Raw genomic sequence first — 55,328 nt, 5'->3', positions numbered from 1 at the left:
TCGTCCGCGCGCGCCTGGCCCGCTCCGATTCCCGCGGACACTGCTCCAGCCGCCATCGCGGCCGCCAACATGCTGATGCGCATGGTCTTTGTTTCCCCTTGAAGATCGTCGGATTCTAGCGACTGGCCGGGTCCTGCCAGCTGCGGATGCGGCCGCGCCGTATAATCCGCCCCCGTTCCGAGCACTCGCAGAGGGCGCATGTCCGCTCAGATGATGAAGGCGCTGGTCAAGCGCGAAGCGGCCAAGGGCATCTGGCTGGAGCAGGTGCCGGTCCCGTCGCCGGGACCCAATGAAGTGCTCATCAAGCTCGAGAAAACCGCGATCTGCGGCACCGACCTGCACATCTATCTGTGGGACGAGTGGAGCCAGCGCACGATCAAGCCCGGCCTGGTGATCGGACACGAGTTCGTCGGCCGGATCGTGGAGATCGGCCCGGGCGTGGGCGGTTATGTACTGGGGCAACGCGTCTCGGCCGAGGGGCATATCGTCTGCGGCCACTGCCGCAATTGTCGCGCGGGCAAGCAGCATCTGTGTCCGAACACCGTGGGCATCGGCGTGAACCGCAACGGCGCGTTCGCCGAATACATCGTGATGCCGGCCAGCAATCTGTGGCCGATCCCCGATCAGATTCCGAGCGAGCTGGCCGCGTTCTTCGACCCCTATGGCAACGCCGCGCACTGCGCGCTGGAATTCGACGTGGTCGGCGAAGACGTGCTGATCACCGGCGCCGGCCCGATTGGGGTCATGGCCGCCGGCATCTGCAAGTACATCGGTGCGCGCAACGTGGTGGTCACCGACGTCAACGACTACCGGCTCAAGCTGGCCGCTGACATGGGCGCGACGCGCGTGGTCAATGTGTCGAACACATCGCTCAAGGACGTGATGAGCGACCTGCACATGGAAGGCTTCGACGTGGGCCTGGAAATGAGCGGCAACCCGCACGCGTTCAACGACATGCTCGATTGCATGTACCACGGCGGCAAGATCGCCCTGCTCGGCCTGCTGCCCAAGGGGGCCGGCGTGGACTGGGACCGGATCATCTTCAAGGGCCTGACCATCCATGGCATCTACGGCCGGCGCATGTACGAGACCTGGTACAAGATGACCCAGCTGGTGCTCTCCGGGTTCCCGCTGGGCAAGGTGCTCAGCCACCAGCTGCCGATCGACGATTTCCAGAAGGGATTCGACCTGATGGAATCGGGCAAGTCGGGCAAGGTCGTGCTCAGCTGGAATTGAAGGTGGTGAGAGCGGCCATGGCGGTTGCCTATTCGATTCGCCATCGCAACTGTTCCTTCCACCAGCTCCAGGCAAGCACGGCGAAGATGGCCGTGAGCCAGAGCGCGACATGCCATTCCAGCAGGTTCTCCAGGCGATCGCGCAACGCATCGGCGGACACGACGTAGCGCACCACCACGCTGGCAAGCCCGAACACCAGGCAGCCCCAGGCCACCACCAGCAGCGGCACGTAGGCATGCGCCGGACGCCGCGATGCCATCCCGCGCAGCACCGTGAGCAGCGCCAGGTACGTCCCTCCGAACCACAGGTAGACGCCATAGCGCCGCAGCAGCTCGTAAGTGCGGCCTTCACTGCCAAGGAAGGTCGCGTACAGCACCAGTGCGAGCGCGGCCACGCCCCCCAGCCATGCCGGCGCCAACCCGTTCGCGCCGAGGCGCCGCATCCAGAGGGCGGCGGTAAGCCAGCACAGCGCCTGCAGCGTCGCCGCCGGCAGCATCAGCATGCGGAACAACAAATTGCCCAGACCATGGCGCGAGGCGCGGCTGATCGAAACGCAGCCATCCAGGTAAGGATTGCAGGCCGGAACCAGCCCCTGCGCGCTCGAGATCCACCAACCCAGGTGCGCCGCGACGAAAGGCAGCAGCGCGCACAGCAGCGCCAGCGGCCACAGCGGAAAGCCGGTGCGGGGCGAGCTCTCGGGACCCATGGGGGCGATGTTAGGGCAAGTGCCAACCACGCGTAGGAGCGACGTGAGTCGCGAGCTTTTTCGCCTGCCCGAGGTTGGAGCCGCTCCTACAGGCTTGCGCAACGGTCCGATGCGGCCGCAGCTACACTCGCAGCGTCATACCACCACCTGCCGACCGCCATGCCGACCGCTTCCCTAACCCAACGCTACGCCGACACCCTCGACCAGATCCGCAGCGCAGGGCTGTTCAAGGCCGAGCGCATCATCACCAGCCCGCAGTCGGCCGAGATCACGCTGGCCGATGGACGCACGGTGCTGAACTTCTGCGCCAACAACTATCTGGGGCTGGCCGACCACCCCGACATCATCGCGGCGGCGAAGGACGCGCTGGACACGCACGGCTTCGGCATGGCCTCGGTGCGCTTCATCTGCGGCACCCAGGATCTGCACAAGCAACTGGAAAGCACGATCGCCGGATTCTTCGGCAAGCAGGACACCATTCTTTACGCGGCGTGCTTCGACGCCAACGGCGGCCTGTTCGAACCCCTGCTCGACGAGAACGACGCCGTCATCAGCGATGCGCTGAACCACGCTTCGATCATCGACGGCGTGCGCCTGTGCAAGGCCAAGCGTTTCCGTTACGCCAACTGCGACATGGCCGACCTGGAGCGTCAGCTCCAGGCCGCCGACGACGCCGGCGCCCGCACCAAGCTGATCTCCACCGATGGCGTGTTTTCGATGGACGGCTTCATCGCCCCGCTGGATGAAATCACCGCCCTGGCCCGCAGGTACAACGCGCTGGTCCATATCGACGAATGCCACGCCACTGGCTTCCTTGGCCCGACCGGGCGCGGCTCGGCCGAAGTGAAGGGCGTGCTCGACCGGATCGACATCATTACCGGCACTCTTGGCAAGGCCATGGGTGGCGCGCTGGGCGGCTTCACCACGGCATCGAGTGAGGTGATCGAACTGCTGCGCCAGCGCTCGCGGCCTTACCTGTTCTCCAACTCGCTGCCACCGCACGTCGTGGCCGCGGGCATCAAGGCCTTCGAGATGCTCGACTCCGCCGGCGACCTGCGCGACCAGTTGGCGCAAAACACGGCCTACTTCCGGGAGCGGATGGGATCGGCGGGCTTCGACATCAAGCCCGGCACGCACCCGATCAGTCCGGTGATGCTCTACGACGCGCCGCTGGCGCAGAAGTTCGCTTCCCGGCTGCTGGAAGAAGGCATTTACGCGATCGGCTTCTTCTTCCCGGTGGTGCCGCAGGGCCAGGCGCGGATTCGCACCCAGATCAGCGCCGCGCATACCCGTGAGCACCTGGATCGTGCGGTCGCCGCGTTTACCAGGATCGGCCGCGAACTCAGCGTGATCTGAACGTCGGCGCGCTCCGCGCCTAGCGGCGGAACGTCTCGACTTCGTCCGCCGTCAGCACGCGCCATTGCCCCTTGGGCAAGGTACCCAACGACAACGCGCCGATGGCGACCCGCACCAGCCGCAGTACGCCGATATCGAATTCGGCGAGCAACCTGCGGATCTGGCGGTTGCGGCCTTCGTGCAGCACCAGTTCCAGCCACGAGTTCTTCCCGCCGGTGCGCAGCAGGGTCGCCGACGTGGCACGCAGCCACTCGCCTTCCACTTCGATGCCATTGACCAGCCGCGCCAGCAGGGACGCGTCCGGAATTGTGTCGACCTGCACGTGGTAGGTCTTGCCCGGCCCGTATTGCGGATCGGTGATACCCGCCGCCCATTGCGGATCGTTGCTCAGCAGCAGCAGACCCTCGCTGGCCTTGTCCAGGCGACCGACCGGAGCGACCCAGGGCAGACCTGCACCGTCGAGGCATCGGTAAATCGTGTCGCGGCCGCGTTCGTCGCTCACCGTCGCCACCAGCCCCCTGGGCTTGTTGAGCATCACGTAGCAGCGCTCGACCGCGACGAGCGGCCGGCCGTCGACTGCAATGTGCTGTTGCGACAAGGCGACCGGCGTATCCGGATCGCGCACGATACGGCCCTCCACCGACACGCGTCCCTGCTCGATCCAGCGCGCGGCCTCGGTACGCGAACACAGACCCCGCTTGGACAACACCCGCGCGAGCCCATGCCGTGGGACCGAAGGCGCGCCCATCAGCTAGAGGACGAACGATGAACAGGCGCAGAAGCGCCACGGCCCGGTTTCCCGGGCCGCTGGCTATCCAAGAGCGACCATCGCCGAATCAGGGCGTGGTCGGAGGCGTGGTCGGCGCAGGCGTCGCGGGCGGCGGCGCCGGCAAGGTGCCGGGCGGGCTGTTGGCAGGCACTGCATTCGCATCCGGCACCGGTGCCGGCGGCTGAGTCGCTCCCGGCGCGGTGCCTGGAGGGAGAGCTGCGGGCGCCGCGGCCGCACCGCCGCCGCGCGCCACACGCACGCCACGCGACTTCATCCATGCACTGAATTCGTCGGCGGTCATGCTCTTGCCGTTCTGGGTCATGTTGAACCGCCACGGCGTATTGTCGAACTCGGTCTTGGGCTTGTACGCCGCCGGGTCGAGCGGATCCACCACGCTCGGGGCAGGCATTACCGCCGCCACGTTCTTGCAGCTTTCGATCCGCATCCGCAGCAACACCTGGTCGACCGACTGCGATTCGTCGTAGGCGCGCGCCAGGACCCCACCTGCGATCCCGAGCTGCTCGGAGGGCGATACCAGTTCCGACGCAACCGGCGCCAGTACCGACGCCCGTAGCGGCATGGTCTTGGGCACCGTCGCGCAATTCATCGATTGCGCCTGGACCCCGCCGGCCGCGGCGAGCAACAACAAGGCGAGGGTCGAACGGTTCATGCGCAGATCCTGTCGTGGTTGCGGCGAGTGTAGGCATCGCGAAAGGGCTCGACAAGTTGCGGCGCCCTCGCGCTTCAGCTTCATAGAGACGATGCATGGCGGAAAAACGAAGCCCGGCGCTAGGCCGGGCTTCGTGTCTTGCTTGAACCTCGCGTCCGTTAGTTCTGGACGTTCAGCTCGGTGCGGCGGTTGGTCTCGCTCTTGCAGCCCGGGAACTCGTCACCCAGGGCTTCCAGCGGACGGCTCTCGCCGTAGCCGTTCGGACCGGTCAGACGGCCAGCATCGACGCCGTTGCTGGTCAGGTAGTCGTACACGGCGCGTGCGCGACGCTCCGACAGACCCTGGTTGTACTCGTCCGTACCGCACTCGTCGGTGTGGCCAGCCACTTCGACGCGCAGATCCGGGTAGCGCTTCAGGATCTCGATCGCCTCGTTGAGGATCGCGATCGCATCCGGACGCAGGGTCGACTTGTCGAAGTCGAAGTTCACGCCCTTCAGGTCGATCGAGACCGGAACCGGGCAGCCGTCCGGACCGATGGTCTGGCCAGCCTGCGAACCGGGGCACTTGTCGTCGCAGTCGTTCACGCCGTCGCCGTCGCTGTCGCTGTCGGCGCAGTTCGGAGCGACCGGGGCCGGGGCGACCGGAGCTTCCGGTTCCGGACCCAGCGGGATGATGATGCCGACCGAGGCCAGCACGTCGCCGTACCAGTCTTCGCCATCGTTCATCTCCGGCGGCGGATCGTCGAGCTCGAGCTGGACGCGGGTGTCATTCAGGCCGACTGCACGATAGGCCAGTTCGGTACGGATACCGACGCGACCCACGTCGCCCTGCACGCCGACACCGAGCTTCAGCGCGGGGGCGCCTTCCTTCTCTTCCCACGGAGAATCCGGATTCGGGAAGTTGTCGCCCTCCATCTCTTCACGCTGGTAGCCGAGGCCGGCCAGCAGGTACGGATTCCAGCTGCGGCCTTCGGTGACGAAGTGGTAACGGGTGTCGAACGAGATGCCGTACTGGCTCCAGTTCAGGTCTTCGTTCGATTCGCGCTTGGCGTTCTGGTAGTTGAGTTCAACATCGAACGACCAGTTCGGATTGAAGAACTTGCCGAAGCCGATGGCGCCGAAGGGCGGATTCTTGGTGTCGCGTTCGCTGTCCTGGATGTTGATACCGGCCGAACCGGTGATGTACCAGCGATCGTCGAACTCCTGCGCCGACGCAACCTGTGCGACGCCCAGCCCGCCGAGCAGCGCAGCACAGAGGAGTTTCTTGTTCATTTTCAGCTCCTTAGATCAGGGTAATTAAAACGGTAAAGCGTGGTTAAACTTGGACGGCCCCACCCACACGCCATCCGGCGCAGGTTAGGTTGAGGGATGTGAAGCCCGTGTTAACACTAGCATAACAGTTCCCCCTGAACCAGCAGCATGACAGATCAGCCCTCGCACAGGGATAGCAGATCGTCTATCCCCATGGCATCGAAGGCCTGAGGATCCTGAACCAAGCCGATCAGCGTGTCTACCGGGGATCCCCCGAGGTGGCCGCGCAGGGCCGCCTCGAACTTGGCCATCAGCACCGGGATACCCTCGGCGCGGCGCTTGCGGTGGCCTATCGGGAAGTCGATCGAGACCTTGCCGGTCGAGGTTCCGTCCTTGAAATGGACCTCCACGGCGTTGCCGATGTAGCGCTTGTCCGGATCGAAATAGTCCTGGGTGAAGCGCGGGTTCTCGACCACCTCCATCCGTGCGCGCAGCGCGTCGATGCGGGGGTCGGCTGCGACGGCGTCGGTGTAGTCGTCGGCGGTCAGACGTCCGAAGATCAGCGGCACCGCCACCATGTACTGGATGCAGTGGTCGCGGTCGGCGTAGTTCGCGAGCGGGCCGGTCTTGTCGATGATGCGGACGCCCGCTTCCTGGGTTTCGATCACGATCTTCTCGATCTCGCCAATCCGGTCCCTGACCTGCGGGTGCAGCTGCATGGCGCATTCGACCGCGGTCTGGGCATGGAACTCGGCCGGGAAGCTGATCTTGAACAGCACGTTCTCCATCACATAGCTGCCGAAAGGCCGTTCGAAAGCGAATTCCCTGCCCTTGAAGGCCACGTCGTAGAACCCCCAGGTCCTGGCGCTGAGTGCGCTGGGATACCCGACCACCTTCTTCTCCACTGCATTGAGGGCGTGGATTACGGCCCGGCGGCAGGCATCCCCGGCCGCCCAGCTCTTGCGTGGCCCGGTGTTGGGGGCATGGCGGTAGGTGCGCAGTACGCCGTTGTCGATCCAGCTGTGCGAGACCGCGGTGATCACCTCGTCCTTGCCGCCGCCGAGCATCGCCGTTGCGACCGCCGTGGACGCCAGGCGCACCAGGATCACGTGGTCCAGGCCGACCCGGTTGAACGAGTTCTGCAGCGCGTAGACGCCCTGGATCTCGTGCGCCTTGATTGCCCAGCCCAGCACGTCGCGCACGCTGACCGGCTTGCCCTGCTTGCGCGCCTGCCAGTCGGCGACGGCCAGGATCGTGCCCAGGTTGTCGGAAGGGTGCCCCCATTCCGCCGCCAGCCAGGTGTCGTTGAAATCGAGCCAGCGCACCAGCGTGCCGATATTGAACGCAGCCTGCGCCGGGTCGAGTTCGAACGAGGTACCGGGCACGCGTGCGCCGCCGGCGATCTCACCCCCCGGCACCAGCGGCCCGAGGTGTTTGACGCAATCCGGAAACTTCATCGCCAGCATCGCGCAGGCCAGCGAGTCCAGCAGCATGTAGCGGGCGGTGTCGAAAGCCTCTTCGGACTCGATCCGGGTGTCGATGACGTAATTGGCGATGTCGACCATGGGTTGGTCGGGGTCGGGACGGGTGGCGCTGCGGATGTCGTGGTGGCCCATGGCTGGCTCGATCGGTCGAAGCCGGCAATTTTGACAGATCGCCAATCCGCACCCCTGCGAACGCATCCACGGAACTTGAGCGAACCGGGCTTTCCCGGCATGGTGCGCGCTCCGTACTGGTCCGTATGCCTACCTGGATGTTGCGCGTGATGCCCGAGCCCTCGCCCTATCCGCACCTGTTCGCGCCACTGGACCTAGGCTTCACCACCCTGCGCAACCGTGTGCTGATGGGCTCGATGCATACGGGGCTGGAAGACCACAAGCGCGACTTCCCCAGGCTCGCGGCCTACTTCGCCGAGCGTGCGGCGGGCGGGGTCGGACTGATCGTGACCGGCGGCTTCGCCCCGAACGTCGAGGGCTGGCTCAAGCCGTTCGCCGGCAAGCTGTCCTGGACGTGGGAGACCCGCAAGCATCGCCAGGTCACCGAGTCGGTGCACGCGAACGGCGCGAAGATCTGCCTGCAACTGCTGCATGCGGGGCGCTATGCCTACCACCCGCTCTCGGTGGCGCCATCCAGGCTCAAGGCCCCGATCAATCCGTTCACGCCGCGCGCCCTAGGCACAAGCGGCGTCGAACGCCAGATCGGCGCGTTCGCCCATGCCGCGCGCCTGGCGCGCGAGGCCGGCTACGACGGCGTCGAGATCATGGGTTCGGAAGGCTACCTGCTGAACCAGTTCACCGTGGCCCGCACCAACCGGCGCAGCGACCGGTGGGGCGGCGATGCGGCCGGCCGCATGCGCTTCGCCGTGGAGATCGTGCGCCGTACGCGCGAAGCCTGCGGGCCGGACTTCATCCTCATCTACCGCCTGTCGATGCTCGACCTGGTGGAAGGCGGAAATGATCACGACGAGATCGTGGCCCAGGCGCAGGCAGTTGAGTCCGCGGGCGCCAGCATCATCAACACCGGCATCGGCTGGCACGAGGCTCGCGTACCTACCATCGCCACATCGGTCCCGCGCGCCGTCTTCGCCGGCGTCACCGCCAGCCTACGCCCGCACGTGGCATTGCCGCTGGTGGCGACCAACCGGATCAACATGCCCGACGTCGCCGAGGCGATCCTGGCCGGCGGCGGGGCTGACCTGGTCTCGATGGCGCGTCCGCTGCTGGCCGATGCCCAGTGGGTCGAGAAGGCGCGCAGTGGACGGGCCGACCGCATCAATACCTGCATCGCGTGCAACCAGGCGTGCCTGGATCGGGTGTTCGAGAACAAGAAGGCGAGCTGCCTGGTGAACCCGCGTGCCTGCGCCGAGACCGAGTTGCGTTACCTGCCGGTGGATACGCGCAAGCGCATCGCCGTGGTGGGCGCGGGGCCGGCAGGCCTGGCCTGCGCGACCGTCGCCGCCGAGCGCGGTCACCGCGTCACCCTGTTCGATGCGGCCGGCGAGATCGGCGGCCAGTTCAATCTCGCCAAGCGCATCCCCGGCAAGGAGGAATTCCACGAGACCCTGCGCTATTTCCACCATCGGATCGCGGACACGGGAGTGGAGCTGCGCCTCGGGGCGCATGTTGGCGTCGACGCGCTCGATGGCTTCGACGAGGTCGTCGTCGCCACCGGCGTGCGCCCGCGCACGGTCGATTTCGCCGGGCACGACCATCCCAGCGTGGTCGGCTATCTCGACGTTCTCGAAGGCCGCGTGGTCCCCGGCGCGCGCGTGGCCATCGTCGGCTCCGGTGGCATCGGCTTCGACGTGGCCGAATTCCTCGCCGTTCCCGCCGGCGAGTCGCCGACCCTGGACCCTGCGCGCTGGATGGCCGAATGGGGCATCGATCCGGAGTTCGCCAGCCGCGGCGGGCTGGCGCCCCCGCGGCCGGAACCCGCCGCCCGCCAGCTCTGGCTGATGCAGCGCAGCGCAGGCCGACCGGGCGCGCGCCTGGGCAAGACGACTGGGTGGATCCACCGCGCCACGCTCAAGGCCAAGGGCGTGCGCATGCTCGGCGGCGTGGAATACGTAGCCGTGGACGACGATGGCTTCCACGTCCGGGTGGATGGCGTCGCGCAGGTGCTGGCAGTCGAACACGTCGTCGTCTGCGCAGGTCAGGAATCGCGCCGGGAACTGTTCGACACGCTGCGCGCGGGCGGACGCCAGGCACATGTCATCGGCGGTGCGGATATCGCGGTGGAGCTGGACGCCCGACGTGCGATCGATCAGGGCAGTCGGCTCGCGGCGCAGCTTTGACTGCACGTACAGCACAGCGAGAACCGAACAAAAACTCCAATCGAATCAAATGTTTTTGATTTGACGTTCAGCCTCGATTGGGTTTCGCCACGCTACCGTGCGCGCACTTTCCGGCCCGCCACCCTGCGGGCCACCGACGCCGGTCCGCACTCCATCGGATGCCCGGCGCCCGGGCAAAGGCGCCATAGAGCCGCCGCCCTCCCCAACACGCCATGACGCAGGACGCCCCGGATCACCGCGGGCGCCCGTGCGCCGCAACGGAGCAAGGAGCAAGACGTGAAACTCGCCTGGATCCTGTGGCTGGCCTCGGTCCTGCCGCCGCAAACCGCAGACTCGCTCTGCCTCAGCGCCACCCTGTACCTGGAGGCCCGGGATCAGTCCGTCCGCGGCCAGAAGGCCGTAGCAGAAGTGGCATTGCGCCGGGAGGAAAGCGGCCTGTGGGGCGATTCGATGTGCGACGTGGTCACCGCGCGCAAGCAGTTCGCGCCGACCCTGGTCCCGCCCGGCACCCGCCTGAGCAACACAGAGGCATGGGCGCAGGCCGTCACCGTCGCGCTCGAGGCCGAGCAGAACTGGGCGCTGCCGCCGGGCGAACGCAAGGAGATCGTGCCCGGTGCGAGCCACTTCCTGGCCCATTCCATTGCCAGCCCGAGCTGGCGCAACGCCTACCAGGTGGCGACCATCGGCGATCACACCTTCCTGCGGGTGCAAAAGCTCAGGCCACGGCAAAGCTAGACCGAGCCTGGCGCGTCGGCTGCGATGTCGCGTTGATCGCGCTTATCGCGGCGACAGAGCGCGTCGTCTAGGCGCTGTCCCGTTCGTTCCACAGGCGCGCCATCTCCAGGTATGTAAACGATGCCGACCAGGTGATCAGCAGCAGCCCGGTCAGCGCCTCGCACCCGCTCAGCACGCGGACCGCGCCCATCGGAGTCAGATCGCCGAAACCCAGAGTGGTGAACGTCGTCGCGGAAAGATAGAACGCGTCGAACAGGGTCTCCACACCTCCCACCCCGACCACCGAGCCGGCGCCGGGTACATGCAGCAAGCCCCACAGCGCCAGGCCGAAGCACCAGATCTCGACGACGTGCAGGGCCAGCAGCGCAAAGATGATTTTCAGCATCGTGCCGCGATCGCCGGTGATGTCGATCTTCCTGCGCGAGTAGCGCCGCGCCAACCAATGCACGCCTTCGTAATGCACGACCACCGCCGCGGCGCTGGCCACACCGGCCGTCAGCGCAGCCAGCAGGTAAACGCCGAAGGAATCCGTCGGGATCAGCCAGCCCATCGCAGAGCCATCAACGCTGCCCGATCGGGACGTATGCGCGGTCTTCGGGTCCGGTGTAGTTGGCGCTGGGCCGGATGATCTTGCCGTCTTCGCGCTGCTCGATCACGTGCGCACTCCAGCCGCTGGTCCGCGCGATCACGAACAGCGGCGTGAACATCGGCGTCGGCACGCCCATCATGTAGTAGCTCGATGCGCTGTACCAGTCCAGGTTGGGAAACATCTTCTTGGTATCCATCATCAGGTTCTCGATGCGCTCGGACACGTCGAACAGGACCTGATTGCCACCTTCGGCGCAGAGCTTGCGGCTGATCTGCTTGATGATCGGGTTGCGCGGATCGCCGATGGTGTACACCGGGTGACCGAAGCCGATGATGATCTCCTTGCGCTCCATCCGCGCGCGGATGTCGGCTTCGGCCGCTTCCGGCGTCGCGTAGCGGCTGATGATCTCCATCGCCACCTCGTTGGCACCGCCGTGCTTGGGCCCACGCAGCGCGCCGATAGCGCCGGTGATGCAGCTGTACATGTCGCTGCCGGTGCCGGCGATGACCCGCGCGGCGAACGTCGAGGCATTGAACTCGTGCTCTGCATACAGGATCAGCGATTTGTCCATCGCGTCGGCATGCAGCGCGCTGGGCGGCTCGCCGTGCAGCAGATGCAGAAAGTGCGCAGCGATCGTGTCGTCGTCGGTCTCCACATCGATGCGCCGCCCGTTGCGGGTGAAATGCCACCAGTACAGCAGCATCGAGCCGAAGCTGGCCATCAGTCGGTCCGCGATGTCGCGCGCTTCCGGCGCCGGATGACCGTCGCGTTCGGGCAGCACCGTGCCCAGCACCGAACAACCGGTACGCATCACGTCCATCGGGTGGGCGCTGGCCGGCACCAGCTCCAGCGCTTCCTGCACGATCGCCGGCAGGCCGCGCAGGCGTTTGAGCTTGGCCTTGTAGGCCTGCAGTTGCGAGGCGCCGGGCAGGATGCCATGCACCAGCAGGTAGGCGACTTCCTCGAACGTGGACTGCGTCGCCAGGTCGTGGATGTCGTAGCCGCGGTAATGCAGGTCGTTGCCGCTGCGGCCCACCGTGCACAACGCCGTATTGCCGGCCGCCGTGCCGGACAGCGCCACGGACTTTTTCGCCTTCAGCAGGATCTGGGCAGGTTCGCTCATCGGGTGGATCTCCACTTGAATGGGGCAGCTCGGACTGTCCGGTCGCAGACCCGCACCTCGTTGTCACCGTTGTATCGGAAAAAAGACCCGCAGCATGCGCAGACAAGGGTTGCTGCGGGACTAAGAACGCGCCGGCGGAGGCGACAGGGGGAATTCATGCGCGACGCTCCGTTCACTCCGTCGGCCGACTAACTCTTGCCTTCTCCGCGTGCGAACAGGGCATCGAGCTTCTGCTCGTACGCGTGGTAGTCGAGGAAATCGTACAGTTCATCGCGCGTTTGCAGCGTGTCGACGATGCGCTTCTGGGTGCCTTCCCGGCGCACGGTTTCGTAGAAGTGCAGCGCGGCCTTGTTCATCGCGCGATAGGCGCCGCAGCAGTACAGGGCGATGTCGACGTCGGCCTCGCGCAACTCGTCGGTCGTGAACAACGGGGTTGCACCGAACTCGGTCAGATTGGCGAGGATCGGTACCTTCACCGCAGCCTTGAAGCGGCGGTAATCGTCGAGCGTCTTCATCGCCTCGGGGAAGATCATGTCCGCGCCGGCTTCGACATAGGCCACGGCACGCCCGATCGCAGCATCCACGCCCTCGCTGGCCGCAGCATCGGTGCGCGCCATGATCACGAAGGTATGATCGGTGCGCGCGTCGACGGCCGCCTTCACCCGGTCGACCATCTCGTCAGCCGGCACCACTTCCTTGCCTGGACGGTGCCCGCATCGCTTCTGTCCGACTTGGTCCTCCATGTGCACCGCGGCGACGCCGACGCGCTCGAAACTGCGGATGGTGCGGGCGATATTGAAGGCCCCGCCCCATCCGGTATCGATGTCCACCAGCAGCGGCAGTCCGGTCGCATCCACGATCCGGCGTGCGTCGGTGAGCACGTCCTCCATGGTGCTGATGCCTAGGTCAGGCATGCCCAGCGAGTTCGCGGCGACACCGCCGCCGGACAGGTACAGGGCGCGGTAGCCGACGCGCCTGGCCATCAGACCCGCGTAGGCGGTGATGGTGCCCATAACCTGCAGCGGAGACTCGGCTGCGACGGCGGCACGAAACCTGGCGCCGGCGGATCCGGTTGCGGAAGTGCTTGGCTCGGACATGGGTGTGTTCCAAGTGGCGAGGCGACCTGTCGGCCGCCCCGATCGATCAGAGCAGATGCGCCACGCCGGCGCGCTCTTCCTCGAGTTCGGCCAGCGTCTTGTCCATGCGCTCACGGCTGAAGGCATCGATCTCAAGGCCCGTCACGCGCGTGTACTCGCCGTTCGCCGTGGTCACCGGCACGCCGTAGATCACGCCTTCCGGAATGCCGTAGCTGCCGTCGGAGGGCACGCCCATCGTGACCCACTTTCCCTTGGAGCCCAGCGCCCAGTCGCGCACGTGGTCGATGGCGGCATTGGCCGCCGAGGCGGCCGACGACAGGCCGCGCGCCTCGATGATCGCGGCGCCGCGTTTGCCAACGACCGGGATGAAGGTATCGGCGTTCCAGACTTCATCGCCGATCTTCGCCTTGAGCGACTGGCCGTTGACCGTGGCGAAGCGATAGTCGGGATACATCGTCGGACTATGGTTGCCCCAGACGATCAGTTTCTCGATGTCGGCCACCGGCACGCCGGCCTTGCCGGCGAGCTGGCTCAACGCGCGGTTGTGATCCAGCCGCAGCATGGCGGTGAAGTTCTTCGTGGGCAGGTCGGGCGCGGATTTCATCGCGATATAGGCATTGGTATTGGCCGGATTACCGACCACGAGCACCTTCACGTTGCGGCTCGCGACTTCGTTCAGCGCCCTGCCCTGCTCGGTGAAGATCTTGGCGTTCTCCAGCAGCAGGTCCTTGCGCTCCATTCCCGGGCCGCGCGGACGGGCACCGACCAGCAGCGCATAGTCGGCGTCTTTGAATGCGACCTTCGGATCCTCGCTGCCGACCATGCCGGCGAGCAGCGGGAAGGCGCAGTCCTCGAGCTCCATCATCACGCCCCTGAGCGCGGCCTGGGCCTTGTCCAGCGGCAGTTCGAGCATCTGCAGGATCACCGGCTGGTCCTTGCCGAGCATTTCGCCCGAGGCGATGCGGAACAGCAATGCATAGCCGATCTGGCCGGCGGCGCCGGTGACTGCGACACGGACGGGGGCTTTCATGGAACGACTCCTGGAAAAGACTTGCGGCGCACGTGGCGCCGCAATGGTTGGACGAACGGGGATTCAGGCCAGCTCGGAGCAGAATTCCTGGACGCGCTGCAGACCCGGGGCCAGCTGCGGCGTCGGGCAGGTATAGCTGATGCGGATCGCGCGCGGTTCGCCGAAAGCCGAACCCGGGACGCAGGCGACGCCCTTGGCATCCAACAGTGCATTGCAGAAATCGACATCGTTGGCGATCGCCTTGCCCTGGTGCGACTTGCCGAAGGCGAAGCTGATGTCCGGAAACGCGTAGAACGCTCCCTGCGGACGCGGACAGACGAGTCCGGGAATCGACAGCAACGCTTCCATCACCTGGTCGCGCTTGGACTGGAACTCTGCGCACTTCGCCTGCGGCACGTCCTGGGGACCGGTCAACGCAGCGACGGCGGCGGCGGTGACGATTTCGGGGATGTTGGTGATGTGGTTCGAATTCATCGTGGCGACCGCGCTGGCCACCGCTTCGGGACCGGCCATGAAGCCGACCCGCCAGCCCGGCATGCCGTAGGTCTTTGACAGCGAGTCGATGAAGATCACGCGATCGCGCAGTTCCGGTCGCAGATGCAGGAAGTTGTGATAACCCACCCCATCGAACACCATCCGGTTGTAGATGTCGTCTGTCAGCACCCAGGTATCGGGGTATTTCGCCACCACATCGGCCAGCGCCGCGATTTCATCGCGCGTGTACACCATGCCGGTCGGGTTGGACGGGTTGTTGAACAGGAACACCTTCGGCTTCTTCGCCAGCGCAGTCTCCAGTTGCGCCGGCGTGAGCTTGTAATCCTGCTCGGGCGGACAGGGCAGCAGGTCGATCTTCGCGTTGACGATCTCGGCGATGTCGAGATAGCTGGTCCAGTACGGCGTCGGGAACGCGATGGTGTCGCCTTCGTCGAGCAACGCCTCGGCCAGGTTGTAGATCACGTGCTTGGCGCCGATGCCGGTCGAGACGTTGGCGCGGGTGTAACCCGTCAGACCGACCTTCCCCGCATGGGCCAGAAAGGCATCGACCAGCGCGTCCGCGCCGCGGTTGCTGCCGTACTGGCCGCTATCCTTCGCCAGTGCCTCGCGCGCGGCCGCATAGACATGCTCACCGGGGAGGAAGTTGGGTACGCCGATCGAGAAACTGATGATGTCGCGCCCTTCGGCTTTCAGGCGCTTGGCGGTTTCGGCAACCAGCATGATCGCGCTGGGCTTGGCGCGACCGATGCGCCGGGCGAGCTGGGGCATCGAGAGACCTCGTGAGGTGGGCCCGGGGCGAATTCGCCGGGCCCGGATTAGGGTGAAATATTAACACAGGGACCCGGAGCTTCCGGGCCTGCGGGCGGCGCGGAATCCATCCGCGCACCCGCTGAAAAACACTCCGGTGGCGCCATGCTGCCGGCGCGACTGGCCTGTGCGAGCCGCATGATTTCAACGAGGTATACGGGCGCAGCGTACAAATCGATCGCACGCCTACCCGGCGCAGATCAAGCCGCCAGGATACGGTTCCACTCCGCGACCCGGTCGGCCTTCGCCGCCAGCGCCGCCTCGGCATCGCCTTCGATCTTCACCGACCGGATCGCATCGCCCTGCTTCACCGCGTCGACCACGTCCAGGCCTTCGACCACCTTGCCGAAGACGGTGTGTTTGCCGTCCAGCCAGTCGGTCTTGATGTGGGTGATGAAGAATTGGCTGCCGTTCGTGTCGGGACCGGCATTGGCCATCGACAGCACGCCGCGCTCGTGCCTGACGCCGTTGTTGGTTTCATCCTCGAAGCGGTAGCCGGGACCGCCGCGACCGGAGCCTTCCGGGCAGCCGCCCTGGATCATGAAATCGGGGATGACCCGATGGAAGTTCAGGCCGTTGTAGAAGCCGCGCTTGGCCAGGTTGACGAAATTGGCCACGGTCAGCGGTGCCTTGTCCGGATACAGCTCCACCTTGATGGCGCCGCGCTCGGTGTCGAAAATGGCGTGCAGGGGCATGGGATTCCTCGGCTGGATGTGAACGACGGGCGCCGGGACCACTTTGCCGCAGCGCAGCACGCTATAATACGCGGCTTTCCCAGCCTCTTGCGCCGGCCCGCAGGCCCAATGCGGCCGCGCCTTCGGCATGTCTTAGACCGCCGCGTCCCGACCGGACTGCCCCGACCTTCATTAGCCGACCGCCATGTCCATCGAGAACCTGCGCAATATCGCCATCGTCGCCCACGTCGACCATGGCAAGACCACCCTGGTCGACTGCCTTCTGAAGCAGTCCGGCACCCTGAACGAGCGCACCGTGCTCGCCGAGCGGGTGATGGACAGCAACGACCAGGAAAAGGAACGCGGCATCACCATCCTGGCCAAGAACACCGCCATCACCTGGCAGGGCAACCGGATCAACATCGTCGATACGCCCGGACACGCCGACTTCGGTGGCGAGGTGGAGCGCGTGCTGTCGATGGTCGACTCGGTGCTGATCCTGGTCGACGCGATGGACGGCCCGATGCCGCAGACCCGCTTCGTGACCCAGAAGGCGTTCGCGATGGGCTTCCGACCGATCGTGGTGGTCAACAAGATCGATCGCCCGGGCGCGCGTCCGGACTGGGTGATCGACCAGGTGTTCGACCTGTTCGACCGGCTCGGCGCCACCAACGAGCAGCTCGACTTCCCGATCGTCTACGCCTCGGCCCTGCACGGTTACGCCAGCCTCGACGACGCCGCGCGCGAAGGCACCATGACGCCGTTGTACGAGGCGATCATGCAGCACGTGCCGCCGCCGCAGGTCGATCCGGACGGCCCGTTCCAGATGCGCATCAGCCAGCTCGACTACAGCAGCTTCGTGGGTCTGATCGGTATCGGCCGGATCCAGCGCGGCAAGGTCCGCCGCAACCAGCCGGTCAGTATCGTCGACCGCCACGGCAAGAAGCGCCAGGGCAAGGTGCTGCAGGTGCTGGGCTTCATGGGCCTGGAGCGGATCGAGGTGGAAGAAGCCGAAGCCGGCGACATCGTCGCCATTTCCGGCGTCCAGGACCTGAGCATTTCCGACACCGTCTGCGCGCTGGACGCCCCCGAGGCGCTGCCGGCGCTCACCGTGGACGAGCCGACGATCAGCATGACCTTCCAGGTGAACAACTCGCCCTTCGCCGGCAGCAAGGAGCATAGCGGGGGCAAGTTCATCACCAGCCGCCAGATCCGCGAGCGGCTCGAGCGCGAAACCCTGCACAACGTGGCGCTGAAGGTCGAGGAGACCAGCGACGCCGACAAGTTCCTGGTCTCCGGCCGCGGCGAACTGCATCTGTCGGTGCTGATCGAAACCATGCGCCGCGAGGGCTTCGAACTGGCGGTCTCGCGCCCGGAAGTGATCATCAAGGAAATCGATGGCCAGCCGATGGAGCCGATCGAGCAGTTGGTGGTCGACGTGGAAGAGCAGCACCAGGGCGGCGTGATGGAGAAGCTCGGCGTGCGCAAGGCCCAGCTGAAGAACATGGAGTCCGACGGCAAGGGACGCGTGCGCCTGGATTACATGATTCCCGCGCGCGGCCTGATCGGTTTCCAGAACGAGTTCCGCACCCTGACCCAGGGCTCGGGCCTGCTGTTCCACGTGTTCGACCACTACGGACCGAAGGAGACCGGCGCCATCGCCAAGCGCCAGAACGGGGTGATGATCGCCAACGCCGCCGGCACCACGCCTGCCTACTCGCTCGGCCCACTGGAAGAGCGTGGCCGGCTGTTCGCCGCCGAAGGCGACAACGTCTACGAAGGCCAGCTGATCGGGATCCATTCCAAGGACAACGACCTCACCGTCAACGCCATCAAGCCCAAGCCGCTGACCAATATGCGCGCCTCGGGCAAGGACGATGCGATCAAGCTGACTCCGGCGCTGAAGTACACGCTGGAGCAGGCGCTCGACTTCATCGAGGACGACGAACTGGTGGAAGTCACGCCCAAGGAAATCCGGCTGCGCAAGAAGTACCTGACCGAAACCGATCGCAAGCGGGCCAGCCGCGCGGCGTGAGCGGGTCGCTGTTCACTGCCTGGCGACCGGACGAGGCCGCCAGGACACAGCTCGCCGCGTTGCTCGCTGCGATACAGGTCGCATGCCCTGCGCACGGGCTACAGGTCAAACCGCGGCGACCGGACCAGTGGCACGTCACCCTGTGCTTCATCGGCGACCAGGTCATGCACCTGGTCACGCCGGAGCTTCTGGGAGGCTTCGCCGAAGTGGGAACCGTCATCCCAGCGCACGATTTCACGATCGAACGCCTCGCCTACTGGCCGCGGTCGGGTGCCGTCGTCGCCCTGCCGCACACATGCCCCACGCTCCTGGCGCTGTGCGATGCCACGGATAAGGCGCTCCGTGTGCTCGACATCCGTTCGCAAGAAGTGACCCGACAACCGCACATCACGCTCGCCTACCTGCCCAGGCACCTGCCTGCCCAGTCCTGGCTCGATGGCGTCGACTGCGCCGGCGATCGGCTGCGTGTCGGGAGTTTCGAGCTGCTATGCAGCCCGGGCGGCCGTTACGAGTCGTTGGGGCATTGGCCGTTGACCGCAGCCGACGCCACTCCTCCTGTGCAGCAGGCATCCCTTTTCTGATCCGGTGTACGCCCATGGTTAGCGGGCATGGAAGCAGGCCGCCGGTTTGCGGTTGCGTGGATCGGCAAGCCACTATCGGTGCGGCATCCGGATGAACGCAGAACCCTACAGCCCCGACCCGCCAGCCCCTCCCGTCCTGCAGGTCGTCGCGATGGTCGAAGCAGCGAAGGGACTCATGGCCCTGCTTGCCGCAAGCGGCCTTGAACTGCTCGGCCCCGCCCCGCTGCGGCGCGGGGTGGAGATGCTGATCGCGCGCTTCCAACTCGATCCACAACAGGGGGCGATGGCCTGGCTGGGACGCGCGATCAATCCGGATTCGGTGCACATCGCCGCGGCGATCGCACTCGTCTATGGCGGAATGCGCGTGGCCGAAAGCTGGGGGTTGTGGCGTGGCAAGGCCTGGGCCTCGTGGCTTGGCTGCATCGGCGCGGCGCTTTACCTGCCCTTCGACCTTTACGCGCTGGTCGCGCACCCCGTGTGGCTGTCCGTCGCGGTCCTGGGGATCAACCTGCTGGTGGTGTGGGTGCTTGGGCGCGACCTGTACGCGCGTCATCGCGAACGCGCCTGAAACTGAAACACCCTGCAGGCGCGGCGCTGCTGGCGGCCACGCGAAAACCGCGGGCGCCATGCGCCCGGCATGCCTCGCTCAGACCGGAGCTGCGATCTGTGCCTGCTTGCGCACGATCAGCATTGCCGTTTCCAGCGCCTGCTCGTAGTTCAGGCGCGGATCGACGGTGGAACGGTAGGCGCGCTCGAGGTCGGTTTCGGTGAGATCACGGGCGCCGCCGGTGCATTCGGTTACGTCTTCGCCGGTCAGCTCCAGGTGGACGCCGCCCAGGCGTGTGCCGGCGGCGGCATGCAGTTCGAACGCCTGTTCGAGCTCGCTGCGGATGTTGCCGAAGCGCCGCGTCTTGTAGCCATTGCCGGTGGTTTCGGTATTGCCGTGCATCGGGTCGCAGACCCAGAGCACGCGCCGGCCATCGCGGCGCAGGGCCTCGAGCAGCGGCGGCAGCTTTTCGGCGATGTTCGCGGCACCCATGCGGTGGATCAGGGTGAGCCGGCCGGGTTCGTCATCGGGACTCAGCGCGTCGACCAGGCGCAACAGCTGGTCGGGTGTGACCGACGGGCCGATCTTCAGACCGACCGGGTTGCGGATGCCGCGGAAGTACTCGACATGCGCACCATCCAGCGCGGCCGTGCGCATCCCGATCCAGGGCAAGTGGGTGCTGAGATTGAACCAGCCCCACTGTCGCGGCACCTGGCGCGTCTGCGCTTCCTCGTAGGGCAGCAGCAGCGCCTCGTGCGAGGTGTAGAAGTCGACCCGGTTGAGGTTGTACACCTCGGCCCCGGACAACGTCTCCATGAAGCGCACGGCATCGCCGATCGATCCGACCATGCGGTGGTAGTCGTCGGCCAGCGGCGAATGGCTCACCCAGCCCAGATCCCAATACTCGGGATGGTGCAGATCGGCGAATCCGCCGTCGATCAGCGAACGCACGAAATTCATCGTCATCGCCGAGCGCGCATGCGCCTTGACCATGCGTCGCGGATCCGGGCGCCGCGAGACCGCATCGAACGCGGGCGCGTTGACGATGTCGCCGCGATAGGCCGGCAGGGTCACGCCGTCGCGGGTCTCGCCGTCCGCCGAACGCGGCTTGGCGTACTGGCCGGCGAAGCGTCCCACGCGCACCACCGGCAGCCTGAGGCCATGTACCAGCACCAGGCTCATCTGCAGCAGCACCTTGAGCCGGTTGGAGATCACGTCCGCCGTGCACTCGGCGAAATTCTCCGCGCAGTCGCCGCCCTGCAGCAGGAAGCGCTTGCCTTCCTGCGCTTCGGCCAGCTGCTTCTTCAGCGCGAAGATTTCCCAGGAAGTGACCAGTGGCGGCAGCGCGCGCAGTTCCTGCTGGACGGCGGCGAGCTCCGTGGCGTCCTCGTACACCGGCTGCTGCGCCGCGGCGCGCGCGCGCCAGCTCGCGGGCGACCAGTCGGCCGGGAGATTGACGGAATGGAGATTGCGGTCGGGATGGGGCATGGCGGTATGTTGCAGCGCAGCGTCAGCCATCATCGGACGGATCCGAGGGGTCTGCAACCGTTTCGACTGCAAGCGTAGCAGCGGTTCAGGCGCTGCCCGTCACCCGCCCTCAACGGGATTCAACGCGCGCGCCGGAATCCCGCGTACAACGCCCACATCGCCAACGCCACGAACCACAGCAGCGCCCAGGCCGGCATCGACAGGCCCAGGAACGTCCAGTCGATCATGCTGCAGTCGCCCGATGCGGTGAGCACCTTGCGCACCACGCCCAGCCAGGTCTGGGTTTCGAGCATGTAGTTCAGACCCGGCCCGCAACTCGGGATCTCGGGCGGGAACAGCTGCACCCAGACGTGGCGCGCGGCAATGCCGGCACCGGTTCCCGCTGCCAGGAAGGCCAGCGTGCCGTAGATCCCGCGGCCGCCGGACGAACGTGGCGCGTGCAGGCCCCCGATCAGAAACAGCAGCCCCGCCGCCGCAAACGCCAGGCGTTGGAAGATGCAGAACGGACACGGCTGGATCTGTTCCACGAACTGCACGTAAAAGGCGTAGCCCAGCAGCGCAGCGCAGGCGAGGAAGCCGGACAGGAATTGCGCACGAAACGACCAACGGTAGGGATTCATGGGGGCGGCTGTAAAGGCGACCGGTGGATTATCGGCCACGCGCGCCGGCGATGCAGCCTGAATTCCGGTATCGAATCCATCGCGACCGGACCGGCCGATGACCAGCGCCGTTAGCGGCCCGCCTGGTACTTTCGCACAACGAAAAAGCCCGGCCTGAGCCGGGCTTTCACGAGCAGCAAGCTGGCGCTTATTCGGCGGCGTCGGGACGATCGACCAGCTCGACATAGGCCATCGGCGCATTGTCGCCGGCGCGGAAGCCGCACTTCAGGATGCGCAGGTAGCCACCGGGGCGTTCGGCGTAGCGCGGACCGAGCTTGGTGAACAGGTTGCCCACCGCTTCCTTGTCGCGCAGGCGCGAGAAGGCGAGCCGGCGGTTGGCCACGCCGTCGCGCTTGGCCAGCGTGATGAGCGGTTCTGCGACGCGGCGCAGTTCCTTGGCCTTGGGCAGGGTGGTGCGGATCAGTTCGTGCTTGAACAGCGAGGCGGCCATGTTGGAGAACATCGCGTCGCGGTGGGCGCTGGTGCGGCTGAACTTGCGGCCGGATTTCTGGTGGCGCATGGTCTGGATTCCTGGTGAAAGTTGTGGCTGTTGTACTTCGCTGTCGCCGTCGTGGCGTTGGAGCTGCGGACTGCGCTGGTCCTGGCCGGGCTTTCCCTGTCCGGCGCGCCGCGGATCTTGGATCCGTCGGCTTGGTGCTTGTTATTGCGTTGCTGCGTGCCGCGTTACGTCTACTCGGTGGAGCGCATCGCTTCTCGGAGACCTGGCCCGGCGCGGCGAGCGTTCGCTCGGGCAGGCGATGCCGCGCCGCGCTACTACTTGAACTGCTTTACTTTCAAACGCGCCGCCGCGCGCTGATGACACTCGCTTGCGGCGGCTTTTCGCTGTTAACCCATCATCCCGTGCGAGGAGATCCCCGCCGGTGGCCAGTTCTCGAGCTTCATGCCGAGGGAAAGCCCACGCTGGGCGAGCACTTCCTTGATCTCGGTGAGCGACTTCTTGCCCAGGTTCGGGGTCTTGAGCAGCTCGACCTCGGTCTTCTGGATCAAGTCGCCGATGTAGTAGATGCTCTCGGCCTTGAGGCAGTTGGCCGAACGCACCGTGAGCTCGAGGTCGTCGATCGGGCGCAGCAGCACCGGATCCACGCCCGTGGCGGCCGGCTTGGCCGCACCGCGCTCGCGATGGGTAAAGTCGCCGAACACGCTCAGCTGGTCGCTGAGGATGTCGGCGGCGGTGCGCACGGCTTCCTCGGCGTCGATGGTGCCGTTGGTCTCGATGTCGATGACCAGCTTGTCCAGGTCGGTACGCTGTTCGACGCGCGCGGCCTCGACTTCGTAGGCCACGCGGCGCACCGGCGAGAACGAGGCATCGAGCATCAGGCGGCCGATCGTGCGGGTCTCCTCGTCCGGCTTGCGACGGGCAGCCGCGGGCTGGTAGCCGAAGCCGCGCTCGATCTTCAGGCGCATGTTCAGCGCCGCATCCTTGGTCAGGTGCGCGATCACGTGGTCGGGATTGAGGATCTCGACGTTATGGTCGGTCTTGATGTCGGCAGCGGTAACGACGCCCGGGCCCTGCCTGGACAGCGAAAGCGTGGAGCTTTCGCCGGTGCCCATGCGGATGGCGACGTCCTTGAGGTTCAGCAGGACTTCCAGCACGTCTTCCTGAAGACCTTCGACCGTGGTGTATTCGTGCAGCACGCCGTCGATCTCGACCTCGGTGATGGCATAACCGGGGATCGAGGACAGCAGCACGCGGCGCAGCGCGTTGCCCAGGGTGTGGCCATAGCCGCGCTCCAGCGGTTCGATCACGACCTTGGCGCGGTTGTCGGTGATGCGTTCGATCTGCGGGCCCTTGGGGCGCAGCACCTGGTTGGCGGTAACCGTCATGTTGTAGCGTCTCCTCGGTGGCCGGCGATGGGGAGCGCCGGCCTGATACGTTTCGGAGCTCCTTCACCCGAAGGAGCAGCCGATGCCCATGGCATCGGCCAGATGCGGAAGCAAGGCTCCCGGCTTTGTCTTACTTCGAGTACAACTCGACGATCAGCGCCTCGTTGATGTCACTGGGCAGGTCGGCGCGATCCGGCACGGCCTTGAATACGCCTTCGAACTTCTTGGAATCGACTTCCACCCACGACGGCGACAGGTCCATCTGACCGAACACGGCCAGCGCTTCCTGCACGCGCAGCTGCTTCTGCGCGCGCTCGGACAGCGCGATCGCGTCGCCGGCCTTGACCGCGTACGACGGCAGGTTGACCGGCTTGCCGTTGACGGTGACGCCACGGTGCGACACCAGCTGGCGCGCGGCCGGCCGGGTCACCGCAAAGCCCATGCGGTAGACGACGTTGTCGAGACGGGTTTCCAGCATCTGCAGCAGGTTCTCGCCGGTGTTGCCCTTGCGATTGCTGGCCTTCTTGTAATAGTTGCGGAACTGCCGCTCGAGCAGGCCGTAGATGCGCTTGACCTTCTGCTTCTCGCGCAGCTGGGTGGCGTAGTCGGACAGCTTGCTGCGACGCGCGCCGGTGCCGGCGCCGTGCTGGCCGGGCTTCTGCTCCAGCTTGCACTTCGAGTCGAGCGCGCGGTTCGGCGACTTCAGGGAAAGGTCTGCGCCTTCGCGACGCGCGAGCTTGCAGGTGGGACCGATATAACGAGCCATTGTCTGATCGCTCCCTTAGACGCGACGCTTCTTCGGCGGACGGCACCCGTTGTGCGGGATGGGCGTCACGTCGATGATGTTGGTGATCTTGTAGCCGACGTTGTTGAGCGAACGCACGGCCGATTCACGGCCCGGACCCGGGCCCTTGATGCGCACTTCCAGCGACTTCACGCCGTAGTCGAGCGCCGCCTTGCCCGCCTTTTCGGCGGCCACCTGGGCGGCGAACGGGGTCGACTTGCGCGAACCGCGGAAACCCGCGCCGCCCGACGTCGCCCACGACAACGCGTTGCCCTGGCGATCGGTGATGGTGATGATGGTGTTGTTGAACGAAGCATGGACGTGGGCGACGCCGTCGGTGACGACGCGCTTGATCTTCTTCTTCGTTTTGGCAGCTGCCGGCTTGGCCATGGCTAGGGTTCCTTACTTCTTGATGGCCTTGCGCGGACCCTTGCGGGTACGGGCATTGGTCCGGGTGCGCTGGCCGCGCAGCGGCAAGCCGCGGCGATGGCGCAGGCCGCGATAGCAGGCCAGGTCCATGAGGCGCTTGATGGCGATGCCGACCTCGCGACGCAGGTCGCCCTCGACCGTGAACTTGCCGACTTCGGCGCGGAGGCGCTCGACTTCCGGCTCCGAGAGGTCGCGGATCTTGGTCGAGGCATTCACGCCCGCCGACTCGCAAAGCTGCTTCGAACGGGTACGGCCGATGCCGTAGATGCTTTGCAGCCCGACCCAGACGTGCTTCTGGGCAGGCAGGTTGACACCTGCAATACGCGCCATGCGCGGATCTCCAACTGGTTGAGCGCCAGCCTTGACAAGGCCGGCGAAGTGAACTCGCAATTTTAGCTGAAGTCCCGGGTACTTTGGAAGCCCAGCCCCGAAAGGCTGGACCCGGCATGGGGAGTGTGCCCATGCTCCGGCGACGGTTCCCGGCTGTACCGGCCACGACGGGAGCGCCCTCTGGGGAAGCCTCCGCCCTGCCCGGCCTGCGCGCGCCACTCCGGCGCGCCCCTGGCCTGGAACCACCCGCGCGCGGGACCGCCGCACGAGTCGCCCATCTTGGATCCCGCCGCTGTGGTGCGGGATCCGGGTATTCCTAGTCGCCCATCTTACCGCGACCTGCCGGGTCCGGCGGGCCTGCCCGCGGGATACCGGTCATCCAGGGTGAGCCACGCTCACCCCCAAAAGTGCTACCGCCCCGTCAGCCCGCTCCGCGAGCCGCGCAGGTTGGCCTTCTTGAGCAGGCTCTCGTACTGGTGCGACATCAGATGCGCCTGGATCTGGGCGATGAAGTCCATCACCACCACCACCACGATCAGCAGCGACGTTCCGCCGAAGTAGAACGAGGTGCCGAGTTCCGTACGCATGAACTCCGGCAGCAGGCAGACCAGGACCAGGTAGACGGCGCCTGCCGCGGTCAGTCGGGTCAGCACGCCGTCGATGTAGTCCGCGGTCGCCTTGCCCGGCCGGATGCCCGGGATCAGCGCCCCCGACTTCTTCAGGTTGTCGGCGGTTTCCTGAGAGTTGAACACCAGCGCGGTGTAGAAGAAGGCGAAGCCCGCAATCAGCGCCGCGTACAGGATCATGTGTAGCGGCTCGCCAGGATTCAGCGCCTGGCTGACCTTCTGCAGCCACGTGGCCGAGCCGGCCTGGGTGAACCAAGTCGAGGCGGTGGCCGGGAACATGATGATCGAGGAGGCGAAGATCGCCGGGATCACGCCCGACATGTTGAGCTTCAGCGGCAGGAACGAGGTCTGGTTCATGTACGCGTTGCGGCCGCCCTGGCGGCGTGCGTAGTTCACCGTGATCCGGCGCTGCCCGCGTTCGACGAACACCACGAAATAGGTGAACGCCATCACGATCGCCACGATCGCGATCACCGCGAGTGGGCTCATGTCGCCGTTGCGCGCCTGTTCCAGCGTACCGAGCACCGCGCCGGGAAGACCTGCGACGATGCCGGCGAAGATGATCAGCGACACGCCGTTGCCGATGCCGCGCTCGGTGACCTGTTCGCCCAGCCACATCAGGAACATGGTGCCTGCGGTAAGCGCCACCACCGCGGTGAGCACAAAGCCCATGCCCGGCGAGTACACCACGGGGATGCCGTTGCTGGCGCCGGAATTCTGCAGCGCCACCGCGATGCCGGCTGCCTGGAACACCGCCAGCGGGATCGCGCCGATGCGCGACCACTGGGTGATCCTGCGCCGGCCCGACTCGCCTTCCTTCTGGATGGCCTTCAGGCTGGGCACGATCTGCACCAGCAGCTGGACGATGATCGACGCCGAGATGTAGGGCACCACGTTCAGCGCGAACAGGCTGAATCGCGACAGCGCGCCGCCCGAGAACATGTTGAACATGTCCACGATGGTGCCTTCCTGCGCCTCCATCAGCTGGAGCATCGCCTCGGGATTGACGCCCGGTACCGGGATATAGCAGCCGATGCGGTAGACGATCAGCGCACCGACCACGAACAGCAGGCGCTGGCGAAGTTCGGTGAACTTGCCGGCGCCGGCCAGTCCGGCCATCGCGTTAGCGCTTCGCGACATGCGTCACTCCGCCAGGCTGCCGCCGGCCGCTTCGATCGCCGCCTTGGCGCCGGCCGTGGCGGTGATGCCCTTGAGCACGAACTTCTTGCTGACCTCACCCCGCTTGACCACCTTGGCACGCTTGGCGGTGCTGGGCACGAGCTTGGCGGCGCGCAGCGCGGCGAAATCGATCTCGCCGGCATCGAGCTTGTCCAGCTGGTACAGCAGCACTTCCGCCGTGTCCTTGCTCAGCTTCGAGCGGAAGCCGATCTTCGGCAGGCGGCGCTGCATGGGCAGCTGCCCGCCTTCGAAGCCGGCCTTGATCTTGCCCTTGCCGCTGCGCGCGAACGAACCCTTGTGGCCGCGGCCTGCGGTCTTGCCGAGGCCCGAACCGATGCCGCGACCGACGCGCTTGCGCTCTTCGCGCGCGCCATCGGCAGGCTTGAGTGTATTGAGCTTCATTTGATTACTCCTCGACCCGCACCAGGTAATGCACCTTGTTGATCAGGCCGCGCACCTGCGGGCTGTCCTTCAGCTCGCGCACGTCGTTCAACTTGCTCAGGCCCAGCGCCTTCACCGACAGGCGGTGCTTGGCCTGGGTGCCGCGCAGACCCTTGACCAGACGCACCTTGACGGTGCCGTTGTTGTCAGCTGTGGACATGGAGGATCTCCTCGAGCTTCTTGCCGCGCTTGGCCGCGATCTTGCCGGGCGAATGCATGGCTTCCAGACCCTTCACGGTGGCGCGCACGAGGTTGATCGGGTTGCGCGAACCGACCGCCTTGGCCAGCACGTTCTTCACGCCAACCGCCTCGAGCACGGCGCGCATCGCGCCGCCGGCGATCACGCCGGTACCTTCCGAAGCCGGCTGCATGAACACCCGGGCAGCGCCGTGGCCGGCCTTGACCTGGTGCCAGAGCGTGCCGTTGTTCAGTTCGACCTTGGACATGTTCTTGCGCGCGTATTCCATCGACTTCTGGATTGCGACCGGCACTTCGCGCGCCTTGCCGTAACCGAAGCCGACCTTGCCGTCGCCATCGCCGACCACGGTCAGCGCGGTGAAGGTGAACTGGCGGCCGCCCTTGACGGTCTTGCTGACGCGGTTGACCGCGACCAGCTTCTCGATCATGCCGTCGTCGACTTCTTCCCGGTCGCGGCGGTCGCGGCCGCGGGATTCACGTGGTTCTGCCATTGCAGTGTCTCTTTGGTTTGAAGGAATTTGCGGCGTGGCCGCTTATGGTTGTGAGATGTCGCGGGTGTTCCGCCAGGACCGCAACCGGCCAGGGCGTCCGATGCATCTCGCATCGGCGAGCGAACCAAAGGCATGGGGACGATGCCCCACGCCTTCAACGTCAGAACTGCAGTCCGGCCTCGCGGGCGGCGTCGGCCAGGGCCTTGATGCGGCCGTGGTAACGGTAGCCCGAGCGATCGAAGGCGATGGTGTCGATACCGACGGCCTTGGCCCTTTCGGCGATCGCGCGACCGACCCTGGCGGCCGCTTCGGTGTTCTTGCCGCTCTTCAGGCCTTCGCGCACGTCGGCCTGGGTGGTGCTGGCCGCGGCTAGGACCTTGGAGCCATCGGCGCTGAACAGCTGCGCGTATACGTGCTGGCCGGTGCGCAGCACCGACAGGCGCGGCACGCCGAGGGTGCGGATGCGCGCGCGGGTCGACTTGGCGCGGCGGAGACGGGCGGATTTCTTGTCCATTGCGGTTCTCTCTGGAAGCGGATCGACGTGGAGCATCCCCGTATAGGGAGCGCCTTATGCCTTCTTGGCTTCCTTGCGGATGATGACTTCGTCGGAGTACTTCACGCCTTTGCCCTTGTACGGCTCCGGCGGGCGGAAGCCGCGGATCTTGGCGGCGACTTCGCCGACGCGCTGCTTGTCGGTGCCGCTGACCACGATCTCGGTCTGGGTCGGGGTGACGATGGTGATGCCGTCCGGGGTCTTGAACAGCACCGGGTGCGAGAAGCCCAGCGACAGGTTCAGATCCTTGCCCTGCATGGCGGCGCGGTAACCCACGCCGACCAGCTCGAGCTTGCGCTCGAAACCGGCGGACACGCCCTGGGCCATGTTGGCCAGGATGGCGCGCATGGTTCCGGCAAGCGGGATCTTGCTCTCGTCATTGGCCGAAAACTGCAGGTTGCCGTCCTCGACCTTGACATCGACGCCTTCCGGCAGGGGAATCGACAGGGTGCCCTTCGGGCCCTTGACGCTCAGGTTGCCGGACTGTGCATTGAACTCGACGCCCTTGGGCAGGACGACGGGCTTCTTGGCGACACGGGACATGGCGGTTCTCCCTTAGGCCACGAAGCACAGGACCTCGCCGCCGACGCCTTCGTGGCGTGCCTGCGAGTCGGTCATGATGCCCTTGGATGTGGAAATGATGGCGACGCCCAGGCCTCCGAGGACCTTGGGCAGTTCGTCCTTGCCGCGGTAATTGCGCAGGCCCGAGCGCGACACGCGCTGCAGGCGCTCGATCACCGGCCGGCCTTCGTAGTACTTCAACACGATCTCGAGTTCGGCCTTGGCGCCGTTCTCGGTCACGCGGAACTCGCCGATATAGCCTTCTTCCTTGAGGACCTTGGCGATGGCCACCTTGGTCTTGGACGAGGGCATTTTCACCGTCGGCTTGCCCACAGCGGCCGCATTCCTGATGCGGACCAGCATGTCGGCGATGGGATCAGTCATGCTCATTGAGATTGCCTTTTGAGTGCACCGATATCCGCTTTCGCGAAATCTGGAGTTGGGAAACGATTACCAGGAGGCCTTGCGCAGGCCAGGCACGTCGCCGCGCATGGTGGCTTCGCGCAGCTTGTTGCGGCCCAGGCCGAACTTGCTGTACACCCCGCGCGGACGGCCGGTCAGGGCGCAACGATTGGTCTTGCGCGAGGGCGAAGAGTCGCGCGGCAGCTTCTGCAGCTTGGTCGCCGCTTCCATCTTCTCCTCGTAGGAGGCGGTGGTGCTGCTGATGACCTTCTTCAGCGCTTCGCGCTTGGCGCCGTGCTGCTTGACCAGCTTGGCGCGCTTGACCTCGCGGTTGACCATTGAAGTCTTAGCCATGTGTCAATCCTCGAGTATCAGTTGCGGAACGGGAAGCGGAACGCTTCGAGCAGCGCCTTGGCTTCGGCGTCGGTCTTGGCGGTAGTGGTGATGGCGATATCCATGCCGCGGATCGCATCGACCTGGTCGAAGTCGATCTCCGGGAAGATGATCTGTTCCTTCACGCCCATGTTGTAGTTGCCGCGGCCGTCGAACGAACGGCCGGACACGCCACGGAAGTCGCGCACGCGCGGCAACGAGACGTTGACCAGGCGGTCCAGGAACTCGTACATCTTCGACCGGCGCAGGGTCACCTTGGCGCCGATCGGCCAACCGTCGCGGATCTTGAAGCTCGCCACCGAAACGCGGGTCTTGGTGATCTGCGGCTTCTGGCCCGCGATCTTGGCCATGTCGGCCACCGCGTTCTCCAGCACCTTCTTGTTGGCCGCCGCCTCGCCCACGCCCATGTTCAGCGTGATCTTGGTCAGCCGCGGCACCTGCATCGGATTGGTGTAGCCGAACTGCTGCATCAGCTTCGGCACGACCTCTTCCTTGTAGAACTTTTCGAGACGGGTAGACATGTCAGATAGCCTCGCCGCTGGAGCGGAACACGCGCAGACGGCGTCCATCCTCCAGCACCTTGGTGGCGACGCGCCCACCCTTGCCGGTGGCAGGGTTGAACGGCATCACGTTGGAAATATGGATCGGCGCCTCGCGCTCGATCACGCCGCCGGCCTGGCCGGCCTGCGGGTTCGGCTTGGTGTGGCGCTTGACGATGTTGATGTTGGACACGACGACCTTGTCGCCGGCCACGCGCACCACCTCGCCCTGCTTGCCCTTGTCCTTGCCGGCGATCACGACGACCGTGTCGCCCTTCTTGATTCGATTAGCCATTGTGTTGTCCTCCGCTCACAGCACTTCGGGTGCGAGCGAGACGATCTTCATGAACTTCTCGGAGCGCAGCTCGCGGGTCACAGGCCCGAAGATGCGCGTGCCGATCGGCTCGTGCTTGTTGTTGAGCAGCACGGCGGCGTTGCCGTCGAAGCGGATCAGCGAACCGTCGGCACGGCGCACGCCCTTGCGGGTGCGGACCACCACGGCGTCGTAGACCTCGCCCTTCTTGACCTTGCCGCGCGGAATCGCATCCTTGATCGACACCTTGATGATGTCGCCAATGTGCGCGTACCGGCGCTTGGAGCCACCCAGCACCTTGATGCACATCACTTCCTTTGCACCGGAATTGTCGGCCACGTCGAGGTGGCTCTGCATCTGGATCATCGCTCAGCCTCCCTTATTCGGCCGCGTGCGCGAGCACTTCGACCACGCGCCAGTTCTTGGTCTTGGAGATCGGCGCGCATTCGGCCACGCGGACCGTGTCGCCCATCTGGCAGACGTTGCCGGCGTCGTGCGCGTGCAGCTTGGTCGAGCGGCGGATGTACTTGCCGTACAGCGCGTGCTTGACCTGGCGCTCCACCAGGACCGTCACCGTCTTGTCCATCTTGTTGCTGACCACGCGGCCTTCGACCGTGTGCAGCTTCTTTGCGTTGTTGTCGGTCATGTCCGGTCCTTACTTCTTCGTCGCCGCGCCGATCAGCGAGTTGACGCGCGCGATTTCGCGGCGCACCCGGCGGACGTCGTGGGTCTTGGCCAGCTGGCCTGTGGCCTTCTGCATGCGCAGCGAGAACTGTTCCTTCTGCAGGTCCAGTAGGTGGGCCTTGAGCTCGTCGGCCGACTTGCTCTTGAGTTGCTTGAGTTCCATCAGCGCACCGTCCGGGTCACGAAAGTGGTGGTGACCGACAGCTTGGCTGCGGCCAGGCGGAAAGCCTCGCGTGCAGTGGCTTCGTCGACGCCCTCGATCTCGTAGATCATCCGGCCGGGCTGGATCTGCGCGACCCAGTACTCGACGTTGCCCTTGCCCGAGCCCATCCGGACCTCGATCGGCTTCTTGGTGATCGGCTTGTCCGGGAACACGCGGATCCACATCTTGCCGCCGCGCTTGACGTAACGGCTGATCGACCGGCGCGCGGCCTCGATCTGGCGCGAAGTCAGCTGGCCGGTGGCCGTAGCCTTGAGCCCGTACTCGCCGAAGCTGACGGCGTTGCCGCTCCATGACAGGCCATCGTTGCGGCCCTTGTGCATCTTGCGGAATTTGGTTCGCTTGGGTTGCAGCATGGTTTACTCCCTCGCCTCACCACGGTCGCGGCGCGGTCCACGCGGACGCTCGCGATCGCCACGGTCCGGACGGTCGCCGCGCGACGGCGTGTCGTCCTGCTTCTCCTGGCCGACCTGGCTGAAATCGAAGATTTCGCCCTTGTAGATCCAGACCTTGATACCGATGATCCCGTAGGTGGTCTTGGCTTCGGCAAAGCCGTAATCCACGTCGGCGCGCAGGGTATGCAGCGGCACCCGGCCTTCGCGGTACCACTCCGAACGCGCGATCTCGGCGCCGTTCAGGCGGCCGGCCACGTTCACCTTGATGCCCAGCGCGCCCAGGCGCATCGCATTGCCGACGGCGCGCTTCATCGCGCGACGGAACATGATGCGGCGCTCGAGCTGCTGCGCGATCGACTCGGCGACCAGCTGCGCGTCGAGCTCAGGCTTGCGCACTTCGGTCACGTTGATGTGCGCCGGGACGCCCATCAGGTCGCTCACGTCCTTGCGCAGCTTCTCGATGTCCTCGCCACGCTTGCCGATCACCACGCCCGGACGGGCGGTGTGGATTGTGACGCGCGCGTTGTTGGCCGGACGCTCGATCAGGATCTTGCTGATGCCCGCCTGCGCCAGGCGCTTGCGCAGCATCTCGCGCACGCGCAGGTCGGCGGCCAGGAAACCGGCGTACTGCTTCTTGTTGGCATACCACTTGGAATTCCAGTCCTTGGAAATGCCCAGGCGGATGCCGGTCGGATGAACTTTATGACCCATGATTACTTGCCCTCGCCCACGACCACGGTGATGTGGCTGGTGCGCTTGAGAATGCGCGTACCGCGACCCTTGGCGCGGGCCATGAAACGCTTCAGCGTGGGACCTTCGTCGACCATGATGGTCTTGACCTTCAGCTCGTCGACGTCGGCGCCCTGGTTGTTCTCGGCATTGGCGATCGCCGACTCCACGACCTTGCGGATCATGTGCGCGGCTTTCTTGTCCGAGAACCGCAGCAGGTTGACGGCGCGCTCGGCCGACAGCCCGCGCACCTGGTCGGCGACCAGGCGGGCCTTCTGCGGGGAGATGCGCGCGGTGCGCAGGATTGCCTTGGCTTCCATGGTCATCTCCTTACTTCCCGGCCTTCTTGTCGCCGCCGTGGCCCTTGAACGTACGGGTCAGCGCAAATTCGCCGAGCTTGTGCCCGACCATGTTCTCGTTGACCAGCACGGGCACGTGGTTCTTGCCGTTGTGGATGGCGATGGTGAAGCCGACCATTTCCGGCATGACCATCGAACGGCGCGACCAGGTCTTGATCGGCTTCTTGGTGTTGCCCGCGGACTCCACCTTCTTGATCAGGTGGTGGTCGACGAACGGGCCCTTCTTGAGTGAACGTGCCATGCCGGTTAGCTCCTGCGGTCGCGCACGATGAACTGCTGGGTGCGCTTGTTCTTGCGGGTCTTGTAACCCTTGGTCGGAACGCCCCACGGGGTGACCGGGTGCGGATTGCCCTGCCCGGCCTTGGCCTCGCCGCCGCCGTGCGGGTGGTCGACCGGGTTCATGGCCGCGCCGCGCACGGTCGGCTTGATGCCGCGCCAGCGCTTCGCGCCTGCCTTGCCCAGCTTTTCCAAGTTGTGCTCGACATTGCCGACTTCGCCGATGGTGGCGCGGCACTCAGCCGGAACGCGGCGCATCTCACCGGAGCGCAGACGCAGCGTGGCGTAAACGCCCTCGCGCGCGATCAGCTGCACGCCGGCACCGGCCGCACGCGCGAGCTGTGCGCCCTTGCCGGGCTTCATCTCGATGCAGTGCACGGTGGAACCGACCGGAATGTTGCGCAGCGGCAGGGTGTTGCCTGCCTTGATCGGGGCGCTGCTGCCCGCGATCACCTGATCGCCGGCCTTCAGGCCCTTGGGCGCGATGATGTAGCGGCGCTCGCCGTCGACGTAGCAAAGCAGCGCGATATGAGCGGTGCGGTTGGGGTCGTATTCGATCCGCTCGACGCGCGCCGGAATGTTCTCCTTGTCGCGCTTGAAGTCGATCAGGCGGTAATGCTGCTTGTGGCCGCCGCCGATATGTCGGGTGGTGATCCGGCCGTGGTGGTTGCGGCCACCGGTCTTGCCCTGCTTCTCGACCAGGGCCGCGTGCGGCGCGCCCTTGTGCAGGTCGGGCGTGACCACCCGGACCGCGCTGCGGCGGCCGGGGGACGTAGGCTTGAATTTCATCAATGGCATGGGACGTTCCTCAGACCTTGGCCGTCATGACGTCGATCGACTGGCCTTCGGCCAGCTTCACGTACGCCTTGCGCGAATTGCCGCGGCTACCCTGGCGCTGGCGGAAGGCTTTCGCCTTTCCCTTCACGTTGACCACGTTGACCGATTCGACCTTGACGTCGAACAGCTGTTCGATCGCCGCCTTGATGTCGGCCTTGGTGGCATCGCGCGCGACTTCGAACGCGTATTGGTTCGAGACTTCCTGCAGGCGCGCGGTCTTTTCCGACACGCGCGGGGCACGGATGATGTTGTAGATGTTCGCCGACGCGGGCTTGCCTGCGGCGCTGACTTGCTTGCTCATGCCAGCCACTCCTCGATCTTCTTCACCGCATCGGTGGTGATCAGCACGCTGTCGGCGCCGACCAGAGACACCGGATCCAGGCCCTGCACGTCGCGCACTTCCACGTACGGAAGGTTGCGCGCAGACAGATACAGGTGCTCGGAAGCCTCTTCGGTGACGATCAGTGGGCGACGGCCGAGATCGAGATCCTTCAGCTTCGCGACCAGGCCACTCGTCTTGGTCTGGTCCACGTCGAACGCGTCGACCACCTTCAGGCGACCCTGGCGGTTGAGCTCGGACAGGATCGACGAAATCGCCGCGCGGTACATCTTGCGGTTGACCTTCTGCGCGAAGCTGCGCGGCTTGGCCGCGAAGGTCACGCCGCCGCCGACGAAGATCGGCGCCGTCAACGCGCCATGACGCGCGCCGCCGCCCTTCTGCTTCTTCGACTTCTTGGTGGTGCCGTTCACTTCGGAACGGGTCTTCTGCGCCTTGGTTCCGGCGCGACCGGCATTGCGATAGGCGACAACGACCTGGTGGACCAGGTCTTCGCTGAATTCGCGGCCGAACACGGCGTCGGACACCGACAGCTTGTTGGCGCTGTTATTGATGGCAAGTTCCATCATCAAACTCCCTTGCTCGACGGACGCACGATCACGTCGCCGCCCGGTGCGCCCGGCACCGCGCCGCGGATCGCGATCAGGCCACGCTCGGCGTCGACCTTGACCACCTGCAGACGCTGGGTGGTCTGGGTTTCGGCGCCCATGTGGCCGGCCATCTTCTTGCCCGGAAACACGCGCCCCGGGGTCTGGCGCTGGCCGATCGAACCCGGCGAGCGATGCGAGAGCGAGTTGCCGTGGGTGGCGTCGCCCATGCGGAAGTTCCAGCGCTTGATCGTGCCCTGGAAGCCCTTGCCCTTGGTCACGCCCTGGACGTCGACGATCTGGCCTTCGGAGAAGATGTCGGCCTTGATCTCGCCACCCACTTCGAAGTCGCCGATCTTGTCGTCGGCCACGCGCAGTTCCCACAGGCCCCGACCCGCTTCCACCTTGGCCTTGGCCAGGTGGCCGGTTTCCGGCTTGTTGACCAGCGCAGCGCGCTTGCTGCCGACCGCAATCTGCACGGCGCTATAGCCGTCGGTGGCGACCGTCTTGATCTGGGTGATGCGGTTCGGGGTCGCCTCGATCAGGGTCACCGGAACCGACTTGCCGTCCTCGGTGAAGAGGCGGCTCATGCCGGCCTTGCGACCGACGATGCCGAGCGAATGGATCTTCGCACTCATGTCAGCCTCCTCAGGTCAGCTTGATCTGGACGTCGACGCCAGCCGCGAGCTCGAGCTTCATCAGCGCGTCCACGGTCTTGTCGTTGGGGTCCACGATGTCGAGCACGCGCTTGTGCGTGCGGGTCTCGTACTGGTCGCGCGCGTCCTTGTCGACGTGCGGCGACACCAGCACGGTGTAACGCTCGATCTTGGTCGGCAGCGGGATCGGGCCGCGCACCTGCGCGCCGGTCCGCTTGGCCGTTTCGACGATCTCGCTCGTGGAACGGTCGATCAGCCGATGATCGAACGCCTTGAGCCGGATCCTGATTTTCTGGTCCGCCATGACGGAATTCCTCGTTGAAAGAGCGACAGATTCCGCGGCTGGGTGCGCGGAACCCCTTGTTATTCAATAACTTGTGTTGCGTTAACGACCAAAACAAAAGGCAGACCGATTGCCCGGCCCGCCCAGACGGAGAATGCGTGAACGCGACAAAACACCCCGCCGATATGTCCCGAACCAATTTCGGGACGGACGAGGCACTGCCACGCGACAAGATTCCCTGTCTGGCGAATACGAGGTGCATCCTGCCCCTCATTTCGCGGCTTCGCGGGTGGCCAGAAGGCTATCCAGCGAAGTGAGCTGAGCATTCTAGCGGGCTGCAGGGGTTGTTCGCAACCCCCGCAACCTTGTTCGTCATGCCCGCGAAGCGGCCCCTACGGGACGTTGCTTTGCCATTGCCTGGCACAGCACGGCCCTGGATCCCCGCCTTCGGGGGGATGGCGATCCACTAGCGCGGCTGACGGACCGTCACTTCAGGATCTTGGCCACCACGCCGGCGCCGACCGTGCGGCCGCCCTCGCGGATCGCAAAACGCAGACCCTCGTCCATCGCCACCGGGTTGATCAGCGAGACCTTCATCTTCACGTTGTCGCCAGGCATCACCATCTCGGTGCCTTCCGGCAGCTCCACCGCACCGGTGATGTCCGTGGTCCGGAAGTAGAACTGCGGACGGTAGCCCTTGAAGAACGGCGTGTGACGGCCACCCTCGTCCTTGCTCAGTACGTACACCTCGGCCTCGAAGTCCGTGTGCGGCGAGATCGAACCGGGCTTGCACAGCACCTGGCCGCGCTCCACGTCGTCGCGCTTGGTGCCGCGCAGCAGCAGACCGGCGTTGTCGCCCGCCTGGCCCTGGTCGAGCAGCTTGCGGAACATCTCCACGCCCGTCACCACGGTCTTCTGGGTCGGACGGATGCCCACGATCTCGATCTCGTCGCCCACCTTCACGATCCCGCGCTCGATCCGCCCGGTCACCACCGTGCCGCGGCCGGAAATCGAGAACACGTCCTCCACCGGCATCAGGAACGCCTTGTCGATGTCGCGCTCGGGCTGCGGGATATAGCTGTCCAGCGCTTCCACCAGCTGCAGGATCGAGGGCACACCGATCTCCGACTGGTCGCCTTCCAGCGCCTTGAGCGCCGAGCCCTTCACGATCGGGGTGTCGTCGCCCGGGAACTCGTACTTGGACAGCAGCTCGCGCACTTCCATCTCCACCAGCTCCAGCAGCTCGGCGTCGTCCACCATGTCCGCCTTGTTCAGGTAGACCACGATGTACGGCACGCCCACCTGCCGCGCCAGCAGGATGTGCTCGCGCGTCTGCGGCATCGGGCCGTCCGCGGCCGAGCACACCAGGATCGCACCGTCCATCTGCGCCGCACCGGTGATCATGTTCTTCACGTAGTCCGCGTGGCCCGGGCAGTCCACGTGCGCGTAGTGGCGGTTCGGGCTCTCGTACTCCACGTGCGCCGTCGAAATCGTGATCCCGCGCGCCTTCTCTTCCGGCGCCGCGTCGATCTGGTCGTACGCCTTGAACTCGCCACCAAAACGCTCCGCGCCGATCTTCGTCAGCGCCGCCGTCAGCGTCGTCTTGCCGTGATCCACGTGTCCAATCGTGCCCACGTTCACGTGGGGCTTGGTGCGCTCGAATTTACCCTTGGCCATTTCTAAAACTCCGGGATTGGGGATTGGGGATTGGGGATTCGGAAAGGCGGGATTCGCTATGTTGCGAATCTCGAATCCCGATTCCCGCATCCCGGCTCTTAATTCTTCTTGATCACCGCTTCGGCGATGTTGGTCGGAGCCTCGGCGTAATGGTCGAACTCCATCGTGAACGTGGCGCGTCCCTGCGACATCGAACGCAGCGACGTGGCGTAGCCGAACATCTCGCCCAGCGGGATCATCGCGTTGATGATCTTGCCCGACGGACTGTCGTCCTGGCCCTGCAGGATGCCGCGACGACGGCTCACGTCGCCCATCACGTCGCCGAGATAGTCCTCGGGGCTCACGATCTCGACCTTCATCATCGGCTCGAGCAGCACCGGGCTGGCCTTGTTGAAGCCTTCCTTGAAGCCCATCGAACCTGCAATCTTGAAGGCCATTTCCGACGAGTCGACCTCGTGGTACGAACCGTCGACCAGCTTGACCTTGACGTCGACGATCGGATAGCCGGCCATGATGCCGTTGGCGACCGCTTCCTGGATGCCCTTGTCGACCGCGGGGATGTATTCCTTCGGCACCACACCGCCGACGATCGCGTTCTCGAACTCGTAGCCCTTGCCCTGCTCGTTGGGCGAGATCTCCAGCCACACGTGGCCGAACTGGCCCTTGCCGCCGGACTGGCGCACGAACTTGCCTTCGGCCTTGACCGCCTTGCGGATGGTTTCGCGATAGGCGACCTGCGGCTTGCCGACATTGGCTTCCACGTTGAACTCGCGCTTCATGCGATCCACCAGGATGTCCAGGTGCAGCTCGCCCATGCCCGAGATGATGGTCTGGCCGGATTCCTCGTCGGTACGCACGCGGAACGACGGGTCTTCCTGGGCCAGACGGCCCAGGGCGATGCCCATCTTTTCCTGGTCGGACTTGGTCTTGGGCTCGACCGCCATCGAGATGACCGGCTCCGGGAAGGTCATGCGCTCGAGCGTGATCACGTGATCCTGCGAGCACAGCGTGTCGCCGGTGGTCACGTCCTTCAGGCCCACGGCCGCGGCAATGTCGCCGGCGCGCACTTCCTTAATCTCGTCGCGGTTGTTCGCGTGCATCTGCAGGATGCGGCCGATGCGCTCCTTCTTCGACTTGATCGGGTTGTAGACCTGGTCGCCGGAGTTGAGCGTGCCCGAATACACCCGGAAGAACGTGAGCGAACCCACGAACGGATCGGTCATGATCTTGAACGCGAGTGCCGAGAACGGCTCGCTGTCCGAGGCCTGGCGATGGTCTTCCTTGTCGTTCTCGTCGATGCCCTGCACCGGCGGGCGGTCGATCGGCGACGGCAGCAGCTGGATCACCGCGTCGAGCATCGCCTGCACGCCCTTGTTCTTGAACGCGGTGCCGCAGTAGACCGGAATCACTTCGGTCTTGAGCGTGCGCTCGCGGATGCCGGCCACGATTTCGGCTTCGGACAGATCGCCCTCGTTGAGGTACTTGTCCATCAGCTCTTCCGACGCCTCGGCGGCGGCCTCGACCATGAAGTTGCGCGCCTCGGCGCACTTCTCGACCAGGTGGGCGGGAACGTCGATGTAGTTGAACTTGGTGCCCTGCGACGCGACGTCCCAGGCGATCGCCTTCATCTTGATCAGGTCGACCACGCCTTCGAAGTTCTCCTCGGCGCCGATCGGCACCTGCATCGGCACCGGGTAGGCACCCAGGCGCGACTTGAGCTGTTCGACCACCTTGTCGAAGTTGGCGCCGGTGCGGTCCATCTTGTTGACGAACGCAAGCCGCGGCACCTTGTACTTGTTGGCCTGGCGCCACACGGTCTCGGACTGCGGCTGCACGCCGCCGACGGCGCACAGCACGAACACCGCGCCATCGAGCACGCGCAGCGAACGCTCGACCTCGATGGTGAAGTCGACGTGCCCGGGGGTATCGATGATGTTGAACCGATGCTCAGGCAGCGACTGGTCCATGCCCTTCCAGAACGCCGTGGTGGCGGCCGAAGTGATGGTGATGCCGCGCTCCTGCTCCTGCTCCATCCAGTCCATCGTCGCGGCGCCTTCGTGCACCTCGCCGATCTTGTGGTTGACACCGGTGTAGAACAGGATGCGTTCGGTGGTCGTGGTCTTGCCGGCATCGATGTGCGCCATGATGCCGAAGTTGCGGTAACGCTCGATGGGGGTGGTGCGGGCCACGGTAATCTCTCTTTGCTTCTTGAGCAGCTGCGTTCGCTGTGGCGTGCCTGCCTGTGCGAACCTGGGTTCCGGATGGCCGATGGCCGCCTTTCGGCGGCCGTCGGTCTGGTGCGGCGGTGGTCCCGGAGGGAGCCGCTGCGATGGCGCTTGTCTCTGCGCCTTGCGGGCTTAGCGGACCCGCGCCGACAGTCTTACCAGCGGTAGTGCGCGAAGGCCTTGTTGGCTTCGGCCATGCGGTGGGTTTCCTCGCGCTTCTTGATCGCGCCGCCGCGGTTCTCGGAAGCGTCGATCAGCTCGCCGGCGAGCTTGCGCGGCATCGAGTTCTCGCCGCGCTTGCGGGCCGACTCGATCAGCCAGCGCATCGCCAGCGCCATGCGCCGCGAAGCGCGTACTTCGACCGGCACCTGGTAGGTGGCGCCGCCGACGCGACGCGACTTCACCTCGACCGCAGGCGACACATTGCTGAGCGCCTTCTCGACCAGTTCGAGCGCGTTGGGATTCTTCTCGCCGATCGTGTCCATGGCGCCATACACGATCTTCTCGGCGACCGACTTCTTGCCGCTCTGCATGACCATGTTGATGAAGCGGGCGATGGTCTCGCTGCCGTGCTTCGGGTCGGGCAGCACCGAACGCTGCGGGGTATTGCCTTTACGCGACATGTTGCTTCTCTCGTAGGGCGGGCCTGGCCCGCCGTCAAATCCGGGATGGGCCTGGGCCCGTCTTCATGAATCAGGACTTCGGACGCTTCGCGCCGTACTTGGAGCGGCCCTGGCGGCGCTTGGCCACGCCGGCGGCATCGAGCGAACCGCGCACGGTGTGATAGCGCACACCCGGCAGGTCCTTGACGCGGCCGCCGCGGATCAGCACCACGCTGTGTTCCTGCAGGTTGTGGCCTTCGCCGCCGATGTACGAGATGACCTCGTACCCGTTGGTCAGGCGCACTTTCGCCACCTTGCGCAGGGCCGAGTTCGGCTTCTTCGGCGTGGTGGTGTACACGCGGGTGCACACGCCACGACGCTGCGGGCAGTTGGCGAGCGCGGGCGACGTGCTCTTGTAGGTTTCCGGGCTGCGCGGCTTGCGCACCAGCTGGTTGATCGTTGCCATCGGGTTTGGGTTCTTGGTTTCGAGGCCGAAGCCTGCACGGGTCGTATTCGACGAAAACTAAAGCAGGACGCAACTGCGGCCTGCTTAGACGAAAAAGTATAGCCCGCGCCGACGATCACCGTCAACGCGGACCTGTTGCCGCCGGGGCCGGGCCGTAGCCCGAACCACCGGTCGGGAGCCTTCGCTCCCGGCGGTTCCCCGCCCCTCCTGGGCCGAACACGAGGCGCTCCCTGCGCCTCATTTCGGGTTCTGCGGCGACCCCTTGGGCCGCCTGGGTCATCGCGACTTAGCTGGCGCTGGACTCCTCGCTCGCTTCGGCCGTCTCGCCGGCCTCGGCCGGGGTCGATTCGGCGGGGGCGCCCGACAGGGCGTCCATTTCCGCCTGGGTGAGCCCGGAAGCATTGCGCCGGCGTTCGTTGTGATAGGCCAGACCGGTACCGGCCGGGATCAGACGGCCGACGATCACGTTTTCCTTGAGCCCGCGCAGGCCGTCGCGGGTACCGCGGACGGCGGCCTCGGTCAGCACCCGGGTAGTCTCCTGGAACGACGCAGCCGAGATGAACGACTCGGTCGCCAGCGAGGCCTTGGTGATGCCCAGCAGGACCGGCTCGAAGCGGATCGGCAGCTCGCCCTTGGCCAGGAGTTTGACGTTTTCCTCGATCACGCGCTGGCGCTCGGCCTGCTCGCCGTGCAGGAACTTGCCGTCGCCCTGGTCGGTGATCTCGACCTTGCGCAGCATCTGGCGAATGATCACCTCGATGTGCTTGTCGTTGATCTTCACGCCCTGCAGGCGGTAGACGTCCTGGATCTCCTTGACCAGGTACGCGGCCAGTTCCTCGACGCCCTTCAGCCGCAGGATGTCCTGCGGGCTGGGTTCGCCGTCCACCACGGTCTCGCCCTTCTCCACGTGCTCGCCTTCGAACACGATGATCTGGCGGTACTTCGGGATCAGCTCCTCATGCTCCTCGCCATCGGCGCCCTTGATGATCAGGCGCTGCTTGCCCTTGGTGTCCTTGCCGAAGCTGACCACGCCCGAACGCTCGGCCAGGATCGCCGGATCCTTGGGCTTGCGCGCCTCGAACAGGTCGGCCACGCGCGGCAGACCACCGGTGATGTCGCGGGTCTTGGAGGCTTCCTGCGGGATCTTGGCGACCACGTCGCCGACCCCGACCGCCGCCCCGTCCTGCAGGTTGACGATCGAACGCGGCGGCAGCAGGTACTGGGCCGGCAGGTCGGTACCCGGGATGCTGAGATCCTTGCCCGCCTTGTCGACGATGCGCACGATCGGCCGCAGGTCCTTGCCCTGGTTGCCGCGACGCTTGGGATCGGTGATCTCGCGCGAGGCCAGGCCGGTCAGCTCGTCGGTCTTCTCGATCACGGTCACGCCGTCGACGAAATCGACGAAGCGCATGAAACCGGCCACTTCCGACACGATCGGGTGGTTATGCGGATCCCAGTTCGCCACGGTCTGCCCGGCCTTGAGGGCGCCGCCGTCCTTGACGTGGATGGTCGCGCCGTAAGGCAGCTTGTAGCGCTCGCGCTCGCGGCCGTGGCTGTCCAGCACCGACAGTTCGCCCGAGCGCGACACCGCGACCAGATGGCCACTGGCGTGCTGGACGTGCTTGAGGTTGTTGAACTTGATCGAACCGGTGGTCTTGACCGTGACGTTGTCGATCGCCGCCGCCCGCGAAGCCGCGCCGCCGATGTGGAAGGTCCGCATCGTCAGCTGGGTGCCGGGCTCGCCGATGGACTGCGCGGCGACCACGCCCACCGCTTCACCGTGGTTGACGGTGTGGCCACGGCCCAGATCGCGCCCGTAGCAGCTGGCGCACACGCCGAAGCCGCTCTCGCAGGTGATGGTGGAACGCACCTTGATCGCCTGCACGCCGGCGTCCTCGAGCTTCTGCACCCAGGCCTCGTCCAGCAGGGTGTTGCGGGTGACGAACGGATCCTCGTCGTTGCCCGGCAGGAACACGTCCTCGGCCACGATCCGGCCCAGCACGCGGTCGCGCAGCGGCTCGACCACATCGCCGCCTTCCACGATCGGGGTCATGGTCAGGCCGGCGAGCGTGCCGCAGTCGTCCTCGGTGATCACCACATCCTGGGCCACGTCGACCAGGCGGCGGGTCAGGTAACCGGAGTTCGCGGTCTTCAACGCGGTATCGGCGAGACCCTTACGGGCACCGTGGGTCGAGATGAAGTACTGCAGGACGTTCAGGCCCTCGCGGAAGTTCGCGGTGATCGGCGTCTCGATGATCGAGCCGTCCGGCTTGGCCATCAGGCCGCGCATGCCCGCGAGCTGGCGGATCTGCGCCTGCGAACCACGCGCGCCGGAGTCGGCCATGATGTAGATCGAGTTCATCGACTTCTGGTCGACCATCTCGCCCTTGGCGTTCTTCACCCGGTCGGTGCCGATCGCCTCCATCATCGCCTTGGCCACGCGCTCGTTGGTGCGCGACCAGATGTCGACCACCTTGTTGTAGCGCTCGCCGCCGGTGACCAGGCCGCTCTGGTACTGCTGCTGGATTTCCAGCACTTCGTCCTCGGCCTCGGCCAGGATGCCCTTCTTCTCACCCGGAATGATCATGTCGTCGATGCCGATCGACACGCCCGCGCGGGTGGCGTTGGCGAAGCCGGTGTACATCAGCTGGTCGGCGAACACGACCGTGTCCTTCAGGCCCAGCATGCGGTAGCAGGTGTTGATCAGGCGGCTGATGTTCTTCTTGGTCAGCTCGGTGTTGACCAGGGCGAACGGCAGGCCTTCGGGCAGGATTTCCGCCAACAGGGCACGACCGACAGTGGTGTCGATGATCGAGGTACGCGGTTCGCGCGAACCGTCCTCGTTCACCACCACCTCGCTGATGCGCACCTTGACCTTGGCGTGCAGGCCGGCAGCCTTGTTGTCGAAGGCTCGACGCACTTCCGACACGTTGGCGAAGGCCATGCCTTCGCCCGGCTCGTTCTCCAGCGCGCGGGTCATGTAGTACAGGCCGAGCACCACGTCCTGCGACGGCACGATGATCGGCTCGCCGTTGGCGGGCGAGAGGATGTTGTTGGTCGACATCATCAGCGCGCGCGCTTCCAGCTGAGCCTCCAGGCTCAGCGGAACGTGCACGGCCATCTGGTCGCCGTCGAAGTCAGCGTTGAACGCGGTGCAGACCAGCGGATGCAGCTGGATCGCCTTGCCTTCGATCAGCACCGGCTCGAACGCCTGGATGCCGAGGCGGTGCAGGGTCGGGGCGCGGTTGAGCAACACCGGATGCTCGCGGATCACCTCTTCCAGGATGTCCCACACCTCGGCTTCTTCGCGCTCGACCAGCTTCTTGGCGGCCTTGATCGTCGTGGCCAGGCCACGGCGCTGCAGCTTGGCGAAGATGAAGGGCTTGAACAGCTCCAGCGCCATTTTCTTCGGCAGGCCGCACTCGTGCAGGCGCAGGGTCGGGCCGACCACGATGACCGAACGGCCCGAGTAGTCGACGCGCTTGCCGAGCAGGTTCTGGCGGAAGCGGCCCTGCTTGCCCTTGATCATGTCGGCCAGCGACTTGAGCGGGCGCTTGTTGGTACCGGTGATGGCGCGGCCGCGGCGGCCGTTGTCCATCAGCGCGTCGACCGATTCCTGCAGCATGCGCTTCTCGTTGCGCACGATGATGTCGGGCGCATTGAGTTCGAGCAGGCGGCGCAGGCGGTTGTTGCGGTTGATGACGCGGCGGTACAGGTCATTGAGGTCCGACGTCGCGAAGCGGCCGCCGTCCAGGGGGACGAGCGGGCGCAGGTCCGGCGGCAGCACCGGCAGCACGGTCATGACCATCCACTCGGGACGATTGCCCGACTCGAGGAATGCCTCGACCAGCTTGATCCGCTTGGTCAGGCGCTTGAGCTTGGTTTCCGAGCCGGTGCCGGCGATCTCTTCCTTCAGCTTGACCATCTCGGCCTGCAGGTCGATCGTGCGCAGCAGTTCGAACACGGCTTCGGCGCCCATCGCTGCGTCGAAGTCGTCGCCGTGCTCCTGGCGCGCGGTCATGTACTGCTCTTCGTTGAGCAGCTGGCCCTGCTCGAGCGGGGTCAGGCCCGGTTCGGTGACCACATAGGCCTCGAAGTACAGGATGCGTTCGATGTCGCGCAGGGTCATGTCCAGCATCAGGCCGATGCGCGAGGGCAGCGACTTGAGGAACCAGATGTGCGCGACCGGCGAAGCCAGGTCGATGTGGCCCATGCGCTCGCGGCGCACCTTGGCCAGGGTCACTTCGGTGCCGCACTTCTCGCAGACCACGCCGCGGTGCTTCATGCGCTTGTACTTGCCGCACAGGCACTCGTAGTCCTTGATCGGCCCGAAGATCGCAGCGCAGAACAGGCCGTCGCGCTCGGGCTTGAAGGTACGGTAGTTGATCGTCTCCGGCTTCTTCACCTCGCCGAAGGACCAGGAGCGGATCAAATCCGGCGACGCCAGCGCGATCTTGATCGCGTCGAAGTCGAGGGTCGGGCGCTGCTGGTTGAACAGGTTGAGCAGGTCTTTCATTTGATTTCTCCGGTTCGAAGGCAATGAGGGCGCGGACAGGCGCGCGGTCTAGCCGCGCGCGCTACCCGGCTCAGTGCTCTTCGAGTTCCATGTTGATCGCCAGCGAGCGGATTTCCTTCACCAGTACGTTGAAGGACTCCGGCATCCCCGCGACCATCTCGTGCTCGCCGTCGACGATGTTCTTGTACATCTGGTTGCGGCCCTGCACGTCGTCGGACTTCACCGTCAGCATTTCCTGCAGGGTGTAGGCCGCGCCGTAGGCTTCCAGCGCCCAGACTTCCATCTCGCCGAAGCGCTGACCGCCGAACTGCGCCTTGCCGCCCAGCGGCTGCTGGGTGACAAGCGAGTACGGGCCGGTCGAACGCGCGTGCATCTTGTCGTCGACCAGATGGTTGAGCTTGAGCATGTGCATGTAACCCACGGTCACCAGGCGCTCGAACGCATCGCCGGTGCGGCCGTCGTACAGCTGGGTCTGGCCATGGGTCGGCAGGTCGGCCAGGGTGAGCATCGCCTTGATCTCGGACTCGGCCGCGCCGTCGAACACCGGGGTGGCCATCGGCACGCCGTCGGTCAGGTTGTGCGCCAGCGTCAGCAGTTCCTCGTCGCTGAACTGCTTCAGGTCGACGCGGTGGCTTTCCGGCTGCCCGTCGTGGTTGTAGATCTGGTCGAGGAATTTGCGTAGGTCGGCGATCTTGGCCTGGGCCTGCAGCATCGCGTCGATCTTCTTGCCCAGGCCCTTCGCCGCCCAGCCCAGGTGCACCTCGAGGATCTGGCCGATGTTCATTCGGCTCGGCACGCCCAGCGGGTTGAGCACGATGTCCACGGTGGTACCGTCGGCCATGTAGGGCATGTCCTGCACCGGCACAATGGTCGACACCACGCCCTTGTTGCCGTGGCGTCCGGCCATCTTGTCGCCCGGCTGGATCCGGCGCTTCACGGCCAGGTACACCTTGACCATCTTCAGCACGCCCGGGGCGAGATCATCGCCCTGGGTAATCTTGGCGCGCTTGTCCTGGAAGCGCTTCTCGAACTCCTTCTCGTGCGCCTGGATCTGCTTCTGCGCGCGCTCGATCGCATCGCTGGCGTCGTCGTCCTTCATCCGCAGCTGGAACCAGTCGGACTTCTTCAGCCCGTCGAGCACCAGCGAGGTGACGGTGTCGCCCTTCTTCAGGCCAGGGCCGCCGTTGGCGACCTTGCCCTGGATCTGGGTGCGCAGGCGCGCGTAGATCGCCGATTCCAGGATCCGGAACTGGTCGTCGAAGTCCTTCTTGACCCGCTTGATCTCGTTTTCCTCGATCTGGCGGGCGCGCTTGTCCTTCTCGATGCCGTCGCGGGTGAAGACCTGCACGTCGATGACCACGCCGTCCATGCCCGGGGGCACGCGCAGCGAGCTGTCCTTCACGTCCGAGGCCTTCTCGCCGAAGATCGCGCGCAGCAGCTTCTCTTCCGGGGTCAGCTGGCTCTCGCCCTTCGGTGTGACCTTGCCCACCAGGATGTCGCCGGCGCGCACTTCGGCACCGATGTACACCACGCCGCTCTCGTCCAGGCGGTTGAGCGCCTGCTCGGAGACGTTGGGGATGTCGGCGGAGATCTCCTCCGGCCCGAGCTTGGTGTCGCGCGCCTGGACGGTGAGCTCTTCGATATGGATCGTGGTGTAGCGATCCTCCTCGACCACGCGCTCGGAGAGCAGGATCGAGTCCTCGAAGTTGTAGCCGTTCCACGGCATGAACGCGACCAGCATGTTCTGGCCGAGCGCCAGCTCGCCGATGTCGGTCGAAGGACCGTCGGCCAGCACGTCGCCGCGCGCGACCACGTCGCCCACGTTCACCAGAGGAGTCTGGTTGATGCAGGTGTTCTGGTTAGAACGCGTGTACTTGATCAGCGAGTAGATGTCGACGCCGGCATCGGTATCGCCCGAGATCTCGCTCTCGTTGACCTTGACCACGATGCGCGCGGCGTCGATCTGCTCGATCGTGCCGCCGCGGCGCGCGTTCACGGTCACGCCCGAGTCGCGCGCCACCGCACGCTCGATGCCGGTACCGACCAGCGGCTTCTGCGCCCTGAGGGTGGGCACGGCCTGGCGCTGCATGTTGGCGCCCATCAGCGCGCGGTTGGCGTCGTCGTGCTCCAGGAACGGCACCAGCGCCGCTGCCACCGATACGGTCTGCATCGGCGAGACGTCCATGAAGTGGATCTCACTGGGCGGACGCAGCATCGACTCGCCCTGGTAGCGGCAGGCGACGAACTGCGCGGCGATATTGCCCTTGCCGTCCTGCGGCGCATTGGCCTGGGCGATGACGAACTCGTTCTCCTCGATCGCCGAGAGGTACTCGATCTCGTCGGTGATGCGGCCGTCCACGACCTTGCGGTACGGCGTCTCGAGGAAGCCGTACTTGTTGGTGCGCGCGAACACGGCCAGCGAGTTGATCAGGCCGATGTTGGGGCCTTCCGGCGTCTCGATGGTGCACACGCGACCGTAATGGGTCGGATGCACGTCGCGCACCTCGAACCCGGCGCGTTCGCGGGTCAGGCCGCCTGGACCCAGCGCCGAAACGCGGCGCTTGTGGGTGACTTCCGACAGCGGATTGTTCTGGTCCATGAACTGCGACAGCTGCGAGGAGCCGAAGAACTCCTTCACCGCGGCGGCCACCGGCTTGGCATTGATCAGCTCCTGCGGGGTCAGGCCATCGGCCTCGGCCATGGTCAGGCGCTCGCGCACGGCGCGCTCCACGCGCACCAGGCCGACGCGGAACACGTTCTCGGCCATCTCGCCCACGCTGCGCACGCGACGGTTGCCCAGGTGGTCGATGTCGTCGACCACGCCGCGGCCGTTGCGGATCTCGGTCAGGACCTTGATCACGTCGAGGATGTCGGACATGTCGCCGCACTGTTCGCGCAGGCGCACCGATTCCTCATCCTTGCGCTCGGCGAAATAGCGCGCGTCGTACAGCACCGGCGCGCCGGTGACTTCCTTGCGACCGATACGGCGGTTGAACTTCATCCGCCCAACGCCGGACAGGTCGTAGCGCTCGAAGGTAAAGAACAGGTTGTGGAACAGGTTCTGGGCGGCGTCCTTGGTCGGCGGCTCGCCCGGCCGCATCATGCGATAGATCTCGACCAGGGCCTCGAGCTGGGTCTTGGTCGCGTCGATGCGCAGCGTGTTGGACAGGTAGGCGCCGCGATCGAGGTCGTTGACCCACAGCGTGCCCACGGCCTCGATGCCCGCCTTGCGGAACTTGGCCAGCTGCTCTTCGCTGATCTCGTCGTTGGCGGTGGCCAGCAGTTCGCCGGTGTTCGCATCGACCACGTCGTGCGAGAGGATCCGGCCGATCAGGTAGTCGTCGGGCACCGCCAGCGCCTCGATGCCGGAGGCCTCGAGCTGCTTGACGTGGCGCGCGGTGATGCGCTTGCCGGCTTCGACGATCACCTTGTCGCCGTCGGCGAGGTCGAAATTCAGGGTTTCGCCGCGCAGGCGCTCGGGCACCAGCACCAGCTGAACGCCTTCCTTCGGATCGATGTGGAAGGTGTTGATCTCGAAGAACTCGTTGAGCATCTCCTCGTTGGAGTAGCCCAGCGCGCGCAGCAGCACGCTGACCGGCAGCTTGCGGCGGCGGTCGATACGGGTGAACAGCGCATCCTTGGGATCGAACTCGAAGTCCAGCCACGAACCGCGGTACGGGATGATGCGGGCGCTGTAGAGCAGCTTGCCCGAGGAATGGGTCTTGCCGCGATCGTGGTCGAAGAACACGCCGGGCGAGCGGTGCAGCTGCGAGACGATGACGCGCTCGGTTCCGTTGACGATGAAGGTGCCGTTGTCGGTCATGAGCGGGATCTCGCCCATGTAGACTTCCTGCTCCTTCACGTACTTGATCGTCTTGCTCGACGATTCGCGATCGTAGATCACCAGGCGCACGGTGACGCGCAACGGCGCGCCGTAGGACAGGCCGCGGTTGCGGCATTCGCGTTCGTCGAACACCGGGTCGCCCAGCTTGTAGCCGACGTATTCCAGCGCCGCGTAGCCGTTGTAGCTGACGATCGGGAACACCGACTTCAGGGCCGCGTGCAGGCCCTTGTCGCCGCGCTTGGACGGCTCGGTATGCTCCTGCAGGAACTCGCGATAGGAGTCGACCTGGATGGCCAGGAGGAACGGCACCTCGAGGATCGAGCGGCTCTTGCCGAAGTCCTTGCGGATGCGCTTCTTTTCGGTGAAGGAGTATTGCTGCGTCATGGGGAACTAGCGCCTCGTGATTTCGCGGGTGAAGCGCGGCAAGCGCTCATGCTTGCCGGGCGAGCGCACGCCTTGGTGCGCTCAGGGGGGCTTGTTTCCAAACCGGGCAGTGGGAAGTCGCTGGTATTGCCGGCACCAGCACGCCTTCTCCCGCTACTTCCAACTGCCGACTCTGGTTGTAGGTATTGCAACTGCTTGGGCTTCAGTAACGGCCAAAGGCCGGAGGCTTGCGCCCCCGGCTTTGGGTCTTGCTCGTCATCCTGCGAGCGCAGGAATCCTGTAGTTCGTGTTGCTGATGGCTCGGATAAACCTTGGATCAAAATCGAAAACGCCTGATCCCCGCCTGCGGGGATGACGATCTGCGCGAGCCCGGCGCCTGCGGCGCCGGGCCCGCAAACCGTCACTTGACCTCGACGGTCGCGCCGGCGGCTTCCAGGTCCTTCTTGAACTTGGCGGCGTCGTCCTTCGACACGGCGTCCTTCACGGTGCCACCGGCCTCGGTCAGGTCCTTGGCTTCCTTCAGGCCCAGGCCAGTGATCGCGCGGACCACCTTGATGACCTCGACCTTCTTCTCGCCGGCCGACTTCAGCACCACGGCGAACTCGGTCTGCTCCTCGACCGGGGCGGCGGCGGCGGCCGGACCAGCGGCAACGGCGACCGGGGCGGCGGCGGACACGCCGAACTTTTCTTCCATCGCCTTGACCAGTTCCATCACTTCCATGAGGGACTTGCCGGCGATCGCTTCGATGATCTGATCGTTGGAAAGGGACATTGTGATTACCTCTGTTATCTAAGATTGGAAACGACTGTTAGGCAGTACTGTCTTGAAGCTGGGATTTCGTATGCCGAATGACGGTCAGGCGGCCTTCTGCTGGCCGACCGCGTTGGTGACGCGGGCGATCTGCGATGCCGGCTCGGAGAGCAGGCGCACCAGCATGGTGGCGGGCTGGACCATGACGCTGAGCAGCATCGACAGCGCCTGGTCGCGGGTCGGCAGAGACGCCAGGACATCCACATGGGAGCCTGGGTACTTCTGTCCGCCCAACGACACCAGTCGCGGCTTCAGCTTGTCGTTCGCCTTGGCGAACTCCTTGATCAGGCGTCCTGCGGCGCCCGGGTCTTCCTTCGAGAAGGCGTACAGCAGCGGACCGGTCAGCTCGTCTGCGATGACGGCGTAATCAGTCCCCTCCACTGCGCGCGAGACCAGCGTGTTCTTTGCGACTTTCAGGAACACGCCTTCCTGACGCGCCTTCTTGCGAAGGCTGGTCAGCTGCTCGACTGTCAAACCCGCGTACTCCGCGGCGACCAGCGAATGCGCCTTGCCGGCGACCTCCGCCAGTTCGGCAACGACTTCCTGCTTCTGGGTCAGATTGAGAGCCATTGCATTACCTCGAATGATCGGCGGAAGATGGAAGGCCGGCCATTGATGACCGGGTTGTTGCGGAACGATCCGCATTCCAACGACCGACGACATTGCTTCAACACCAATTCCGGCATCCGCGCCGGAAGTGGAACCAGGTCGGCGGCGAGTCCTTCGCTGCCGGGGCACCGGGTCTTGCGACGCGATGCCCTTGCGGTGGCCGTTTCCAGGTGTAGCGAAATCACTGGAGGGTCGGCAACCATCTACGCAGGCCCTTGCGGCTTAAGCAGCGGTGTCGGATCCGACGGCGATTCCTTGCCAAGCGAGCCTCCGTGCCCGTCGTCGAACCTTCCACGCACCGCGCCTGCGGTCTTTGACGGCGCTCGCGTCCGGCAGATGCCTTGGCGATGCCCTCAAAAAGCCAGGAACCAGTAGGTGGAAACTAGAAACTAGTGATGGGTGTTTCTCTAGTTCCTAGTTCCTGATCACTAGTTCCTGTTATTTCAATGCCAGCGACGACTGGTCCACGGTGACGCCGGGTCCCATGGTCGAGCTGACCGAGATCTTCTGCAGATAAGTGCCCTTGGCCGTGGCCGGCTTGGCCTTGATCAGGTCGAGCAGCAGCGCCTGCAGGTTGTCCTTGAGCTTGCCGGCTTCGAAGTCGGCCTTGCCGATGGTGCAGTGGATGATGCCGGCCTTGTCGGTGCGGTAACGCACCTGGCCGCCCTTGGCGTTCTTGACCGCTTCGGCCGGGTTCGGCGACACGGTGCCCACCTTCGGGTTCGGCATCAGCCCGCGAGGACCGAGCACCTGGCCGAGCTTGCCGACCACGCGCATCGCATCCGGCGTGGCGATGACCACGTCGTAGTTCAGGTCGCCGGCCTGCATCTTCTCGGCCAGGTCGTCCATGCCCACGGCTTCGGCACCGGCGGCCAGGGCCTCGTCGGCCTTGGCGCCTGCGGGTGCGAACACCGCCACGCGCACGGTCTTGCCGGTGCCGGCGGGCAGCACGGTGGAGCCGCGCACCTGCTGGTCGGACTTCTTGGCGTCGACGCCGAGGCGCACGGCCACGTCCACCGACTCCACGAACTTGGTCTTCACGTTGCCCTGCACGATCTTCAGGGCCTCGTCGATCGGATAGACCTTGCCCGGTTCAACCGCGGCCACGATCGCTTTCTGTCGCTTGGTCTGTGCCATGGCCTCAGCCCTCCACCGTCAGGCCCATCGAACGGGCGGAGCCCGCGATGGTGCGCACTGCTGCATCCAGGTCCGCCGCGGTCAGGTCGGGCTCTTTCGCCTTGGCGATGTCCTCGAGCTGCTTGCGCGTGACCTTGCCCACCTTCTCGGTGTTCGGACGCTTGGAACCGGACTGGATGCCGACCGCCTTCTTCAGCAGGATCGACGCCGGCGGCGTCTTGGTGATGAAGGTGAAGGTACGGTCCGAGTACGCGGTGATCACGGTCGGAATCGGCAGACCCGGTTCCAGCTTCTGCGTGGCGGCATTGAACGCCTTGCAGAATTCCATGATGTTCAGGCCGCGCTGGCCCAGGGCAGGACCGACCGGCGGCGAAGGATTCGCCTGCCCGGCTTTCACCTGCAGCTTGATGTAACCGACGACTTTCTTTGCCATTGCTCTACTCCTGCGAGTGCAAGCGCCTTGCGGCTCCTCGCGTCATTGGCCGGCACGAACCACTCGCGCCGGCGATGTTTCGCGGTCAGGCCTTCTCGACCTGGCCGAATTCCAGTTCCACGGGCGTGGAGCGCCCGAAGATCAGCACCGCCACCCGCAGGCGGCTCTTTTCGTAATTGACTTCCTCGACCACGCCGTTGAAGTCGTTGAACGGGCCGTCGGTGACGCGCACCATCTGGCCCGGCTCGAACAGCACCTTGGGACGCGGCTTCTCCACGCCTTCCTGCACGCGCTGCAGGATCGCGTCGGCCTCGTCGTCGCGGATCGGCAACGGCTTGTCCGCGGTGCCGCCGATGAAGCCCATCACCTTCGGCGTTTCCTTGACCAGGTGCCAGCTCTCGCTGTCCATCCGCGGAATGCCGGCTTCCTCGTGCGTGGCGATCTGCACCAGCACGTAGCCAGGGAAGAACTTGCGCTCGGAACGGCGCTTCTGGCCGGAGCGCATCTCCACCACTTCCTCGGTCGGCACCATCACGTCGCCGAAGCGGTCCTGCATGCCGGTGCGCGCGATCCGGTCGCGCAGCGCCTGCGCTACCGACTTCTCGAAGCCCGAGTAGGCATGCACCACGTACCAGCGCTTGCCGGCATTGGAATTGCTTTCGTTCGTCTGCGTTTCCATATCCGTCCGTTACTGCCCCAGCAGGAATTTGACCGCCCACTGGATGATCACGTCGAACAGCGCCAGGATCAGGCTGATGATGATCACCACCGCGATCACGACCCAGGTCGTGCGCAACGCTTCCTGGCGCGTCGGCCAGACCACCTTGCGCAGCTCAAAACGCGATTCGCCGAGGAATTCGCGCGTCTGCGCGCCCTTGGCGGTAGTCAGGAACACCACCGCGCCCAGCACCAGGCCGCCAAAGACGGCCAGCACGCGCACCGGCGTGGGCCACTGGTTGGCGAACCAGTAGAAGGCGAACACGCCTGCCCCCACCAGCAACAGCGCCAACGCATACTTCGCGATGTCGCCGCCGGACGCGCCGTGCTTGGTTTGTACGACCTTGGAATTCACGTCGTTAAAGAACCCAGATTGAAACTGCTTGTCCGTGGAAAGTCCGCATATGGAAACTGCGGGCGGTTGCGGCGAGATCCGCAGGATTGGCACGCCAGGAGGGACTCGAACCCCCAACCTGCGGTTTTGGAGACCGCTGCTCTGCCAATTGAGCTACTGGCGTGTATCCGGAACCTCGGGCCTCAAAGTCGGTGTTTCCTCAAGACGGCGAAGGCGGACCGCCAGGCGGCCCGCCGTTCGCGCTCGATGCAGCGGCGTTTCCGCCGCCGCAGGCTTACTTCAGGATCTTGGCCACCACGCCGGCGCCGACCGTGCGGCCGCCCTCGCGGATCGCAAAACGCAGACCCTCGTCCATCGCCACCGGGTTGATCAGCGAGACCTTCATCTTCACGTTGTCGCCAGGCATCACCATCTCGGTGCCTTCCGGCAGCTCCACCGCACCGGTGATGTCCGTGGTCCGGAAGTAGAACTGCGGACGGTAGCCCTTGAAGAACGGCGTGTGACGGCCACCCTCGTCCTTGCTCAGTACGTACACCTCGGCCTCGAAGTCCGTGTGCGGCGAGATCGAACCGGGCTTGCACAGCACCTGGCCGCGCTCCACGTCGTCGCGCTTGGTGCCGCGCAGCAGCAGACCGGCGTTGTCGCCCGCCTGGCCCTGGTCGAGCAGCTTGCGGAACATCTCCACGCCCGTCACCACGGTCTTCTGGGTCGGACGGATGCCCACGATCTCGATCTCGTCGCCCACCTTCACGATCCCGCGCTCGATCCGCCCGGTCACCACCGTGCCGCGGCCGGAAATCGAGAACACGTCCTCCACCGGCATCAGGAACGCCTTGTCGATGTCGCGCTCGGGCTGCGGGATATAGCTGTCCAGCGCTTCCACCAGCTGCAGGATCGAGGGCACACCGATCTCCGACTGGTCGCCTTCCAGCGCCTTGAGCGCCGAGCCCTTCACGATCGGGGTGTCGTCGCCCGGGAACTCGTACTTGGACAGCAGCTCGCGCACTTCCATCTCCACCAGCTCCAGCAGCTCGGCGTCGTCCACCATGTCCGCCTTGTTCAGGTAGACCACGATGTACGGCACGCCCACCTGCCGCGCCAGCAGGATGTGCTCGCGCGTCTGCGGCATCGGGCCGTCCGCGGCCGAGCACACCAGGATCGCACCGTCCATCTGCGCCGCACCGGTGATCATGTTCTTCACGTAGTCCGCGTGGCCCGGGCAGTCCACGTGCGCGTAGTGGCGGTTCGGGCTCTCGTACTCCACGTGCGCCGTCGAAATCGTGATCCCGCGCGCCTTCTCTTCCGGCGCCGCGTCGATCTGGTCGTACGCCTTGAACTCGCCACCAAAACGCTCCGCGCCGATCTTCGTCAGCGCCGCCGTCAGCGTCGTCTTGCCGTGATCCACGTGTCCAATCGTGCCCACGTTCACGTGGGGCTTGGTGCGCTCGAATTTACCCTTGGCCAT

General features: G+C 65.5%; 60 protein-coding genes, 1 tRNA gene and 1 pseudogene (1 of these 62 running past the window's edge). 7 read left to right on the top strand and 55 right to left on the bottom strand.

Annotated features, from left to right (window positions below; translation table 11 throughout):
* A protein-coding gene (locus MC375_RS09165; RefSeq protein ID WP_242103185.1) for a S46 family peptidase crosses the window boundary here: on the bottom strand, positions 1-71 show its 5' end (the start). Its footprint begins 2,104 nt before the window's first position; 71 of the gene's 2,175 nt are visible here — the first part of the coding sequence; the start codon lies at positions 69-71; its stop codon lies beyond the left edge, outside the window.
* Between the two features lie 142 nt (positions 72-213).
* Here MC375_RS09165 and tdh point away from each other — a divergent pair, with 142 nt between their 5' ends.
* Entirely contained in the window at positions 214-1,236 is a 1,023-nt protein-coding gene (gene tdh / locus MC375_RS09160; protein ID WP_242103183.1) for an L-threonine 3-dehydrogenase, read from the top strand.
* A gap of 28 nt (positions 1,237-1,264) precedes the next feature.
* Here tdh and MC375_RS09155 read toward each other — a convergent pair whose 3' ends face one another.
* Entirely contained in the window at positions 1,265-1,942 is a 678-nt protein-coding gene (locus MC375_RS09155; protein ID WP_242103048.1) for a hypothetical protein, read from the bottom strand.
* Positions 1,943-2,101: 159 nt separating this feature from the next.
* On the opposite strand from MC375_RS09155, the gene kbl reads away from it, so the two are divergent.
* Positions 2,102-3,298: a glycine C-acetyltransferase gene (gene kbl, locus MC375_RS09150; protein ID WP_242103047.1), complete on the top strand. Its 1,197-nt coding sequence runs from the start codon at positions 2,102-2,104 to the stop codon at positions 3,296-3,298.
* 19 nt (positions 3,299-3,317) lie between these two features.
* Here the strand turns inward: kbl and MC375_RS09145 are convergent, their stop codons facing one another.
* From MC375_RS09145 to MC375_RS09130, 4 genes and pseudogenes are all read right to left on the bottom strand, one after another.
* Entirely contained in the window at positions 3,318-4,046 is a 729-nt protein-coding gene (locus MC375_RS09145) for a pseudouridine synthase (protein WP_242103046.1), read from the bottom strand.
* Positions 4,047-4,215: 169 nt separating this feature from the next.
* Positions 4,216-4,737 (bottom strand): annotated as a pseudogene (locus MC375_RS09140) (hypothetical protein); the annotation flags it as partial.
* A 158-nt stretch (positions 4,738-4,895) separates the two neighbouring features.
* Positions 4,896-6,008 carry an OmpA family protein gene (locus MC375_RS09135; protein ID WP_242103044.1) on the bottom strand — a complete coding sequence of 371 codons (1,113 nt, stop codon included), beginning with the start codon at positions 6,006-6,008 and terminating at the stop codon, positions 4,896-4,898.
* A 155-nt stretch (positions 6,009-6,163) separates the two neighbouring features.
* Entirely contained in the window at positions 6,164-7,603 is a 1,440-nt protein-coding gene (locus MC375_RS09130) for a bifunctional 2-methylcitrate dehydratase/aconitate hydratase (RefSeq protein ID WP_277929419.1), read from the bottom strand.
* Positions 7,604-7,752: 149 nt separating this feature from the next.
* Between MC375_RS09130 and MC375_RS09125 the strand changes: the two genes are divergently transcribed.
* Both MC375_RS09125 and MC375_RS09120 read left to right on the top strand, forming a co-directional pair.
* Positions 7,753-9,780, top strand: coding sequence for an NADPH-dependent 2,4-dienoyl-CoA reductase (locus MC375_RS09125; protein ID WP_242103181.1), 2,028 nt, complete (start codon positions 7,753-7,755; stop codon positions 9,778-9,780).
* A gap of 276 nt (positions 9,781-10,056) precedes the next feature.
* Positions 10,057-10,515, top strand: a complete 459-nt coding sequence (locus MC375_RS09120) for a cell wall hydrolase (protein WP_242103043.1) — start codon at positions 10,057-10,059, stop codon at positions 10,513-10,515.
* 67 nt (positions 10,516-10,582) lie between these two features.
* Here MC375_RS09120 and MC375_RS09115 read toward each other — a convergent pair whose 3' ends face one another.
* From MC375_RS09115 to MC375_RS09090, 6 genes are all read right to left on the bottom strand, one after another.
* Positions 10,583-11,065: a potassium channel family protein gene (locus tag MC375_RS09115; RefSeq protein ID WP_242103042.1), complete on the bottom strand. Its 483-nt coding sequence runs from the start codon at positions 11,063-11,065 to the stop codon at positions 10,583-10,585.
* Positions 11,066-11,075: 10 nt separating this feature from the next.
* The gene (gene prpC / locus MC375_RS09110) at positions 11,076-12,227 is read right to left on the bottom strand and encodes a 2-methylcitrate synthase (RefSeq protein WP_242103041.1); all 1,152 of its coding nucleotides are present in this window, start codon (positions 12,225-12,227) and stop codon (positions 11,076-11,078) included.
* 188 nt (positions 12,228-12,415) lie between these two features.
* Positions 12,416-13,324 carry a methylisocitrate lyase gene (gene prpB / locus MC375_RS09105; protein ID WP_242103040.1) on the bottom strand — a complete coding sequence of 303 codons (909 nt, stop codon included), beginning with the start codon at positions 13,322-13,324 and terminating at the stop codon, positions 12,416-12,418.
* A 46-nt stretch (positions 13,325-13,370) separates the two neighbouring features.
* Positions 13,371-14,354: a malate dehydrogenase gene (locus MC375_RS09100; RefSeq protein WP_242103039.1), complete on the bottom strand. Its 984-nt coding sequence runs from the start codon at positions 14,352-14,354 to the stop codon at positions 13,371-13,373.
* A 63-nt stretch (positions 14,355-14,417) separates the two neighbouring features.
* On the bottom strand, positions 14,418-15,617 hold the full coding sequence (locus tag MC375_RS09095) for an aminotransferase class I/II-fold pyridoxal phosphate-dependent enzyme (RefSeq protein ID WP_242103038.1): 1,200 nt from the start codon (positions 15,615-15,617) through the stop codon (positions 14,418-14,420).
* 239 nt (positions 15,618-15,856) lie between these two features.
* Positions 15,857-16,351: a peptidylprolyl isomerase gene (locus tag MC375_RS09090; protein WP_242103037.1), complete on the bottom strand. Its 495-nt coding sequence runs from the start codon at positions 16,349-16,351 to the stop codon at positions 15,857-15,859.
* A 184-nt stretch (positions 16,352-16,535) separates the two neighbouring features.
* Between MC375_RS09090 and typA the strand changes: the two genes are divergently transcribed.
* The 3 genes from typA (at position 16,536) to MC375_RS09075 (ending at position 19,514) form a co-directional block, all read left to right on the top strand.
* A complete protein-coding gene (gene typA, locus MC375_RS09085; RefSeq protein ID WP_242103036.1) occupies positions 16,536-18,365 on the top strand; it encodes a translational GTPase TypA in 1,830 nt (609 codons plus the stop codon).
* On the top strand, positions 18,362-18,946 hold the full coding sequence (locus MC375_RS09080; RefSeq protein WP_242103035.1) for a 2'-5' RNA ligase family protein: 585 nt from the start codon (positions 18,362-18,364) through the stop codon (positions 18,944-18,946). Before typA ends, MC375_RS09080 begins: the two co-directional genes overlap by 4 nt.
* Before the next feature lie 91 nt (positions 18,947-19,037).
* Positions 19,038-19,514, top strand: coding sequence for a DUF2127 domain-containing protein (locus MC375_RS09075; RefSeq protein ID WP_242103034.1), 477 nt, complete (start codon positions 19,038-19,040; stop codon positions 19,512-19,514).
* Between the two features lie 78 nt (positions 19,515-19,592).
* On the opposite strand, the gene MC375_RS09070 is transcribed toward MC375_RS09075, so the two are convergent.
* The 43 genes from MC375_RS09070 to tuf (MC375_RS08860) all read right to left on the bottom strand — a co-directional run bounded on the left by MC375_RS09070 (position 19,593) and on the right by tuf (MC375_RS08860) (position 55,328).
* Positions 19,593-20,981 carry a 3-deoxy-7-phosphoheptulonate synthase class II gene (locus MC375_RS09070; protein ID WP_242103180.1) on the bottom strand — a complete coding sequence of 463 codons (1,389 nt, stop codon included), beginning with the start codon at positions 20,979-20,981 and terminating at the stop codon, positions 19,593-19,595.
* A 119-nt stretch (positions 20,982-21,100) separates the two neighbouring features.
* Positions 21,101-21,601 (bottom strand): disulfide bond formation protein B, encoded by a 501-nt coding sequence (locus tag MC375_RS09065; protein WP_242103033.1) that lies wholly within the window; start codon positions 21,599-21,601, stop codon positions 21,101-21,103.
* A 187-nt stretch (positions 21,602-21,788) separates the two neighbouring features.
* Complete coding sequence (gene rplQ / locus MC375_RS09060) at positions 21,789-22,160, bottom strand: 50S ribosomal protein L17 (protein ID WP_242103032.1); 372 nt, start codon at positions 22,158-22,160, stop codon at positions 21,789-21,791.
* Between the two features lie 326 nt (positions 22,161-22,486).
* A complete protein-coding gene (gene rpoA, locus MC375_RS09055) occupies positions 22,487-23,485 on the bottom strand; it encodes a DNA-directed RNA polymerase subunit alpha (RefSeq protein WP_242103031.1) in 999 nt (332 codons plus the stop codon).
* Between the two features lie 130 nt (positions 23,486-23,615).
* Complete coding sequence (rpsD, locus tag MC375_RS09050) at positions 23,616-24,251, bottom strand: 30S ribosomal protein S4 (RefSeq protein ID WP_242103030.1); 636 nt, start codon at positions 24,249-24,251, stop codon at positions 23,616-23,618.
* 15 nt (positions 24,252-24,266) lie between these two features.
* Positions 24,267-24,659, bottom strand: coding sequence for a 30S ribosomal protein S11 (gene rpsK, locus MC375_RS09045; RefSeq protein WP_242103029.1), 393 nt, complete (start codon positions 24,657-24,659; stop codon positions 24,267-24,269).
* Between the two features lie 12 nt (positions 24,660-24,671).
* On the bottom strand, positions 24,672-25,028 hold the full coding sequence (gene rpsM / locus MC375_RS09040; RefSeq protein WP_242103028.1) for a 30S ribosomal protein S13: 357 nt from the start codon (positions 25,026-25,028) through the stop codon (positions 24,672-24,674).
* Positions 25,029-25,438: 410 nt separating this feature from the next.
* A complete protein-coding gene (gene secY / locus MC375_RS09035; RefSeq protein WP_242103179.1) occupies positions 25,439-26,773 on the bottom strand; it encodes a preprotein translocase subunit SecY in 1,335 nt (444 codons plus the stop codon).
* A gap of 24 nt (positions 26,774-26,797) precedes the next feature.
* The gene (gene rplO / locus MC375_RS09030) at positions 26,798-27,235 is read right to left on the bottom strand and encodes a 50S ribosomal protein L15 (RefSeq protein WP_242103027.1); all 438 of its coding nucleotides are present in this window, start codon (positions 27,233-27,235) and stop codon (positions 26,798-26,800) included.
* A gap of 4 nt (positions 27,236-27,239) precedes the next feature.
* Complete coding sequence (rpmD, locus tag MC375_RS09025) at positions 27,240-27,434, bottom strand: 50S ribosomal protein L30 (protein WP_242103026.1); 195 nt, start codon at positions 27,432-27,434, stop codon at positions 27,240-27,242.
* On the bottom strand, positions 27,421-27,963 hold the full coding sequence (rpsE, locus tag MC375_RS09020; protein ID WP_242103025.1) for a 30S ribosomal protein S5: 543 nt from the start codon (positions 27,961-27,963) through the stop codon (positions 27,421-27,423). Before rpsE ends, rpmD begins: the two co-directional genes overlap by 14 nt.
* A gap of 160 nt (positions 27,964-28,123) precedes the next feature.
* Positions 28,124-28,477: a 50S ribosomal protein L18 gene (rplR, locus tag MC375_RS09015; RefSeq protein WP_242103024.1), complete on the bottom strand. Its 354-nt coding sequence runs from the start codon at positions 28,475-28,477 to the stop codon at positions 28,124-28,126.
* Positions 28,478-28,531: 54 nt separating this feature from the next.
* Positions 28,532-29,059 carry a 50S ribosomal protein L6 gene (rplF, locus tag MC375_RS09010; protein ID WP_242103023.1) on the bottom strand — a complete coding sequence of 176 codons (528 nt, stop codon included), beginning with the start codon at positions 29,057-29,059 and terminating at the stop codon, positions 28,532-28,534.
* Between the two features lie 12 nt (positions 29,060-29,071).
* Entirely contained in the window at positions 29,072-29,467 is a 396-nt protein-coding gene (gene rpsH / locus MC375_RS09005; RefSeq protein WP_242103022.1) for a 30S ribosomal protein S8, read from the bottom strand.
* A gap of 60 nt (positions 29,468-29,527) precedes the next feature.
* Entirely contained in the window at positions 29,528-29,833 is a 306-nt protein-coding gene (rpsN, locus tag MC375_RS09000; protein ID WP_242103021.1) for a 30S ribosomal protein S14, read from the bottom strand.
* 17 nt (positions 29,834-29,850) lie between these two features.
* Entirely contained in the window at positions 29,851-30,393 is a 543-nt protein-coding gene (gene rplE / locus MC375_RS08995) for a 50S ribosomal protein L5 (RefSeq protein WP_242103020.1), read from the bottom strand.
* A 1-nt stretch (position 30,394) separates the two neighbouring features.
* Complete coding sequence (gene rplX / locus MC375_RS08990; protein ID WP_242103019.1) at positions 30,395-30,706, bottom strand: 50S ribosomal protein L24; 312 nt, start codon at positions 30,704-30,706, stop codon at positions 30,395-30,397.
* Positions 30,707-30,721: 15 nt separating this feature from the next.
* Positions 30,722-31,090 carry a 50S ribosomal protein L14 gene (rplN, locus tag MC375_RS08985; protein WP_137266186.1) on the bottom strand — a complete coding sequence of 123 codons (369 nt, stop codon included), beginning with the start codon at positions 31,088-31,090 and terminating at the stop codon, positions 30,722-30,724.
* Between the two features lie 13 nt (positions 31,091-31,103).
* Positions 31,104-31,370: a 30S ribosomal protein S17 gene (rpsQ, locus tag MC375_RS08980; RefSeq protein ID WP_242103018.1), complete on the bottom strand. Its 267-nt coding sequence runs from the start codon at positions 31,368-31,370 to the stop codon at positions 31,104-31,106.
* Between the two features lie 9 nt (positions 31,371-31,379).
* Entirely contained in the window at positions 31,380-31,571 is a 192-nt protein-coding gene (rpmC, locus tag MC375_RS08975) for a 50S ribosomal protein L29 (protein WP_242103017.1), read from the bottom strand.
* Positions 31,571-31,984 carry a 50S ribosomal protein L16 gene (gene rplP / locus MC375_RS08970; RefSeq protein ID WP_242103016.1) on the bottom strand — a complete coding sequence of 138 codons (414 nt, stop codon included), beginning with the start codon at positions 31,982-31,984 and terminating at the stop codon, positions 31,571-31,573. The genes rpmC and rplP overlap by 1 nt, the downstream gene beginning before the upstream one ends.
* Positions 31,985-31,987: 3 nt before the next feature.
* Complete coding sequence (gene rpsC / locus MC375_RS08965) at positions 31,988-32,734, bottom strand: 30S ribosomal protein S3 (protein ID WP_242103015.1); 747 nt, start codon at positions 32,732-32,734, stop codon at positions 31,988-31,990.
* 2 nt (positions 32,735-32,736) lie between these two features.
* Entirely contained in the window at positions 32,737-33,072 is a 336-nt protein-coding gene (gene rplV, locus MC375_RS08960; protein ID WP_242103014.1) for a 50S ribosomal protein L22, read from the bottom strand.
* Positions 33,073-33,082: 10 nt separating this feature from the next.
* Positions 33,083-33,352 (bottom strand): 30S ribosomal protein S19, encoded by a 270-nt coding sequence (gene rpsS, locus MC375_RS08955; protein ID WP_242103013.1) that lies wholly within the window; start codon positions 33,350-33,352, stop codon positions 33,083-33,085.
* A gap of 5 nt (positions 33,353-33,357) precedes the next feature.
* A complete protein-coding gene (gene rplB / locus MC375_RS08950; protein ID WP_242103012.1) occupies positions 33,358-34,185 on the bottom strand; it encodes a 50S ribosomal protein L2 in 828 nt (275 codons plus the stop codon).
* Positions 34,186-34,195: 10 nt separating this feature from the next.
* Positions 34,196-34,525, bottom strand: coding sequence for a 50S ribosomal protein L23 (rplW, locus tag MC375_RS08945; protein WP_242103011.1), 330 nt, complete (start codon positions 34,523-34,525; stop codon positions 34,196-34,198).
* Positions 34,522-35,127, bottom strand: a complete 606-nt coding sequence (gene rplD, locus MC375_RS08940) for a 50S ribosomal protein L4 (protein ID WP_242103010.1) — start codon at positions 35,125-35,127, stop codon at positions 34,522-34,524. The genes rplW and rplD overlap by 4 nt, the downstream gene beginning before the upstream one ends.
* A gap of 2 nt (positions 35,128-35,129) precedes the next feature.
* Positions 35,130-35,786, bottom strand: coding sequence for a 50S ribosomal protein L3 (gene rplC, locus MC375_RS08935; RefSeq protein ID WP_242103009.1), 657 nt, complete (start codon positions 35,784-35,786; stop codon positions 35,130-35,132).
* 10 nt (positions 35,787-35,796) lie between these two features.
* Positions 35,797-36,108 (bottom strand): 30S ribosomal protein S10, encoded by a 312-nt coding sequence (rpsJ, locus tag MC375_RS08930; protein WP_143877895.1) that lies wholly within the window; start codon positions 36,106-36,108, stop codon positions 35,797-35,799.
* 465 nt (positions 36,109-36,573) lie between these two features.
* Positions 36,574-37,764 (bottom strand): elongation factor Tu, encoded by a 1,191-nt coding sequence (tuf, locus tag MC375_RS08925; protein ID WP_242102997.1) that lies wholly within the window; start codon positions 37,762-37,764, stop codon positions 36,574-36,576.
* A gap of 98 nt (positions 37,765-37,862) precedes the next feature.
* Positions 37,863-39,953, bottom strand: coding sequence for an elongation factor G (gene fusA, locus MC375_RS08920; protein ID WP_242103008.1), 2,091 nt, complete (start codon positions 39,951-39,953; stop codon positions 37,863-37,865).
* A 191-nt stretch (positions 39,954-40,144) separates the two neighbouring features.
* Positions 40,145-40,612 carry a 30S ribosomal protein S7 gene (gene rpsG / locus MC375_RS08915; protein ID WP_242103007.1) on the bottom strand — a complete coding sequence of 156 codons (468 nt, stop codon included), beginning with the start codon at positions 40,610-40,612 and terminating at the stop codon, positions 40,145-40,147.
* Positions 40,613-40,682: 70 nt separating this feature from the next.
* Positions 40,683-41,057 carry a 30S ribosomal protein S12 gene (gene rpsL, locus MC375_RS08910; protein ID WP_242103006.1) on the bottom strand — a complete coding sequence of 125 codons (375 nt, stop codon included), beginning with the start codon at positions 41,055-41,057 and terminating at the stop codon, positions 40,683-40,685.
* A gap of 286 nt (positions 41,058-41,343) precedes the next feature.
* The gene (gene rpoC, locus MC375_RS08905; RefSeq protein ID WP_242103005.1) at positions 41,344-45,573 is read right to left on the bottom strand and encodes a DNA-directed RNA polymerase subunit beta'; all 4,230 of its coding nucleotides are present in this window, start codon (positions 45,571-45,573) and stop codon (positions 41,344-41,346) included.
* Between the two features lie 70 nt (positions 45,574-45,643).
* Positions 45,644-49,801 (bottom strand): DNA-directed RNA polymerase subunit beta, encoded by a 4,158-nt coding sequence (rpoB, locus tag MC375_RS08900; RefSeq protein ID WP_242103004.1) that lies wholly within the window; start codon positions 49,799-49,801, stop codon positions 45,644-45,646.
* Between the two features lie 400 nt (positions 49,802-50,201).
* Positions 50,202-50,573, bottom strand: coding sequence for a 50S ribosomal protein L7/L12 (gene rplL, locus MC375_RS08895; RefSeq protein ID WP_242103003.1), 372 nt, complete (start codon positions 50,571-50,573; stop codon positions 50,202-50,204).
* Positions 50,574-50,657: 84 nt separating this feature from the next.
* Entirely contained in the window at positions 50,658-51,182 is a 525-nt protein-coding gene (gene rplJ / locus MC375_RS08890; protein WP_242103002.1) for a 50S ribosomal protein L10, read from the bottom strand.
* Between the two features lie 477 nt (positions 51,183-51,659).
* Positions 51,660-52,358, bottom strand: a complete 699-nt coding sequence (gene rplA / locus MC375_RS08885) for a 50S ribosomal protein L1 (protein ID WP_242103001.1) — start codon at positions 52,356-52,358, stop codon at positions 51,660-51,662.
* A 4-nt stretch (positions 52,359-52,362) separates the two neighbouring features.
* Positions 52,363-52,791, bottom strand: coding sequence for a 50S ribosomal protein L11 (gene rplK, locus MC375_RS08880; RefSeq protein ID WP_242103000.1), 429 nt, complete (start codon positions 52,789-52,791; stop codon positions 52,363-52,365).
* Between the two features lie 85 nt (positions 52,792-52,876).
* Complete coding sequence (nusG, locus tag MC375_RS08875) at positions 52,877-53,470, bottom strand: transcription termination/antitermination protein NusG (protein WP_242102999.1); 594 nt, start codon at positions 53,468-53,470, stop codon at positions 52,877-52,879.
* A gap of 9 nt (positions 53,471-53,479) precedes the next feature.
* Complete coding sequence (gene secE / locus MC375_RS08870; protein ID WP_242102998.1) at positions 53,480-53,863, bottom strand: preprotein translocase subunit SecE; 384 nt, start codon at positions 53,861-53,863, stop codon at positions 53,480-53,482.
* Positions 53,864-53,950: 87 nt separating this feature from the next.
* A tRNA-Trp gene (locus MC375_RS08865) sits at positions 53,951-54,026 on the bottom strand.
* A 111-nt stretch (positions 54,027-54,137) separates the two neighbouring features.
* Positions 54,138-55,328, bottom strand: a complete 1,191-nt coding sequence (gene tuf / locus MC375_RS08860) for an elongation factor Tu (RefSeq protein WP_242102997.1) — start codon at positions 55,326-55,328, stop codon at positions 54,138-54,140.

It is taken from the genome of Lysobacter sp. M2-1 (assembly GCF_022662495.1).
Taxonomy (GTDB): Bacteria; Pseudomonadota; Gammaproteobacteria; order Xanthomonadales; family Xanthomonadaceae; genus JAKPBU01.
The sequence above is the reverse complement of the archived record's forward strand: the minus strand, read 5'-3'. Positions and strand labels throughout refer to the sequence as shown.

Coding starts and splice junctions, on each gene's coding strand:
- typA (WP_242103036.1), top strand. CDS start 16,536: ATGTCCATCGAGAACCTGCGCAATATCGCCATCGTCGCCCACGTCGAC.
- rpoB (WP_242103004.1), bottom strand. CDS start 49,801: ATGACGCAGCAATACTCCTTCACCGAAAAGAAGCGCATCCGCAAGGAC.
- MC375_RS09075 (WP_242103034.1), top strand. CDS start 19,038: ATGAACGCAGAACCCTACAGCCCCGACCCGCCAGCCCCTCCCGTCCTG.
- prpC (WP_242103041.1), bottom strand. CDS start 12,227: ATGAGCGAACCTGCCCAGATCCTGCTGAAGGCGAAAAAGTCCGTGGCG.
- rpsN (WP_242103021.1), bottom strand. CDS start 29,833: ATGGCTAAGACTTCAATGGTCAACCGCGAGGTCAAGCGCGCCAAGCTG.
- rpsJ (WP_143877895.1), bottom strand. CDS start 36,108: ATGGCGGACCAGAAAATCAGGATCCGGCTCAAGGCGTTCGATCATCGG.
- MC375_RS09090 (WP_242103037.1), bottom strand. CDS start 16,351: ATGCCCCTGCACGCCATTTTCGACACCGAGCGCGGCGCCATCAAGGTG.
- kbl (WP_242103047.1), top strand. CDS start 2,102: ATGCCGACCGCTTCCCTAACCCAACGCTACGCCGACACCCTCGACCAG.
- rplL (WP_242103003.1), bottom strand. CDS start 50,573: ATGTCCCTTTCCAACGATCAGATCATCGAAGCGATCGCCGGCAAGTCC.
- rplQ (WP_242103032.1), bottom strand. CDS start 22,160: ATGCGCCACCAGAAATCCGGCCGCAAGTTCAGCCGCACCAGCGCCCAC.
- tuf (WP_242102997.1), bottom strand. CDS start 37,764: ATGGCCAAGGGTAAATTCGAGCGCACCAAGCCCCACGTGAACGTGGGC.
- rplO (WP_242103027.1), bottom strand. CDS start 27,235: ATGAAGCTCAATACACTCAAGCCTGCCGATGGCGCGCGCGAAGAGCGC.
- rpoC (WP_242103005.1), bottom strand. CDS start 45,573: ATGAAAGACCTGCTCAACCTGTTCAACCAGCAGCGCCCGACCCTCGAC.
- rpsK (WP_242103029.1), bottom strand. CDS start 24,659: ATGGCCAAGCCGGCAGCTGCCAAAACGAAGAAGAAGATCAAGCGCGTC.
- prpB (WP_242103040.1), bottom strand. CDS start 13,324: ATGTCCGAGCCAAGCACTTCCGCAACCGGATCCGCCGGCGCCAGGTTT.
- rplK (WP_242103000.1), bottom strand. CDS start 52,791: ATGGCAAAGAAAGTCGTCGGTTACATCAAGCTGCAGGTGAAAGCCGGG.
- rpsM (WP_242103028.1), bottom strand. CDS start 25,028: ATGGCGCGTATTGCAGGTGTCAACCTGCCTGCCCAGAAGCACGTCTGG.
- MC375_RS09125 (WP_242103181.1), top strand. CDS start 7,753: ATGCCCGAGCCCTCGCCCTATCCGCACCTGTTCGCGCCACTGGACCTA.
- rplA (WP_242103001.1), bottom strand. CDS start 52,358: ATGGCACAGACCAAGCGACAGAAAGCGATCGTGGCCGCGGTTGAACCG.
- rpsS (WP_242103013.1), bottom strand. CDS start 33,352: ATGGCACGTTCACTCAAGAAGGGCCCGTTCGTCGACCACCACCTGATC.
- rpsL (WP_242103006.1), bottom strand. CDS start 41,057: ATGGCAACGATCAACCAGCTGGTGCGCAAGCCGCGCAGCCCGGAAACC.
- rpsC (WP_242103015.1), bottom strand. CDS start 32,734: ATGGGTCATAAAGTTCATCCGACCGGCATCCGCCTGGGCATTTCCAAG.
- MC375_RS09100 (WP_242103039.1), bottom strand. CDS start 14,354: ATGAAAGCCCCCGTCCGTGTCGCAGTCACCGGCGCCGCCGGCCAGATC.
- rplP (WP_242103016.1), bottom strand. CDS start 31,984: ATGCTGCAACCCAAGCGAACCAAATTCCGCAAGATGCACAAGGGCCGC.
- MC375_RS09135 (WP_242103044.1), bottom strand. CDS start 6,008: ATGAACAAGAAACTCCTCTGTGCTGCGCTGCTCGGCGGGCTGGGCGTC.
- MC375_RS09130 (WP_277929419.1), bottom strand. CDS start 7,603: ATGGGCCACCACGACATCCGCAGCGCCACCCGTCCCGACCCCGACCAA.
- rpmC (WP_242103017.1), bottom strand. CDS start 31,571: ATGGAACTCAAGCAACTCAAGAGCAAGTCGGCCGACGAGCTCAAGGCC.
- MC375_RS09155 (WP_242103048.1), bottom strand. CDS start 1,942: ATGGGTCCCGAGAGCTCGCCCCGCACCGGCTTTCCGCTGTGGCCGCTG.
- rpsG (WP_242103007.1), bottom strand. CDS start 40,612: ATGTCGCGTAAAGGCAATACCCCGCAGCGTTCGGTGCTGCCCGACCCG.
- tuf (WP_242102997.1), bottom strand. CDS start 55,328: ATGGCCAAGGGTAAATTCGAGCGCACCAAGCCCCACGTGAACGTGGGC.
- rplV (WP_242103014.1), bottom strand. CDS start 33,072: ATGGAAGCCAAGGCAATCCTGCGCACCGCGCGCATCTCCCCGCAGAAG.
- nusG (WP_242102999.1), bottom strand. CDS start 53,470: ATGGAAACGCAGACGAACGAAAGCAATTCCAATGCCGGCAAGCGCTGG.
- MC375_RS09145 (WP_242103046.1), bottom strand. CDS start 4,046: ATGGGCGCGCCTTCGGTCCCACGGCATGGGCTCGCGCGGGTGTTGTCC.
- rpmD (WP_242103026.1), bottom strand. CDS start 27,434: ATGTCCACAGCTGACAACAACGGCACCGTCAAGGTGCGTCTGGTCAAG.
- rpsQ (WP_242103018.1), bottom strand. CDS start 31,370: ATGACCGACAACAACGCAAAGAAGCTGCACACGGTCGAAGGCCGCGTG.
- MC375_RS09065 (WP_242103033.1), bottom strand. CDS start 21,601: ATGAATCCCTACCGTTGGTCGTTTCGTGCGCAATTCCTGTCCGGCTTC.
- rplB (WP_242103012.1), bottom strand. CDS start 34,185: ATGCCATTGATGAAATTCAAGCCTACGTCCCCCGGCCGCCGCAGCGCG.
- rplX (WP_242103019.1), bottom strand. CDS start 30,706: ATGGCTAATCGAATCAAGAAGGGCGACACGGTCGTCGTGATCGCCGGC.
- rplJ (WP_242103002.1), bottom strand. CDS start 51,182: ATGGCTCTCAATCTGACCCAGAAGCAGGAAGTCGTTGCCGAACTGGCG.
- rplE (WP_242103020.1), bottom strand. CDS start 30,393: ATGTCTACCCGTCTCGAAAAGTTCTACAAGGAAGAGGTCGTGCCGAAG.
- MC375_RS09095 (WP_242103038.1), bottom strand. CDS start 15,617: ATGCCCCAGCTCGCCCGGCGCATCGGTCGCGCCAAGCCCAGCGCGATC.
- rplN (WP_137266186.1), bottom strand. CDS start 31,090: ATGATCCAGATGCAGAGCCACCTCGACGTGGCCGACAATTCCGGTGCA.
- rplC (WP_242103009.1), bottom strand. CDS start 35,786: ATGAGTGCGAAGATCCATTCGCTCGGCATCGTCGGTCGCAAGGCCGGC.
- tdh (WP_242103183.1), top strand. CDS start 214: ATGAAGGCGCTGGTCAAGCGCGAAGCGGCCAAGGGCATCTGGCTGGAG.
- rplW (WP_242103011.1), bottom strand. CDS start 34,525: ATGAGCAAGCAAGTCAGCGCCGCAGGCAAGCCCGCGTCGGCGAACATC.
- rpsD (WP_242103030.1), bottom strand. CDS start 24,251: ATGGCTCGTTATATCGGTCCCACCTGCAAGCTCGCGCGTCGCGAAGGC.
- secY (WP_242103179.1), bottom strand. CDS start 26,773: ATGGCCGGACTGGCCGGCGCCGGCAAGTTCACCGAACTTCGCCAGCGC.
- rplF (WP_242103023.1), bottom strand. CDS start 29,059: ATGTCCCGTGTCGCCAAGAAGCCCGTCGTCCTGCCCAAGGGCGTCGAG.
- rplD (WP_242103010.1), bottom strand. CDS start 35,127: ATGGAACTTGCCATCAATAACAGCGCCAACAAGCTGTCGGTGTCCGAC.
- rpsH (WP_242103022.1), bottom strand. CDS start 29,467: ATGAGCATGACTGATCCCATCGCCGACATGCTGGTCCGCATCAGGAAT.
- MC375_RS09070 (WP_242103180.1), bottom strand. CDS start 20,981: ATGCCCCATCCCGACCGCAATCTCCATTCCGTCAATCTCCCGGCCGAC.
- rpoA (WP_242103031.1), bottom strand. CDS start 23,485: ATGACGGTTACCGCCAACCAGGTGCTGCGCCCCAAGGGCCCGCAGATC.
- MC375_RS09115 (WP_242103042.1), bottom strand. CDS start 11,065: ATGGGCTGGCTGATCCCGACGGATTCCTTCGGCGTTTACCTGCTGGCT.
- rpsE (WP_242103025.1), bottom strand. CDS start 27,963: ATGGCAGAACCACGTGAATCCCGCGGCCGCGACCGCCGCGACCGGGAA.
- rplR (WP_242103024.1), bottom strand. CDS start 28,477: ATGGACAAGAAATCCGCCCGTCTCCGCCGCGCCAAGTCGACCCGCGCG.